Raw genomic sequence first — 46,965 nt, forward strand, 5'->3', positions numbered from 1 at the left:
CCGCCGCCCAGGCCCAGCAGGTACAGGCTCACCGCACGCTGCACCGTGGCGGGCGACGTCGCCAGATCGCGCGCCACGGCGGGCATTGCGGGCACGAACAGATGGATCGCGAGCGACCCCAGCGCGCCCACCGCGGCGAGGAGCAGGATCAGCGGGCGGCTGAGCGTCGCGGCGCTCACGCGGGCTGGCTGGCCCGCGAACGGATCGCCAGTGCCAGCACGCCGGCCATCAGCGGCGTTCCGGCCACCAGCGCGGTGGGGGCTGCGAACGATCCGGTCGAATCGCGCAGCCGGCCCATCAGCCACGGGATGATCAGGCCCGCGCAGCTGCCGGTCATGTTGATGACGACGATGCCGGTCGCCATGCCGGTGGACGGCAACAGCTTGCTGGGGATCGCCCAGAAGGGCGAGACGGTGCTGCCCATGCACGCGCCGCCGATCACCAGCAGGAGCAGGCCGAGCGGCCCCGGACCTGCGGCATAGGCGCCGAACAGGGCGAAGGCGGCGAGGCTGGCGGGGATGGCGACGTGGAGCGCGCGCTCCTGCGTCTTGTCCGAATGCCAGGCGTTGATCAGCAGGCCGATCCCGCTGCCCAGCCAGGGCAGGGCGACGATCACGCCCACCTCGAAGCTGGTGAAGCCCGACAGGCCATGGACGATCAGCGGCAGCCAGAAGATCACGCCATAATTGCCCGCGAGCAGCAGGAACCAGAGCGCCGAGCAGAGCCACATCGTCGGATCGCGCAGGACGGACCAGCGGCCGGGCTGGCCCTTGGCGGGGCGGGCGGCGGCATGGGTGTTGGCGGCGAGCCAGCTACGTTCGCCATCGTTCAGCCAGCGCGCTTCCTTCGGGCTGTCCGGGAAGCCGAACCAGGCGACCGCGGCCAGCGCGATCGAGGGCAGCCCTTCCACGAAGAACATCCAGCGCCAGCCCTCCCAGCCGAACGGATTCTCGCTCTGGAGCAACAGGCCGGAGAGCGGCGCGCCGATCACCTGCGAGACCGAGATGGCGACGATAGGGATGGCGAGGATCGAGGCGCGGTAGCGCTCGGTCGCCCACATGCTGAGATAGATCATCAGTCCCGAGGACAGGCCGCCCTCGGCCGCACCGGCGAGGAAGCGCAGCGCGTAATAGGCTTCATGCGTGTGGATGAAGGCGAGGGCGGTGGCCACCGCACCCCAGCACAGGGTGATCAGCGTCAGCCATTTGCGCATCCCGATGGCTTCGTAGAGCCAGATGCTCGGGAATTTCAGGAACATGAAGCCGAGGAAGAGGATGCTGGCGCCGAAGCCGTACTGCTCCGCGGTGAAGCCGAGCGACTTGTTCATCTGAAGCGCGGCGAAGCTGACATTGGCGCGGTCGATCGCGCCCATCAGGATGAACAGCGCCGAGGGCAGGACGAGCCGCCACATGATGCGCCGCCCTACGACGCGTTCGATGTTCCCGGCGTTATCCGTGGATGCCATTGCCGACCCCTCTCCGATATTTGTTGTGTGATATAGCGTATAGCGTTAGGAAGGGAAGAATGAAAGCGCTTGCTAAAAGGCGCGAACGGGAGAGCTGCGGTGCCGAAACGGCTGATTTCCATCGAATTCGCGACCTTGCTCTATGCGATGTCCTATCTGCCCTATGTCGTGATCACGCGGATGCTGGCGACCATCGCCGATCCTGCGCTGGGCCGTCCGCTGACGGGGCTCGAGATTTTGCCGGCGATGATGATCACCGGCGCGCTGGCAACCTATGCCTTCATGCTGTGGTCGGGCTGGGCGAAGGGCGTACACCGGGTGCGGGTGGCCGGCCTTTCGCTGCCGTTCGCGACCAAATGGACCTTCTGGTCGGGCGTGTTCACCGCGCTGATCCTGGTGACGGTGCCGCTGTCCTACACGTTCGAGAATGTCAGCGTGCCGTTCATGCAATTGCTGATGCGCGGCGACCTGCTGATCATCGCGCCGATCGTCGATTCGCTGTTCGGGCGGCGGGTGCGCTGGTGGTCGTGGACCGCGCTGGTGCTGGTCGGGATCGCGATGCTGGTGAACTTCCAGGCGCGCGGCGGGCTGGGCCTGCCGCCGATCGCGATTGCGACCATCATATTGTATACATTCGGTTATTTCGGGCGCCTCTACATCATGTCGAAGGTGTCGAAGAATGACGATCCGGCGACGCTGCGACGTTTCTTCAGCGAGGAGAAGATCGTCGCCTTCCCGATCGCGCTGATCGCGATGGGCAGTATCGCGCTGATCGGCGGGACCGAGCAGGCGCGCGAAATGGCGTGGGGCTTCACGCAGATCTGGGGCACGCCGCAGCTGTTCTACATCGCGATCTGCGGCGCGATGGTGTGCCTGACCGGCGTCTTCTCGGCGATCATCTTGCTCGACGGGCGCGAGAACAGCTTCTGCGTGCCGCTGGAGCGGACCGCGAGCATCCTGGCCGGGATTGCGGGATCGATCATCCTGGCGAGCTGGTTCGGCGGGAAGATGCCGTCGAGCGCGGAGTTCATGGGCGCGGGCGTGCTGATCGTCGCGCTGGTCATCCTGTCGCTCGCTCCGCGCCACGCCGCGCGGCGTGAAATGGCCAAGGAAGCGGTGAGTGAATGATAGCGCTTGCATCGATAGCCCGCGCTGGCAATTTGAATTCGAGTAAATCGGGGGAAGTATATGTCGAACCGTGAATCCCAACAGGATTTCGATCCGCTGATCCCGGAGCATTTCGGCAGCGCGCACGAGGATTATGCCCGGCTGCGCCGCGAATGCCCGGTGGCGCATACCGATGCCTGGGGCGGCTTCTGGGCGCTGATGAACTATGACGATGTGAAGCGCGCTGCGTCGGACGCGAAGACGTACATCACCTCGGTGCAGAACGTCGTGCCGCGGGTGGCGTTCACCGGGCGGCGGCCGCCGCTGCATCTCGATCCGCCCGAGCACACGCCGTACCGCCGCGCGCTCAATCCGCTGCTGTCGATGGAGCGGTCCGAGGCGCTGGTCGAGACCACGCGCGGCTTCGTCACCGATCTGCTCGATCCGATGGTGACGAAGGGCGGCGGCGACATCTGCGAGGAGTTCGCGAGCCATTTGCCGGTGCAGGTGTTCGGCGCGTGGATGAAGATGCCCGAGGATCTGCTCGGCACGCTGCATGAGGCGGGGCAGGCGTTCATCATGGCGGTGCGTTCCGCCCAGCCGGATTCGATGAAGGTCACCAGCCTCCGCCTTTACGAGATGGCACGCGACCTGATCGAGCGGCGCAAGGCCAATCCGATGGACCCGGCAATCGACCCGACCAGCGCGCTGCTGGCCGCACGCGATGCCCATGGCGATCCGCTGCCCGACGAGATGATCCTCGGCACGGTGCGGCAGGTGCTGGTGGTCGGCATCGTCGCGCCGACGGTGCTGATGGGCAGCATCGCGGTGCATCTGTCGCGCGATCCCGAGCTGCAGTCGCGGCTGCGGGCAGACCGTTCGCTGGTGCCGGCGGCGCTGGAGGAGTTCCTGCGGCTCTACTCGCCCTATCGCGGCTTTGCCCGCACTGCGACCTGCCCGGTCACGCTGCACGGCCGGACGATTCCTGAGGGCGAGCCGATCGCGCTCGTCTATGCTTCCGCCAATCGCGACGAGACCGTGTTCCCGGATGGCGGCGAGTTCATCATGGACCGGCCGAACATCGCCGAACATCTCGCCTTCGGACGGGGGCCGCATAATTGCCCGGGCGTCCATCTGGGCCGGATGCAGCTTCGCGTTGCGCTGGAGGAACTGCTGGCGCGTACCAGCGGCTTCGATCTGGCGGGCGAGCCGGTCGTGGCGCCCTTCCCGGAGATTGGCGCGATCTCCGTCCCCCTGAAATTCCTGTGAGGAGGCGGTTTCGATGATCAGCGAAGACCAGATCGCCCGCTACGAAGCCGATGGCGCGATCATGTTGCCGGGCCTGTTCACCGATTGGGTCGAGCGGCTGCGCGAGGCGACCGAGCGGGCGATCTCGAACGAGACCGCGCGTTCGACCGAAGGCTTTACCCGCAATCGCGATATGTGGATGACCGATCCGGACTTCCGCGCGTTCGTGTTCGAATCCCCTGCGGCTGAACTCGCCCGCACGATGATGCGCAGCGACAGCGCGCGGCTCTATTTCGACCATTTGTTCGTCAAGGAACCCGGCGCGCAGGCGCCGACGCCGTGGCATCAGGATATGCCCTATTGGCCGGCCAAGGGCGGGCAGGTGGTGTCGATCTGGCTCGCGCTGGACGATGTGACGCGCGAGACCAGCGGGCTTGCCTATGTCCGCGGATCGCATCTGGGCGGCAAGAGCTACAAGCCGATCGGGTTCAGCGACGGCAAGGTTTCCGAAGCATCGGTCGACGAACATGTGATGCCCGATATCGACGCCGATCCCGGCGCGTACGAGTTTCTCGACTGGGAGATGAAGGCGGGAGATTGCCTGGTGCACAATAGTTTCGCGATCCACGGGGCGAGTGGCAATTCGAGCCTGAGCGTGCGGCGGCGCGCGCTGTCGACGCGCTGGGCCGACGCGGACGTGCGGTTCGATCCGCGGCCGGGCACCGATCCGGTGCTGGCCAGCGCGCCGCTGGCGGCAGGCGAGCTGCTGTCGGGCGAACGCTTTCCGCTGGTGATCGGCTGATGGCCGTCCTGATCGCAGTGGGCGATATCGGCCCCAATCGCCCGGAGTCGAGCCAGTGCTTCGACCTGTCGCGCGAGTTGCTGAAGACCGGCGACATCACCTTCACCCAGCTCGAGTGCAACCTCACCAACCGCGGCGCGCGGCTGCCGCAGGTGCGGCACACGCACCGCTCACCGCCTGAATCGGCGGTGGATATTGCCGGGGCGGGGTTCGATGTCGTCTCGTTCGCGGGCAATCACTGCATGGACTGGGGCGCGGACGCGTTCTTCGACACGATCGGCGCGCTGAAGGGCGCGGGGATGGACGTGGTCGGCGTGGGCGCGGACATTGCCGAGGCCCGCGTGCCGGTGATCCGCGAAGTGGATGGCGTGCGGGTAGCGTTCCTTGCCGCGTCGTCGATCCTGCCGATGGGCTTCTGGGCTGATGCCAAGCGGGCCGGATGCGTGCCGATGCGCGCGCACACGCTGTACGAGCAGATCGAGCATGACCAGCCGGGGACGCCGGCGCGCATCCACAGCTTTGCGCATCGCGAGGATCTGGCGGCGCTGGTGGCGGACGTGAAGGCGGCGCGCGAGCGGGCGGACGTGGTGATCGTCTCGCTGCACTGGGGCATCCATTTCGTGCCGGCGACCATCGCCGACTATCAGCGCGAGGTCGGTCATGCGCTGATCGACGCCGGGGCGGACCTGATCCTGGGCCACCATGCGCATATCCTGAAGGGCATCGAGATGTATCGCGGCAAGGCGATCTTCCACTCGCTCGGCAATTTCGCGATCGACCTGCCGATGACGCCCGAACATGCGCAGGGGAAGGGGTTCAAGGAAGTTCAGGCGCTGTCGCCCGGCTGGGAGCCGGACTTCGACTCGCTCTACAATTTCCCGCCGGATTCGCGGATGACGATGTTCGTCCGTGCGGAGCTGACGAAGCAGGGGATCGGGACGTTGGCGTTCAAGCCTGCGTGGATCAATTCCAACGCCCAGCCTGCGCCGCTGGAGTCCGGGGACGAGCGCTTCGCCAAGGTGGCGGATTATGTGCGCTGGTGTTCGGAGGAGGCCGGGTTGCCGGTGACGCTTGCCACCGAGGGTGAGTGGGTGAGGGTCACCGGGTAAATTCTTCTCAAGCCCCTCCCCTGAAGGGGAGGGGCTTAGTTGCAGTTACTGGATCACCACCGGGAACAGGTCCGAGTCCATCGGCTCGCCGGGGGCTGCGGGGGCGAATTCGCGCAGCCAGCCGAACTTGTTGCCGCGAAGGAAATTGCCCGGACGGTCCTCGAAATAGGCGTCGGAGCCGGTCCATCGGGTCGCGAGTGCGCGGCGGCGCTGGTCGGCGGTGGCATTGCCCGGGGCGCCGTGCAGCGTGCGGGCATGGTGGACGAAGACGTCGCCAGGTTCGAGGATGCCGGTGACGAACTCGAAATCCTGCGGGCGGGCGTCGATATCCGGGGCTTCCTCGAGGCCTGCCTCGTCATCCTCGCCATTGTTGCGCGGCTGGGGGCCGAACGACTTGGGGCGGTAGAGCTTGCCCCATTTGTGCGATCCTTTGACGTAGGTGACGACGCCATTGTCCGGCGTGGCGCGGTCGAACGGGACCCATACCGAGACGACCTGCCACCCGCCGACGCACCAGTATGGCAGGTCCTGATGCCACGGCGTCACCGCCGCGGTGCCCGGTTCCTTCACCAGCAGCTGCTCGTAGAAGAAATTGACCTTCTTCGAGCGCATCATCTCGCCCGCGAGGCCCGCCAGCGGAGATTCGAAGATGAATTTGCGGAACTCGGGATTGTGCCGCCACAGGAAGAAGTCGCCATAGAAGCGGCCACCGCCTTCGCCGGTCATATTCGACGAAAGCCCGCCGGGATCGGCCATCACCTTGTCGATGGCGGTGCGCATCCGGTCGATCCAGTGCGCGCCGATCACGTCGCGCAGAATGATCGCGCCGTCGCGTTCGAACTGCTGGATCTGGTCCTCGCTGATCATTTCGCGGCCTCCAGCACGAGGGGCAGGTTGACCACGCCCATGCGGTGGAAGCGGGCACGCTTGGCCGGGGCTTCGAGCGCGAAGTGGCTGGTCAGCGCGAACAGCTCCTCCATCGCCACGCGCATCTCCATCCGGGCCATCGGCGCGCCGAGGCAGGTGTGGATGCCATGGCCGAAGGCGACATGGCGATTGGGCTTGCGATCGAGGATGATCTTGTCCGGCTCGGGGAATGCCTCGGGATCACGGTTCGCCGCGGCCCAGAACATGCCGAGCCGGTCTCCGGCCTTGACCGGGCAGCCACCAAGGGTGGTGTCGCGCGTGGCGACGCGGGGCATTTCCTGCACCGGCGTATCGGCGCGCAGGATTTCCTCGGATGCTGCCGAAATGCGCGACAGGTCGGCGCGCAGCCAGGCCTGGGCATCGGGGTTTTCGGCGAGATAGAGGACCATGTTGCCGATCGCGCTGGTGGTCGAATTATGCCCGGCGGAGATCAGGATTCGCAGGGTCCGGGCGATGGTGTCGTCGTCCATTGCTTCGCCGCCGACCCGCGCGGCGAGCAGGGCCGAGGCGATATCCTCTTCCGGGTGCAGCGGATTGGCGCGGCGGTCCGCGATCATGGTGTGGGCATATTCGATGATCCGGGCATGGCCGGCGTCGGCGATGGCTTCCTCGGCCGGATCCTCGGAGTCCTTGAGCAGGGTATGCTCGGACCATTCCTTGATCTGGCCCCAGCTGTTGCCGTCGATATTGAGCAGGGCGCAAAGGCCGAGCGCGGGCAGGGGGTAGCTATAGCCCTGCGCCAGATCTCCGCGGCCCGCCGCGACCATCGGCGCGAGCAGTTCGCGGGCGTTGCGGCGGACGATGGGTTCCAGCTCGGCCATGCGCTTGGGCGTGAAGAACACAGCCAGCATGCGGCGATAGTCGCGATGCTCGGGCGGGTCGTATTCCAGCGGCGGCATCGGCTTGGCGTAGCGGCTTTGCAGGCCGTTGCTGAACCGGTCGGGATCGCCCGCAGCCTCGATCACATCGGCATAGCGCAGCACGTCCCACTGGCCGCCATGCCGCCCGGCGCGGGCCATCGGACATCGCGCGCGCTGGTCGGCCATCTGGGCGTAGCGTGCGGGCACGTCCTGTTCGATCGTGGGGTCCCAATCGGGTAAAGTCGCCATCATGCCTCTCCTCGTTTGTGGAGAGGCTAAACCCGCCATTTCCTTGAGGATAACAGTCAGTCGCTATGGGGGGTATAAGCCAAAGCTGTATCCCGTAGCACCACTGGCGAGCGCCTGCGCCGGCCGCTAAGGGCAGGGACGATGATCGAACTCTATCACTGCGACGATGCGCGCTCGTTCCGCGCCCTTTGGGCACTCGAGGAAATGGGGCTGCCCTACCGGCTGCATATGCTGCCGTTTCCGCCGCGCATCCTGCAGCCGGACTATCTGGAGCAGAACCCGCTGGGCACGATCCCGCTGTTGATCGACGGGCCGGTGCGGATGACCGAGTCCGCGGCGATCCCGCAATATCTGGCGACGCGATACGGCCCGACGCCGCTGGCGGTGGACGTGGACGAGCCGGACTATGCGCTGTGGCTCGACTGGCTCCATCGCAGCGAAGCGACGCTGACGTTCCCGCAGACGATCGTGCTGCGTTACACCCAGCTGGAGCCGGAGGAGCGGCGGCTGCAACAGGCGGTGGACGATTACACCCAGTGGTTCCTCTCGCGCCTGCGCCATGTGACGCGGGCGCTGGGCGATCGCGAATGGCTGTGCGCGGGGCGCTTCACCATGGCCGATCTGTGCGTGGGCTATGCGCTGCTGTTCGCGCGGACGCTTGGGCTGGAGCACAAGTTCAGCCCGGAAGTCGCGGCCTATTGGGAACGGCTGAGCACGCGCCCGGCCTTCCTCGCGGCAAAGGCGGCGCAGGCGGGCTGACGCGCCGCGGCTCAGTCGTGGATGCGGCGGAGCAGGGCGGTGAGCTGGGCGACTTCCGCGGCGGTGAACCGGGCCTTCAGCCATGCCTCGTGCGTGGCGATGGCCTTGCGGGCTTCGGACAGCGCGGTCTCGCCTTCGGGGGTCAGGGTGAAGGCGACGCGGCGGCGGTCGCCCTCGGCATGGCCGCGCACCAGCAGCTCGCGGCGCTCGAGCGCATGGACGATGGCCATGGTCGTCGCGCGGTCCATCTGCAGCTTCGCCGCCAGATCGGTCTGGGCGATGCCGGGATGATCGTGCGCCAGCCACAGCACTGAAACCTGCTTCTGGGTCAGTTCCAGATCGGCGAAATGCTCGGTGAAATGGCGCAGCACCGCGCCATGGGCGAGGCGCAGGTGGAGCCCAAGAACATCGTCCAAGCTATTCGGCAAGCGCAGGTTCCTTGATGAGGCGGTCGATGATCCGCCTAGCACGAACGCCGCCCTGGTCGATGGAATAGGCGCGAAGTTTCAGGTCCGGATTGGCGTCTATCGAACGCTGCTGCGCTTCGAGCACCTCGACATCCTCGTCGAACACCTGGCCCTGCTGCGCCTTGAAGCGCGCGGTGAAGCCGGTGTCGTTAATGTCGAAATTGCGCGCCATGCCCCAGAAATAATGGGTGCTGGTCTCGCTCTCCGGCGTCATCGCGTCGATCACCATGCCGCGCACGCCCTGATCATGCTTCTCCGGTGTGGCACCGGCACCGACCGGAGCCACGCCGACATCGATCAGCACCGAAGAGGGCGGCAGGAAATGGCAGATCTGCCAGCGGTCGACCGGCCCCTCCGCCCGCAGCGCGTCGCGCCAGAAGGGCGGCGGCTCGATCCCCGGCATCCAGCGGCGGACGATCACTTCGTCGCCGCGCGTCTCGGTTTCCAGCGGCGATTCGTTGATCTCGTGCTGGCCGATCGAGCCGGAATGGACATAGGTCTCGTGGGTCAGGTCCATGAGGTTGTCGATGACCAGGCGATAGTCGCAGGCGATGTGGCTGTAGCCGCCGTCGAAGGTCCAGCCCGGCGTGCTGCACGGCCAGAAATCGGGGATCAACTCGGGATCGGCCTTCGCCGCCTCGCCGATCCAGATCCAGATATAGCGATGGCGCTCGACGATTGGGTAAGCGGTGGCGCAGACGCCCTTGTTCACCCGTTCCGACTTGATCGGCATCTGCTCGGCCACGCCGTCCGGCCCGATCTTCAGCCCGTGATAGCGGCAGCGGATCGAATCGCCTTCCTTGATCCCCATCGACAGCGGGAGCAGCCGGTGCGGGCAGGCATCGCGCAGCGCAACCACGCTGCGATCCAGCTTGCGCCACAGCACGATCGGCTCGCCACAGATGGTGCGGGCAAGCGGCGCGCGATCCACTTCGCTGTCCCACGCGGCGACATACCAGCGATTGCGAATGAAGGTCATGACTCGAACTCCTCTGCCTCTTGACCGGGCTAATATATTTGTATGTAACACGTACAAATAATCACTCGTCAAGTGGGAGAGGTTCAATGACCGCCAAGCCGCCATTCCGTGCCGATCATGTCGGCAGCTTCCTGCGCCCCAAGGCGCTGCTCGATGCGCGTGCGCAGTTCAAGGAAGGGGCGATCGACGCCGCCGCGCTGCGTGCGGTGGAGGATGAGGCGATCCGCGACGTGGTGAAGTTCCAGGAGGATCTGGGGCTGAAGGGCATCACCGACGGCGAGTTCCGCCGCACCTATTTCCACACCGATTTCCTGCTGCAGCTCGACGGGGTCGAGGAAGCCGGCGGCACGCAGGTGAAGTTCCATCAGCATGGCGGCAAGGAGCTGGAATATGCTCCGCCGGTGATGAAGATCACGGGCAAGATCGCGCGTGCAAAGGATATCCAGCGCGCCGATTTCGATTTCCTTGCCTCGTGCACCAGTGCGACGCCGAAGGTGACGATCCCCTCGCCGACGATGCTGCACTTCCGCGGCGGCCGCGATGCGATCGACACGGCGGCCTATCCCGATCTCGACCAGTTCTACGACGATCTGGCCGCGGCCTATCGCGCCGAGATCGCCAGCCTGGCCGATGCCGGGTGCCGCTATCTCCAGCTCGACGACACGAACCTCGCCTATCTGTGCGACGAGACGCAGCGCGAGAATGCCAAGCGTCGCGGCATGGACCCGGACGAGCTGCCCAAGCTCTATGCCCGGATCATCAACGATTCGATCCGCGACAAGCCTGCGGACATGACCGTGTGCGTCCATCTGTGCCGCGGCAATTTCCGGTCGAGCTGGGCAGCCGAGGGCGGTTACGAGCCGGTCGCCGAAGTGCTGTTCAACGCGCTGAATGTGGACGGCTATTTCCTCGAATATGACGATCCCCGCTCGGGCGACTTCGCCCCGCTGCGCCATGTGCCCAAGGGCAAGACGGTGGTGCTGGGTCTGGTCACGACCAAGCTGGGCGAGCTGGAATCGAAGGACGATGTGAAGCGCCGGATCGACGAAGCGGCGAAGTTCATGCCGCTGGAACAGGCCGCGCTGTCGCCCCAGTGCGGCTTCTCGTCGACGGTGCACGGCAACGACGTGTCGTTCGGCCAGCAGGCGGACAAGCTGAAGCTGGTGATCGATGTTGCGACGGAGGTTTGGGGGGAGATTTGATCTATTGATCCTCCCCCACAAGGGGGAGGTGGCGCCGAAGGCGACGGAGGGAGAGGAAGCATCGCGGCTTGTTCGTCGCTTGCCCCCCCTCCGTCAGCTGCGCTGACACCTCCCCCTAGCGGGGGAGGATTCACTTAACAGATCTTCCCCATCCACCAAAACTTCCGGAAATCGGATGGCTCCCCGTCCATTCCGATTGGCGCGCGCGATGCAAGCGCATGACAAGCGCTTTCATGAAGACACAAGTCGCCATCATCGGATCGGGTCCCTCGGGCCTGTTGCTCGGCCATCTGCTGCGTGCGGCTGGGATCGATTGCATCATCCTCGAACGCCAGACCCGCGACTATGTCGAGAGCCGCATCCGCGCGGGCGTGCTGGAAACGGTCACGACCGACCTGATGAAGCAGCTCGGTGTCGATGCGCGGATGAATGCCGAAGGGCTGATCGAGGAAGGCTTCAACCTTGCCGATGGCGAGCGGCTGATCCGCATCGACATCACCCGCCTGACCGGCAAGCACGTCACGGTCTATGGCCAGACCGAACTGACCCGCGACCTGATCGCCGCCGCGCCTGACCGCGGTCTGGAGATCGTGTTCGAGGCGAAGGACGTGGCGCTGCACGACCTCGAAGGCTCGCCTTCGGTCAGCTATTCGAAAGATGGAATCGAGCATCGGATCGCGTGCGACTTCGTCGCTGGATGCGACGGGTTTCACGGCCCCTCGCGAAAGGCGATCCCGGCGCATCTGGTGCGCGAATATGAGCGGGAATATCCGTTCGGCTGGCTCGGCATCCTGGCCGATGTGCCGCCGTGCCATCCGGAACTCATCTATTCGAATGGCCCGCGCGGCTTTGCGCTGGCGTCGATGCGCTCAGCCACGCGCAGCCGCTATTACATTCAGGTGCCGCTGACCGAGAAGGTCGAGGACTGGCCGGAAGACCGGTTGTGGGACGAACTCGCACTGCGCTTCGATCCCATCTCGGAACGCGGCGTGACCCGCGGTCCGGCGCTGGAAATGTCGATCGCGCCGCTGCGCTCCTATGTGTTCGAGACGATGCGGCATGGCCGTCTGTTCCTGGCTGGAGACAGCGCGCATATCGTGCCGCCGACCGGCGCCAAGGGGCTGAACCTTGCCGCGTCGGACGTGGCGTATCTGTCCGACGCACTGATCGCCCATTATCGCGGCGGCGATGAATCTGGGCTGGCAGCCTATGAGAAGAAGGCGCTGGCGCGGATCTGGAAAGCCGAGCGGTTCAGCTGGTACCTGACCAAGCTGATGCACCGCTTCCCCGAGGACGGCGCGTTCGAACACCGCATGCAGTTCGCCGAACTGGACTATGTCGCGTCGTCCGAGGCGATGCAGACGGTGATCGCCGAGAATTACGTCGGGCTGCCGCTCTAGCTTGCTGTCTGCCCCGCCATTTGCTGGAGCGAGATCACCACGAACTCGGCCGGCTTCACCGGCGCGAACAGGATCAGGATGTTGACGATGCCATTGTCCATGTCCGTGGCTGTGGTGGTCGAGCTGTCGCAGATCACTTGATAGGCCTGGGCGGGCGTCGATCCGACGAACGCGCCCTGTAGATAGAGTGGATGCAGGAAGCTGTTCACGGCCAACCGGATCTGCGCCCAGAGCGGCTCGTCGTTCGGCTCGAACACCACCCATTGCAGGCCCTGGATCAGGCTTTGCTCAAGATAGAGGGCGAGGCGGCGGACCGGGACATATTTCCAGTCATTGTCGGCAACATTGGGTGAAGCCAGCGTGCGGGCGCCCCAGACGATATTGTCGTAGATCGGGAAGGTGCGCAGCGCGTTGATGCCCAGCGGGTTGATCTGTCCGTTCTCGGTATCGTTCATCACATATTGGAGCTGCTGGACCCCGGCGAGCGGGGCGCCGATCCCGGCGGGCGCCTTCCACACGCCGCGATTCTGGTCGGTCAGCGCGTAGATCCCTGCCATGGTGCCGCTGGCGCCGAGCATCATCGGATCGGTCGAGAAGGGCGACGGGACCGCGACCTGCGGGAAATAGGCTGCGGCGCTGATGATGCCATTGCCGAAGCTGGCCGGGGTGTTTGTTGCCCATGTCACGGCCTGAGCGGGCGTCTGGATGCTGGCCGGGAGATCGAGGATCGCGAAGGCCTTGCGCTGGATCGCGTAGTTCAGCGTTGCGGTGGCGGCGGTGAGGTAATCGGCTGAGGACATCTGCGCGATATCGGGGATGGCGATCAGGTTGACGATCTGCATCGCATCCAGCGCGTAGATGCCGGATCGCTTGCCGGAATTGCCCGCCACCTCGAACCCTGCGGGCGGCAGGCCGTCGGGGTTGGTCGCCCCGGCGGGTGCGGCGAGGCGCCACGCCTGGCAATTGACGGAGAGCGTTTCGAACAGCGCGGGATCGCTGCACGTCACACCGATCCGATAGTCAGCCAGAGCGGGATCGGGGGCGACGATCTGGATCAGCGGCGCGGCGCCGGGGAAGGGCGAGGTACAGGCGCGGACGATAGCCGAGGCAAGGCCGGGCAAGGCGGTCTGTGCCGCCGCGCTCGCAAGCGCCTGCTGGAGCGCGGCGATGAGATCGGACTGCGTTGCGATCGCGGAGCCGATTGCGACCGTAGCACTGAACGCGCTGCCGGTGGGTGGGGTGACCGTGACGGCGAGCGTGACTCCCGAAGCGGGTGTGGGTGACGGGGTGAAGGACAGGAGCGTGCCGCTGGCGAACGGGATCGCACCGGCCGGGGCGTCCAGCGGCGGTATGGCGAGCAACGCGGTGTTCGTGTTCGCCGATTCCATTACCTCGGCGAGGCTGTTCGGCTGGGCGGGGTCGAGGGTGACGCCCGGGACATGCTGCGTGGAGACCGCCGAATAGCTGTTGGCGGTCTGACTGGAATTGGCGGTGATCGAATAGAGCGTCGCGCTCAGATCGAAGCAGTCGGGTTTGCCAGACAGATAGTCGACGGTGACGTAGATATCCTCGCCCCAAGTGCCCGGGTTTGCGGACTGGAGCGGGAGGACGGGTGCTCCCGTCGCTGCCGCGAGCGAAGTCGCGCCGGGCAAGGCGGTGGCGGGCTGCACCGGCGCGGGCGAGGCAGCACAAAGGCGGCTGACCCAGGCTTCGGTGCCGCCGTTGAGGAAGAACTGGCTGACCTGAAAACTGAGCGGGCTGGTGGCGTCGAGGCCGCCGAACACCCGCTGGAAATCGCCGAAGTTCAGGCACTGGACCGGCGTGTTGAGCGGCCCGCGGCGGAGATAGCCGACAAACGCCGTTGTCGCGGTCGAAACACCACTGATTGTGTGCGTGCCGCTGGGCAGTTCCTGCACATAGACGCCCGGATAGGTGAGTTGAATCGGCATGCGGCACCTCCGGGATCGATGCTTAGCATGCGATCCCGGAGGTGCCTGGCCTTTTCAGGCCGATTTGGCGCGTTGCCGCCATTCGGTGAGGGCGAATTCGGTATAGCCATTGGCGGCTTCGCGGCCCTCGAAGATCAGCGCGCGGGCGGCCTTGTAGGCATAGCCGTCAAAGCCCGGGGCCATCGGCCGGTACAGCGGATCGCCTTCGTTCTGGCGGTCCACTACCGTGGCCATGCGCTGCAGCGTCTCGTCCACCTGCGCCTCGGTCGTGATGCCGTGACGCAGCCAGTTGGCGATATGCTGCGACGAGATGCGCAGCGTGGCGCGATCCTCCATCAGCCCCACATCATGGATATCGGGCACCTTGGAACAGCCGACGCCCTGATCGACCCAGCGCACGACATAGCCGAGGATGCCCTGGCAGTTATTGTCCAGCTCCTGCGCAATCTCCTCCGGCGAGAAATTGGTGCCGGTGGCCAGCGGGGGCGTAAGCAGCGTATCGAGTTCGCCGGTGACCGGGGCCTTGGCCATCTCGTCCTGAAGCGCGAGCACGTCGACGGCGTGATAGTGCATCGCGTGCAGCGTCGCGGCGGTGGGTGAGGGGACCCAGGCGGTGGTGGCGCCGCTCTTGGGGTGGCCGATCTTCTGCGCGAGCATGTCCGCCATCCGGTCGGGCGCGGCCCACATGCCCTTGCCGATCTGCGCCTTGCCCTTCAGCCCGCAGGCGAGGCCGATGCCGACATTGCGTGCCTCGTATGCCTTGATCCAGCCGGTGTTGCGGACGGCTTCCTTGCGGACGATCGGGCCGCCTTCCATCGCGGTGTGGATCTCGTCGCCTGTGCGGTCGAGGAAACCGGTGTTGATGAAGACGGTGCGCTCGCGCGCGGCATGGATGCACGCGGCGAGGTTGACGCTGGTGCGGCGTTCCTCGTCCATGATGCCGATCTTGAGGGTCAGCGGCGGCAGGCCGAGCAGCGCTTCGACCCGGCCGAACAGTTCGCAGGCGAAACCGACTTCCTCGGGTCCGTGGAGCTTGGGCTTCACGATATAGACCGATCCGGCCCGGCTGTTGCGATACGGTCCGCTGCCGTCGTGCATCGCGCAGAGCGAGGTGACGACCGCGTCGATCAGCGTTTCGGGCACCGGCTGGCCGTCCAGCGTGACGATGGTCGTCAGCATGTGATGGCCGACATTGCGGACCAGCAGAGCCGAGCGGCCGGGCAGGGTCAGCGTACCGCCGCCGGGCGCGGTATAGACGCGATCCGGTTCGAGCGTTCGTTCCTCGGTCTTGCCGCCCTTGGCGAAGCTGGCCGAGAGCGTGCCCTTCATCAGGCCGAGCCAGTTGGTGTAGGCGACCACCTTGTCCTGCGCATCGACCGCGGCGACCGAATCCTCGCAATCGATGATGGTCGATATGGCGGATTCGAGGGTCACGTCGGCGACCCCCGCCGGATCGGTGGCGCCGATCGTATGGGCGCGGTCGATCAGGATCTCGATGTGCAGGCCATTGTCCTTCAGCAGCACCGCCGAGGGATTGTCGGCATCGCCGCGATAGCCCGCGAGCTTTGCCGGATCGGCGAGCGCGGGAACCAGCGCGCCATCGACCACGGCATAGCGGGTCGCATCGGCATGGCTGCCGCTGGCGAGCGGTGCGGCTTCGTCGAGGAACGCCTTGGCGCGGGCGACGACGCGGGCACCGCGGGCGGGATCGTATCCCTTACCCGCGGGCAGATCGCCCAGCGCATCGGTGCCGTAAAGCGCGTCGTACAGGCTGCCCCAGCGCGCGTTCGCGGCGTTCAGCGCATAGCGGGCATTGGTGACCGGCACGACGAGCTGGGGTCCCGGGATCGAGGCGAATTCGGGATCGACATTGGCGGTGGTGACCGCGAACGGCGCGGGTTCGGGGACGAGATAGCCGATCTCGGTCAGGAACGCCTTGTGCGCGGCCACGTCGAACGGCTGGCCAACGCGATCCGCATACCAGCCGTCGATCCGGGCCTGAAGAATGTCGCGCTTGGCCAGCAGATCGGCGTTGCGCGGGGCGAGATCGGTCAGCAGCGCGACGAAGCTGGTCCAGAAGGACGCGGGGTCCACACCGGTTCCGGGCAGGGCTTCACGCTCGATGAATTCGGCCAACAGGTCGTCGATGATCAGGCCGGCACGTTCCACAGGATACTCCTCGGGCAAGGGTTCACGATCATCCTGGGGAGATTTCGCTCTAGCCGAAACTCCCGGAGGCACAAGAGGCTGCGGCGTCCGCAATCGCCGAATAGATCGCGTCGAGATCGTCGTCGCCGATGCAATAGGGCGGCATGACATAGACGGTGTTGCCCAAGGGGCGGAGCAACAGGTTCCGCTCACGGAAGAAGGCGAGCAGTTTCGGGCCGAGGTCGGAGAGATAGGCGCTGCTGGGGGCGCCCAGCTCCATCGCGGTGACGGTGCCGATCTGGCGCGCGTTGCGGATATTGGTGAGGGCGGGGAGGCGGGTGCTTTGCCGTTCGGTCAGGTCGGCGATGCGGTCCAACACTGGCTCGTCGCGCCATATTTCGAGGTTCGCGACGGCGGCGGCGCAGGCGATGGGGTTGGCGGTGTAGCTGGAGGAGTGGAAGAACATTGTCGACCGGTCGGTTGAGCGATGCGCTTCGAAGATCGGTTCGCGCGCCATCGTCACTGCGAGGGGGATGGCACCGCCGGTCAGGCCCTTGGACAGGCACAGGATATCGGGGACCACGCCCGCCTGTTCGCAGGCCAGCAGGGTGCCGGTGCGGCCCCACCCGGTCATCACTTCGTCGGCGATGAACAGGACACCGTGACGCGCGCAGATGGCGGCCATCTGTGCGAGCGTTTCGGGGCTGTAGATCAGCATGCCGCCCGCGCCGAGCAGAAGCGGTTCGACGATCAAGGCGGCGGGGTGTTCGCGACACGCGGCTTCGAGGGCGTCGAGCATGGCTTGTTCCGCGCCTTGCACCGGGAACGGCAGCGTGCCGACGTCGAACAGCAGCGGGCTATAGGCGCGGTTGAACACGCCGCGTGCGCCGACCGACATCGCGCCGATCGTGTCGCCATGATAGCTGTGTTCGAGGACGAGGATGCGGTGGCGCGGTTCGCCGCGATTGGCCCAGTATCCGAGCGCCATCTTGAGCGCGACTTCGACTGCGGTGGAGCCCGAGTCCGAAAAGAACACGCGAGTCAGCTCGGGCGGCATGATCCGGGTCAGCTCGCGGGCGAGCGTCTCGGCGGGTTCGTGGGTCCAGCCGGCGAAGATGATCTGGTCCATGCGGCTCGCCTGATCGGCGATGGCGGCCATGATGCGCGGGTGCGAATGGCCGTGCGTGGTGACCCACCAGGACGAGATCGCATCGATAATGCGGCGGCCGTCATCGGTGTGGAGCGCTGCACCCTCGGTACGGACGATGCGCGGGATCGGCTCGTTCAGGCCGTGCTGGGTGAAGGGATGCCAGACGGGGGAGGTCATGCGAAGTCCGCCGGGTCGAACGCCTGCGCGAACGCATCCGCCAGCGTTTGCGCGTTCAGTGGCGAAAGGTGCGGCAGGCGGCCGAGACGCTTCAAGTCCCCAAGCCGCGCGATGGTCGCTTCGCTATGCTCCACCGGCTCGCCGATGAACGACACGCCGAGGATCGGCACCTCGCGGCGGCGAAGCGCCTCGATGGTCAGCAGGCTGTGGTTGATCGTGCCGAGCGTGGTGCCGGCGACGATCACGACCGGATGCCCCCAGCGGGCGAACAGATCGGCGAAGACGAGATCGCGGTTCACCGGCACCATCGCGCCGCCTGCCCCCTCGACGATCAGTGGACCATCCACGACGGGCGGCACGAGGCGAGCGGGGTCGATCTCCACCCCATCGATCTCGGCCGCGCGATCGGGGGAGCAGGGGGTGTTCAGCCGGTACGCTTCGGGCAGGATGCGCTCGGGCGGCAGACCCGAAAGCGCCGCGACCGACAGGCTGTCGCTGCCGCCTTCCAGCCCCGCCTGCACCGGCTTCCAATAATGCGCGCCGAGCATGCCTGCGAGACCGGCCGCGAACACGGTCTTGCCCACATCGGTATCGGTTCCGGTGACGATAATGGTGCGGCTCATGCAAGCGCGCCTTTCAGCACCTCGGCGAGCGCGGCGACATCGGCGGTGCTGGCGTTGAGGGTCAGCGAGATGCGCAGGCGCGACGTGCCCGCCGGGACGGTCGGCGGGCGGATGCCGCGCACGTCGAAGCCCGCCGCCTGCACCGCTTCCGCCACGCGCATCGTCTCGCGATCATCGCCGATGATCAGCGGTAGAATCTGCGAGCCAGTGGGAGCAACGCCGCATGGCGCGAGCAGGCGTTCGGCTTCGGCGATCAGTGCCCAAAGCGCATCGCGGCGCTGCGGTTCGTCGGCGAGTATACGCAGGCTCTCGCGTGCGGCGGCGGCCATCAGCGGGGAGGGGGCGGTGGAGAAGATGAACGGGCGGCCGCGATTGACGAGGAAGTCGCGCACCAGCGCCGGTCCGCAGATCGCCGCGCCTTCGCAGCCCATCGCCTTGCCGAAGGTGTGGAGCGAGATGACGTTGTCGCGACCCTCCAGCGCGTGCGCCAATCCCTGCCCCTTCGGCCCGAACACGCCGGTCGCATGGGCCTCGTCGATCAGTAGCATCGCGTCGTGCCGGTCGGCGATTTCGGCCAGTGCGGTCAGCGGCGCCTGGTCGCCGTCCATGCTGTACAGCGTCTCGACTGCGATCCATGGCCGCCCGGTGCCGCCGCCGCGCCGCCAGCGCAGGATGGCGCCTTCGAACGCGTTGGGATCGTTATGCGTCGCCGACAGATACTCCGCGCGGCTCAGCTTAATGCCTTCGTGCGCGCTGGCATGGACCAGTTCGTCATGGACGATCAGGTCGCCGCGCTGGGGCAAAGTAGCGAGCAGGGCGGCATTGGCCGCGAAGCCGCTGGAAAAGGTCAGTGCGGCTTCGGCTCCGAAAAAGGCGGCGGCCTCGGCTTCGAGCGCTTCATGCTCTGCGTGATTGCCGCGCAGCAGCCGCGATCCGCCCGAACCGATCGGCACGCCGCGCGCCATTGCCTCGCGCACGGCGTCGGCAAGACGCGGTGAGGCGGCCAGCGCGAGATAGTCGTTCGAGGCGAAGTCATGCCCCCGGCGCTCGATCAGCGCGCGGCGGCGGCCCTGTTCGCTCAGTCTGGCAAGATCGGTCTGGAGGAAGTCGAGGCGATTCACGTGGCTGCCCCTAGGGCGCGGCGACCGGCGAGTCATCGATTCTATTCGCCCGCGGCAATGGCGGCCGCAGCATCACCAATGCAGGATCAGCAATGATTGTCGCATTGACCTGTATCTCTGACACCGGTAGCATTGCCGCCGCTTACCCGCCCGTCCATCGGGAACAGGTGCGGGAGGCAGGGTAGAGCGATTCGAAAGGCCGGCATTTTGAGTGAAGGACAGGCTGGCGCCGAAGCGATCGCACGCGCATTTGTGGATGCGCGGCATTCGGGCGGCGTGCTGGCGGACTATCCGGGCGGAAAGCTGCCCGCATCGCTCGACGAGGCGTATCGGATTCAGGAACGCGCAATCGGCCTGCATGGCGGGCGCGTGGCGGGCTGGAAGGTCGGCCGCATCGCCGATCCTTTGGTCTCGACCTATGGCGCGAACCGGCTGACCGGCCCGATCTTCGACAATGGCATCGTTTACGCGAGCGAAGGCGATGTGCCGGAAATGCCGGTGTTCGGCGATGGCTTTGCTGCGGCCGAGGCCGAATATCTGCTGCAGCTGGGCGATCTGCCCGCCAGCTTCGAGCGGGCCTGGACCAATGGCGCGGTGGCCGCTCATGTCGACCGGGTGTGCATCGGCATCGAAGTGGCCAGCTCGCCCTTTCCGGGCATCAACGAGCATGGCCCCGCCGTGACCGTGTCCGACTTCGGCAACAATAACGGGCTGGTGGTCGGCACCGAACTGGGCGACGGACAGGGTTTCCTCGACCTTCCGGTAGCGCTAACAATCGACGGAATCCAAGCCGGGACGGGAACCGCGGCGGATATGCTCGACGGGCCGTTCGGTGCGGTGCGCTTCCTGTTCGAGCTGGCGCGGGATCGCGGCCTGCCGCTGGCCGCGGGCCAGTGGATCTCGACCGGTGCCGTTACCGGCGTCCACCCCGTCCGCCCCGGCGCCGTGGTGGAGGCCCATTTCGGCGATGACATGACGGTGCGTTGTGCGATAGGTGTGAGCCGCCAAGACTGATATGATAGATAAGATTTAAAGAGGAGAGGGGAATGGCCACGATTGGAGAGACCGGAGGCGGCACACTGCCCGCCCGTACCGGCCGGTATCGATGGATGATCGTGGCGCTGCTCTTCGTGGCGACGACGGTCAATTATATCGACCGCACCATGCTGGGGCTTCTCAAGCCGCAGCTCTCCTCCGAGCTTGGCTGGAGCGAGACCGATTACGGCAACATCGTCACCGCCTTCCAGTGCGCCTATGCGTTCGGTTTCCTGATCATGGGCTGGCTGATCGACCGGTTCGGACCGAAGATCGGCTATTCCATCGCCATCACCATCTGGACCATCGGCCATGTCGCGCACGGCTTTGCCGGCTCGGTCGCGTCGTTCATGGCGGCGCGCGCGATGCTGGGCGTGGGCGAGGCGGGGCATTTCCCCTCGGTCGTGCGCGCGAGCAGCGAGTGGTTTCCGCAGAAGGAGCGCAGCTACGCGATCGGCTGGGTCAACAGCGCCACCACGATCGGCGTGATCCTGACCGCGCCGACCATGTGGCTGTTCATGACCTGGCTGGGCCTGGGCTGGCGCGAGACCTTCATCTATACCGGCCTGTTCGGCGTGATCCTGCTGGTGCTGTGGATCAAGGTGTACAGCAACCCGCGCGAGAGCGGGAAGGTGAGCGACGCGGAGCTGGCCTGGATCGAGCATGACCCGCCCGAGAAGATCGAGCGCATCGGCTGGGCCAAGATCGTCACCAAGCGCGAGGCATGGGCATTCGCCGTCGGCAAGTTCCTGACCGATCCGGTCTGGTTCATGATGCTGTTCTGGCTGCCCAGCTATTTCAACAGCACGTACGGCGTCGATCTGAAGGTGGTCCTGCTGCCGATGATCATCATGTACCTGTTGTCCGACGTGGGCAGCATCGCAGGCGGCTGGGTGTCGTCCAAGCTGATCCAGAGCGGGCGCAGCGTGAATTTCGCGCGCAAGGCGACGATGCTGGGCGCGGGCTGCTGCGTGTTGCCGCTGCTGTTCGTGACCCATGTCGACAATATCTGGCTGGCGATCCCCCTGATCGGCATCGCGCTGGCCGGGCATCAGGCCTTTTCGTCGACCATCCTGTCGATCCCGCCCGACATGTTCCCGAAGCGCGCGGTCGGATCGGTGATCGGGCTGGGCGGTTTCGCAGGCGGCATCGGCGGCATGATCATGTCCACCTCGGTGGGGCGTGTGCTCGATGCGACCGGCGGCAACTACACGCTGATTTTCGCCGCGTGCACGACGGTGTATTTCCTCGCCGTGCTGTCGATCCATCTGCTCAGCCCGAAGCTGGCGCCGGTAACCGTGGAGGCCAAGGCCTAAGCATGACACGTCCGTTGAAGCTCGATCCCGACCGGTTGTTCCCCGCAGACGGGCGGACGCGCGATATTGCGCGTTCGCTCTATGCGGAAGTTGCGGGGCTGCCGATCATCAGCCCGCACGGGCATACCGATCCGACCTGGTTCTCGACCAACGAGAACTGGTCGAACGCGACCGAGCTTCTGCTGGCGCCGGACCATTATCTCTACCGCATGCTCTATTCGCAGGGCATCGCGCTGGCCGATCTGGGCGTGCCCGACAAGAATGGCGTACCGCCCCACGATCCGCGCGCGGCGTGGCGGCTGTTCGCGGAGCATTTCCACCTGTTCCGCGGCACGCCGTCCAGCATGTGGCTGGGCCATGTGTTCGGCGAAGTGTTCGGGTTCGAGGTGGCGCTCGATGCCTCCACCGCCGATCATTATTACGACCGGATCAACGAGAAGCTGGCGTCGGACGCGTTCAAGCCGCGCGCGCTGTTCGACCGGTTCGGGATCGAGTTCCTCGCCACCACCGAGGGGCCGCAGGACGACCTGTCGCCGCATCATGCGATCCACAACAGCGGATGGCAGGGCCGGGTGGTCACCACCTATCGCCCCGACGCGGTGATCGACGTCGAGCATGAGCAGTTCGCCGGGGCGATGAAGGTCTTCGCCGAGAAGACCGGCGAGGATGTCTGGTCGTGGGACGGCTATCTGGCTGCGCACCGCAAGCGCCGGGCGGACTTCCGTGCGGCAGGCGCCACCGCGACCGATCACGGCCACCCCACCGCGCTGACCGCCAACCTCGATCATGACGAGGCCGAGCGGCTGTTCCGCACGATCCTGTCCGACAGTTGGACCCCGCAGGATGCCGAGCTGTTCCGCGCGCAGATGCTGACCGAGATGGCGGCGATGAGCGCGGATGACGGCATGGTGATGCAGATCCATCCGGGTTCGTGCCGCAATCACAATGGCGGGCTGTTCCACAGCCATGGCCGTGACAAGGGCGCGGATATCCCGACCCGCACCGATTATGTCCACGCGCTGAAGCCCTTGCTCGACCGGTTCGGCACCTCGACCGATCTGTCGATCATCCTCTTCACGCTGGACGAGACGACTTATTCGCGCGAGCTGGCGCCGCTGGCCGGGCATTATCCGTGCCTGAAGCTGGGGCCATCGTGGTGGTTCCATGACTCGCCGGAAGGCATGCTCCGTTTCCGCGAGCAGGTGACCGAGACCGCTGGTTTCTACAACACCGTCGGCTTCAACGACGATACCCGCGCCTTCCTGTCGATCCCCGCGCGCCACGACGTCGCACGGCGCATCGATTGCGGCTTCCTCGCGCAGCTGGTCGCCGAAGGCCGCCTGCTCGACTGGGAAGCGCATGAGCTGGCGCACGATCTCACCAACGGCCTTGTCCGCAAGGCCTATAAACTCGACCAACCCGCCCCCGCGCCCGTCGCGGCGGCTGCCTGAACCAACGGAGTGACCATGTTCGACCGCACCTATTACGCCACGCACCCCGACATGATGGAGTGCGTTTCGAACGAGGAACTGCGCGACCGCTATCTGATCCAGGGCCTGTTCCGCGAAGGCGAATGCGTCCTGAACTACACCCATGCCGATCGCTTCGTGATCGGCGGCGTGCAGGTGGGTTCGGCCGCAGTGAAGCTGCCCGCGCAGACCGAGCCGGCTTCGGCGGCGGGCCATCCCTTCCTCGAGCGCCGTGAACTGGCGATCGTCAACGTCAGCGGCGTCGAAGGCACCGTGACCGTCGATGGTGAGAGCTTCACGCTGGGCAACAAGGACTGCCTGTACGTGACGATGGGCGCGAAGGACGTGGAGTTCTCGGGCGCCGGTGCGCGCTTCTATTTGGCCTCGTGCCCGGCGCATAAGGGCTTCCAGACCCGCAAGCTCTCGATCGCCGACGCCAACCGGCTGGATCGCGGTACGCTGGAGGAATCGAACGAGCGCTCGATCTACCAGCTGGTGATCCCGGGCGTGTGCGACAGCGCACAGCTCGTCATGGGTCTCACCGTGCTGAAGCCGGGTTCGGTGTGGAACACCATGCCCCCGCACATCCATGAGCGTCGCAGCGAGATCTATTTCTACTTCGAGCTGGACGATCTCGATAAGGATCGCGTGTTCCATTACATGGGCGAAGGCGAAGCGACCCGCCACATCGTGATCGGCAACGAGGAAGCGGTGATTTCGCCGCCCTGGTCGATCCATATGGGTTCGGGCACCAAGGCGTACGCGTTCATCTGGGCGATGGCCGGCGAGAACCAAGACTATACCGACATGAACGTGCTGGACATCTGCCAGCTGGCGTAACCTTGAACTCCCCCTCCCGCTTGCGGGAGGGGGTCGGGGGGTGGGCCCCCGCTCTCCTCCCGGTGCATCGCTCGCGGATGGCGGGCGCCCACCCCCGGCCCCTCCCGCAAGCGGGAGGGGAGAGAGTTAGACCATGACCAATCCCTTCGATCTCACCGGCCGCGTCGCGGTCGTCACCGGCGCCAATACCGGTATCGGGCAGGGCATCGCGCTGGCGCTTGCCGCAGCAGGCGCGGACATTGCCGCGGTCGGCCGCAGCGCCGCGACCGAGACGGTCGAGAAGGCCCGCGCGCTGGGCCGCAAGGCAGAGATCATCTCGGCCGATCTCTCGACCATCGAGCCGGTGGGCCGCGTGGTCGACGAAGCCGTGGAGAAGCTCGGCGGGCTGGATATCCTCGTCAACAATGCCGGGATCATCCGCCGCAACGACAGCCTCGACTTCACCGAGGAGGATTGGGACGCGGTGGTCGATACCAACCTGAAATCGGTGTTCTTCCTGTGCCAGGCCGCGGGCAAGCACATGGCGGCGCAGGGCCGCGGCAAGATCATCAACATCGCCTCGATGCTGACCTTCCAGGGCGGCATCCGCGTACCGAGCTATACCGCGTCCAAGTCCGGCATCGGCGGCCTCACCAAGATCCTGGCGAACGAATGGGCGGCCCAGGGCATCAACGTGAACGCTATCGCGCCGGGCTATATCGCGACCAACAATACCGCCGCGCTTCAGGCCGATCCGGACCGCAACCGTTCGATCATGGAGCGCATCCCGGCGGCACGCTGGGGCAGCCCCGAGGATATGGGCGGCGCGGCGGTCTTCCTTGCGTCCAGCGCTTCGGACTATGTTCAGGGCCATATCCTTGCCGTTGACGGGGGCTGGCTGGCACGATGACGACTGCATTCTTCGGCGAACTGATGCTGCGGCTCTCGCCGCCGGGTCGCGAATTGCTGCTCCAGACGCCGAAGCTGGAAGTGAATGTCGGCGGGGCCGAGGCCAATGTCGCGACGGGCCTTGCCTGTCTCGGCCATAAGGTTCGCATGATCAGCGCGGTGGCGGACAATCCGCTGGGCGGCGCAGTGATCGGCGAGCTGCGGCGGCGCGGCGTGGATACGTCCACCGTTGCGGTCGAGGCCGGGCGGCTGGGCCTGTATTTCCTTACGCCGGGCGCTGGCCTGCGCGCATCCGAAGTCGTCTATGACCGTGCCCATTCGGTGTTCGCGGACCGGGCGGAAAGCGCATGGGACTGGGATGTGGCGCTGGAAGGCGCCACCCGGCTGCACCTTTCGGGCATCACCCCGGCACTCGGGCCGAACACCGCTGCCGCCGCCATCGCCGCAGCCGAAGCGGCGAGCGCCAAGGGCATCCCGGTCTCGTTCGACGGCAATTACCGCGCGAAGCTGTGGGAAGCATGGGACAGCGATCCGCGCTCCGTGCTGACCCGGCTGATCGGCCATGCCGATATCCTGTTCGGCAATCACCGCGACGTGTCGCTGCTGCTCGGCCGCGAATTTTCGGGCGACGGATCGGACCGGCGCCGCGAGGCAGCACAGGCAGCGTTCGAAGCCTTTCCGAAGCTCCAGATCATCGCTTCCACCGCGCGCCATGTCGACGATGCCGACAGCCACCGGATCGCGGCGCGGATCGATATGCGGTCGAGCTGGCACCAGACCAAGGAAATACTCGTGGCCGGCATCGTCGACCGGATCGGCGCAGGCGATGCCTTTGCGGCGGGCGTGCTGCACGGTCTGGCCGAGGGCGGCGATGCGAAGGCGGCCGCCGAAGCGGGCCTGGCGCTCACCTGTCTCAAGCATTCGCTGCCGGGCGATGCCAGCCTGTTCACGCGCGCGGATCTGGATGCGTTCGGGGAGGGCCTCGACGTTCGTAGATAGCGGTCGCGGCGAGACAATAGAGGCGAAACATCGCCCTTTTGGAGAGGTGCCGATGAAGGGGAGCATGCCTGCGGCGGGTGAGGCGGCATTGCCGCCACCCGATCTCGCGATTTTCCGCAAGACCTATGGCGTCGATGGCGCGTGGGAAGCCGAGCTTCACGAAGCCTGGGGGCTGATCGGGCAGCATATCCCCGGCATCGCGCGCGAACTGCTGGAACGGCGGGCAGGCGGCGCTGCGGTGACCGACGACATGGTTCGCGCGCGCGTTGCCTATGCCGAAGCCAAGATGGCGCGGCCGATCGACCGGCACTGGATCGACACGATCATCGCCGAGGCGGACCGGATCGGTCAGGGCGAGTTCGATTTCTCGCTGGTCGCCTCGTCGATGGTGGTGGCGCAGAGGCGGGTGCATGCGCTGTTCTTCGAACTGACCCGGGATCCCGCAACGCTGGAGCGGGTGACGCGCGCGACGCAGAAGCTGGCGGTGATCGAATTCGAGCTGATCGCCAGCCGCCTGCGCGCCATCGCCCGCGCGCGAAACGTGGCGGCGCTGCGCGAGGAAGCGGCGAAGGCGCGGGCCGATCTGGCGCGGGCATTCGCCAGCACCGCGGGGCACAGCCGCGACGTGGCGCGCTTCACCGAACAGACCGCGCGCGAACTTCAGCAATTGCGCGTCCCGGCAGCGGAAGTCTCCGCTGCGGCGGACCAGTCCGCCACGGCGATGGCGAGTTCGGCCGAGAGCGCAGCGGGCCTGATCGCCGCCTATGACCGCGCCCGCGAGCATGTGACCGGCGCGGCGGAAGTCGCGGGCCGGGCCGATGCCATCGCGCAGCAGGGCGCGGACAATGCCGCTTCGCTGGCCGTGCACACCGCGCGGATCGAGTCTGTCGTCACGCTGATCGCGGGCATCGCCAACCAGACCAAGCTGCTTGCGCTCAACGCCAGTATCGAGGCCGCGCGCGCCGGGGAAAGCGGACGCGGCTTCGCCATCGTCGCGCAGGAAGTGCGCAGCCTCGCCGATCAGGCGGCGGACGCCACCGGCGGCATCACCGCGACGATCCATGACGCACAGGGCGCGAGCGAAATCGTGTCCGAGACCAACCGGAAGATCCGCACCACCGTGGGAGAATTGCTCGACCGGGTGCGCGGCCTCTCCACGGCGATGGAGGAGCAGGTGGCGACCGTCGCCGCGATCCTCGCCTCGATCGACGAGACGGCGGTCTCCTCGCGCGAGATTGCGGCGCTGATCGCGACGATCAGCGAGCGGGTGGCGCTGCTGGCCAGCGCGGCGGAGGATGCCGGGCGGCAGGCAGTGGCGGCCGGCGACGAACTGCAATTGATCGAAGCGAAGGCAGGCGCCTTCATGACGGGAGTGACCCAATGAGTGACGTGTCGCGGCGTGCGGTGGTGGCAGGCGGACTGGTGCTGGCGGCGATGCCGCTGGTGGCGCGGGCCGGGACCACCGGCGATCCGGTGGTCGATGCGCCGGCGGGGCGTTTCCAGGGCTTCCAGTCGGGCAGCATCTCGACCTTCAAGAATATCCGCTATGCCAGCGCACCGCGCTTCATGGCGCCGGTGGCGATGCCGCGCGCGACCGAAACGGTGATCGCACAGGCCTTCGGTCCGATCGCGCCGCAGCGGGGCGGTTCGGGCCTGCAGGACGAGGCGTGCCAGCGGCTCAACATCTGGACGCCGGGCGCCGATGCCCGCGCGAAACGCCCGGTGATGGTCTATATCCATGGCGGCGCCTATTCGAACGGCACGGTGACGGTGCCGACCAACCACGGCGCGAAGCTGGCCGAGACCGAGGATGTCGTGGTGGTCACCGTCAACCACCGGCTCAATGCGCTCGGCTATCTCTATCTCGCGCGGATGGACCCGCGTTTCGCCGACAGCGGCAATCTGGGCCAACTCGACCTGATCGTGGCGCTACAATGGGTGCGCGATAATATCGCGGCGTTCGGCGGCGATCCGAAGCGGGTGTTCGTGTTCGGCCAGTCCGGCGGCGGCGCGAAGATCGCGACGATGATGGGCATGCCCGCCGCGAAGGGCCTGTTCCACTCGGCCGCGACGATGAGCGGGCAGCAGGTGACCGCCTCCGGCCCGATGAATGCGCACCGGCGCGCACAGGCCTATCTGGCGAAGCTGGGCGTACGCGAGAATGACCTTGGCGCATTGCTGGAACTGCCGGTCGGGCGGCTGATCGAGGCGACCGACGCGACCGATCCGATCCTGGGCGGCGGCGTCTATTTCGGGCCGGTGCTCGACATGAAGTGGCTGGTGCGTCACCCCTTCTGGCCCGATCCGAATCCGCAATCGAACCATATCCCGATGATTTTGGGCAACACCCGCGACGAGACCCGCGCGTTCGTGCCCGCGGAATCGGCCAAGGTGAAGGGGCTGAACTGGGACAATCTGGCCGCGGCGATGGCACCAGAGCTGCGGATGGACCTGCTGCCCGAATGGATCGTGAGCGAATATCGCGCGCACTTCCCCAGCGATACGCCCGAACAGATCTTCTACCGTGCAACCACCGCCGGACGAAGCTGGCCGGGGCAGGTGATCGAAGCCGATGCGCGCGCGGCGGCGGGCGCGAAGGCGACCTGGGTCTATCAGCTCGACTATCAGTCGCCGGTGAAGCCGGAACGCGGGGCGCCGCATACCGGGGATATCGCGCTGGCGTTCGGCACGCTGGGTGCGGAGGGTTCGATCACCGGAATCGGGCCGGATGCGCAGCGGCTGAGCCGGCAGGTGATGGGCGCCTTCGCCGCACTGGCACGGACGGGCAAGCCGGTGGGGAAGGGCGTTCCGCTATGGCCCGCCTATACGCTGCCGAAGCGGGCGACGATGCTATTCGACGTGAACAGCCGCGCGGTGAACGATCCGCGCAAATGGGAGCGCGAGCTGTTCGCCCGCGTGCCCTATATCCAGCCGGGGAGCTAGGGGTCCGTACTCAATCAAGCTCGCTACCACGCCTCTAGGCGATAGCCCTCCCCCTTGATGGGGGAGGGTTGGGTGGGGTGAACTCTCCTCATGGGACAGTCGTATGAGGAGAGCTCACCCTCATCCTCCCACGCCCTTCGGGCGCGGGCCCCTCCTTCTCCCATCGAGGGAGAAGGGTTATCCCTCGATCTCAGTGCCTTGATCTGAAATCTAATTGAGTACGGATCCTAGGCCGGGCGGCGGTGCGCGGCGATGCAGGATAGGACGCTCGCCACCACCAGCCCGAACGCCGCCACTTCCAGCAGCTCGGGCAGGCGCCCTTCCCAGATGAAGCCATAGATCAGCGCGAACAGCGTCTCGAACAGGATCATCTGGCCGACCATGGTGAGCGGCAGGAGGCGGCTCATCCGGTTCCACAACGCGTTGCCAAGGATCGAGGCAAACACCGCGACGGCGCCCGATACCGCGGCAAAGCGCAGCCACGCGGCGGGATCGTGGCGCATGGGTTCGAAGGCGAGGGTGAACGGGATCAGCACCACTGCCTGCGCGCCGGTGACGATGCCGGTCAGCAGGTTCCAGTCATGGACCGAGACATGGCCTAGGCGCGCGAGGCAGCGGCTGTTGCACACCGCATAGGCCGCCCAGCAAGCCAGAGCACCGATGGCGCAGAACAGTCCGACGATCTGCTTGCCCGCCACGCCCGATGCCGGTGCCGCAATCGCCTGCCAGCCGATGCAGAACGCCCCGGCCGCACACAGCAGCAGCGAGGGGACAAGGCGCCGCAGCGGCACCGCGCCGGAATCGCGGCTGCCGATGATCGTCACGGCGACGGGCAGGAAGCCGATGACCAGCGAAGTCATCGCAATCCCGCCGGTCTGCACAGCCGCGGACAGGAGGACATAGTAAAGCGTGTTGCCGGCCAGCGCGAGCCAGGCGAGCGACAGCCAGTCGCGGCGGGTGAGGGCAGCGGCCAGCGTCCGCAGGCGCGGCGCGATCAGTACGGCGGCGATGGCGCCGAACGCCAGATAGCGGCCGATAGCGAGCTGGAGCGGGGTGAAGTCGCGGGTCAGCTCGGGCGCGAGGAACACCAGCCCCCACAGCGCACCGGCGCCGATGCCGCACAGGATGCCGAGATGGGTGCCGCTCTTCATGTGACGAGGCCTATCATCGCCGAAGCAGGATTTGCGCTCGACTTTGTGGCCCGAAATGCAACAAAAACCCGCTCATGGCGCGAAACTCCTCCGGAAACCGCACGCTCGACGGGTTCGACCGCGCGATCCTGCCCATCGTCCAGCGCGACAACAAGACGCCCCAGCGCAGCATCGGCGAAGCGGTGAACCTCTCCGCCGCGGCGGTGCAGCGTCGGATCGCGGCAATGGAAGCGGACGGGGTGATCGAGCGCAACGTCGCGATCGTCGATGCCCGGGCGGTGGCGATGACCATCACCGCGATCGTCGAGGTGACGCTGATCGACGAGCGGCTGCCCACGGTGGACAGCGCCAAATCGCTGTTCCACGCCGCGCCCGAGGTGCAGCAATGCTATTACGTCACCGGCGGGATCAGCTTCGTGCTGGTGATCGTCGCGCCGGACATGGTCGAATATGAAGCGATCACCCGGCGCCTGTTCCAGCAGAATGACTGCGTGGCCAGCTTCCGCAGCCTGATCGCGTTGGACCGACTGAAGACGGGGGCGGAGATCGTGATTCCGTGAGCGATAGTCAAAATCCTCCCCCGGAGGGGGAGGTGACAGCCGAAGGCTGACGGACGGGTATTATCCGCGAGCGATGTCGCCCGTGGAGATTACCCCTCCACCGCTTCGCGGTCCCCCTCCCCCTCCGGGGGAGGAGTAAGCGCCGGATTACTGCCCCGTCCGCATATCCCGGTCCCGCGGGCTGAGCGCCTCGCGCACCGGTCCGGTCTGACCCGGATAGCGGCCGGACTTCGGCTCCATCGTGTCGAGGTTCCAGTCCCCCTCCACGAACGGCGCCGCGGTCGGCTTGTACGCCGGATAGGCGCTGACTTCCTTCTCGTCGTCGATGATGAAGCCGCGGCCCTCGGCCACGAAGAACAGCACGCGGATATCCTCGCCGTCGCGGTCCCACGGACGGGCGCCGGCGGTGGAAAGCACGCTGGTCTCGACGTCGCCCGAGGGCAGCACGGTCATGCCAGTGGTGGCCATCATCGGCGCCTTTCTCTCCACGATCTTCGCGCGCGTCTCGCCATAGCGGCCGAACATCGGCAGCTTCACGCCGTGGCGGTCCACCGCGCGATTGTCCTTGCCGTAATAGTTCAGGTCGCCGTCGCCGCCGATCATCAGGAAGGGCAGGCCCTCATCGGTATCGTTGCCGCCGCGCATGACGTTGCCGATCGCAGTGATCTCGCCCGTCACATAGGGATGGCCGGCCCATTCCAGCGCCATCAGGTTGTAATGCACCGCGCGATGCTGCGGATTGTAGATCAGGTTGTTGACCATCAGCACCTGCGCGCCACCCTTCACCAGCGGATGCCGCTCGACATTGTGCGCCCAGATGTTGCGATAGAAGACGATGCCGGTGGTGTTGTCGTGGATCAGCGAGCCCTTCGAATGCTCGCCCTTGGGATGGCTTGAATCGGCCAGACCCTCGGCGGCGAGATTGTTCGAGAAGGTGATGTTGCGGCTGGTGCCGGCGCGCCATTCCTCGACCGTGTTGCCGGTGAAGCGCGGGCCGGAGGCCGACATGTTCTCGTCGATCGCCCAGGTGAAGGTATTGTGATCGATGATCACGTTGCGCGCGGCGACGGTGGAGAAGGCGTCGGCTTCCCAGCCGCTGCGCTTGGGCTGGTTGTCGGCGCCGGTGCGCACGCGGATGTGGCGGATGATCACATCGTGGGTGCGCACGTCGATGCCGGTCTTGATCAGGGTGATGCCGGGCGAAGGCGCGGTCTGGCCGGCGATCGTCAGGAAAGGCTCGCGGATCTCGATCGTCTCGCGGCCCATGTCGATCACGCCGCCCACTTCGAACACCACGATGCGCGGACCCTTGGCCTCTACCGCTGCCTTGAACGAGCCGGGGCCATCGGCGTTCAGATTGGTCACGCGAATGATCTGGCCGCCGCGCCCGCCGGGCGTCTCCGCCGCCGGGCCGACCGCGCCGGGAAAGGCGGGTGCCGCGGTCTGGGCGCTCGCGGGCGCCGCAATCATGCAGGCGATTGCGGCAAGGGCAGGCGTAAGCAACTTGAACATTCGGACCTCTCCATCCGGATTTACTGATACCGGTTACCAGCGCGGTTTACCCCCGAAATCGCGACTTGCAAAGCATGTCCGCCGCATTGTCCACCGGACAGTCTCGCTTTGTCTCGCGCGACAGTGTAGCGTGTCCGCATGAAGAGCGTGGGCAAGCCAACCATCAACGACGTCGCCCGTCTGGCCGGCGTTTCCAAGAAGACCGTCAGCCGGGTGATCAACCGATCCCCGCTGCTCAACGCGGACACCCGCGCCAAGGTGGAGAAGGTCATCGCCGATATCGGCTATGTCCCCAACGTCCAGGCGCGCGCGCTGGCGCTGCGCCGCAACTTTCTGGTCGGGCTGATCCACGACAATCCCAATGCGCAGATGGTGATGAACGTGCAGGCGGGCATCCTCGAGGCGATCCGCGATACCGAGTTCGAGCTGATCGTCCGCCCGATCGATCGCGGCTCCTCGACCATGCTGGCGGACGTCAAGAATTTCCTCGAGCGCCAGCGGCTCTATGGCGTGCTGATCCTGCCGCCGGTGTCGGAAAACGACATGCTGGCCGAGCTCTGTCAGGACATTGGCTGCCGCTATGTCCGCATGGGGTCGACCACGCTCGACACGCCCGAACATATGGTCGCCTCGAACGATGCCGAGGTGGTGAAGGAAGCGGTCAACCATCTGATTTCATTGGGTCATAGCCGGATCGGCCTGATCGCCGGCCCGCATGGATTCCGCTCCGCGCGCGAGCGGCGCAAGGGGTTCGAGGAGGCTTTGGCAGAGGCCGATATCAAGCTCCCGCGCAGCCTGATCGCCGACGGCAATTACACGTTCGAGACGGGACTTGCAGCGGCCGACCGCCTGCTCGATCTGTCGCCGCGGCCTACCGCGATCTTCGCGTCGAACGACGAAATGGCGGCGGCGACGCTGCACGCGGCGCGGCGCCGGGGCATGAGCGTGCCCGAGGATCTGTCGATCATCGGCTTCGACGATACCGCGATCGCGCAGCATATCTGGCCACCGATGACGACGGTCCACTGGCCGATCATCTCGATGGCGCGATCGGCTGCGCTGAAGCTGCTCGCCGATTTCTTCGGCGACGATCTGGCCAGCGAGGAGCCGTCGCTGTTCCCCTCGACCCTGATCCACCGCGCCTCCGTGGCCCCGCCGCGCAAGGCTGGATAAGGGGCCGGATAGAGGGCCGGGCAGGGACGCTCAGACTCGCTGCCTGCCACTTTCACCAGTGTTGCGCGTTTGCTTCAGCACCGCCGATATTGCGCGAAACTGTTATGACACCGGTTGACTTATGTCCGGCTCATGTCAGAAACAGCGTCGACCAGGCGTGACGGCACGCTTGCGCCATAGCGGGCGACAGACCTGCAAGAGCGCCGGGGGAGGATGAACGGGCAGAAAGTCGCCGGATCGCGTTAGCGGTACCGGCGCAGGCCAAATCCCACCCGCGACTCGAACCCGGCGCATGCAGGACGGCGGTCTGGCGCACTTTTTTGCGGCCAGGGGAGGCTCTTTAATGCTGGGATTCAACAAGATGGCGCGGGTGCGCCGGGGGCAGACGATGCTGCGCGGCGCATGTGCGCTTGGCGCGCTGGGCGTGGCGCTGGCGATGAGCGGTACCGCTTACGCACAGGATTCGGCGCCGCAGGATGACGAGGGCGAGGTGATCGTGGTCACCGGTTTCCGCGCCTCGCTGAGCAACGCGCTGAACGTGAAGCGCACCTCGAATCAGATCGTGGACGCGATCACCGCCGAAGACATTGCCGACTTCCCCGACGCCAATCTGGCCGAATCGATCCAGCGCCTGCCGGGCATCTCGATCGATCGCGATAACGGCGAAGGCCGCACCATCACCGTGCGCGGTCTGGGCGGCGACTTCCAGGCGACCCGCCTGAACGGCGCCGATGCCCAGAACGTCGCGGGCGGCAACCAATCCGACGCCGGCGCGAACCGCAGCCGCGGCTTCGATTTCAACACCTTCGCTTCCGAACTGTTCGGCGGCGTGAAGATCACCAAGACCACGGCAGCCGAGAATGACGAAGGCTCGCTCGGCGCGGTGATCGATCTCACCACCGGCCGTCCGCTGGCGTACAAGAACAACCGCTTCGCGCTGGGCGCCGAGGCTGAATATCGCGAGAACGGTACCAGCTGGAACCCGCGCCTGACCGGCCTCGCCTCGGTCCGCGTCGCCGACAATTTCGGCATCCTCGTCTCGGCCGCGTACCAGAAGCAGGATCAGCAGATCGACGCCTATCGCCGCAACATCGGCGCGTTCGAATATACCTATCGCAACTCGCAGCTGAACGGCGTCACGCCGGTGACCTATGGCTTTGCCCGTCCGGGCGGCAGCGGTGTCACCTTCGGTTCGGATCCGGCGGCCTATGCGCTGATCACCCCGACCACCATCATCCCGACATTGCCCTCGATCGGCCGTCAGGACCTGAACTATGAGCGCCTGGGCGGCACCGCGACGCTGCAGTGGCAGCCGAGCAGCCGGACCGAGATCATCGCCGACTTCGTGTATTCGCGCTACGACCAGAACAGCGACAATACCGGCGTCACCACGATCGGCCTGAACCGGAACGGCACCAACGCCCGCGCCGCGCAGACCGGCACCGCGGGCCTTCGCGCGCCCGGCACGACCAACGGCAATGCCGATCGCGTCGCGCTCTATCCGAACTGCGTGCCCAGCGCGATCGTCGACTGCGACGGCCTGCTGACCGGCAACGTCGTGCTGCCGGGTTACCTGAACAGCATGAACCCGAACAATCTCAACCCGTTCGATTACTACAATAATCCGTCGTCGCCGGGCTATGTCGCGACCGCCAACCAGACCGGCTATTACGAAGAGCTGATCGGCCGCCCGAACACCAAGATCCGCGCGGCGCATGTCAACGGCGCCAACCAGGCCGACTATCTCGTCCTAGATGACGTCGACTGGCGCAGCTACAGCGACTCCCAGTTCGGCTCGACCGAGTTCAAGCAGGCGACGCTCAACTTCCGTCAGGACCTGACCGACACGTTCAAGGTCGAAGGCACGGTGGGCTGGTCGAAGTCCGAATTCACCGCGGTCGGCTATCTGGTCGAATTCAACGCGATCGACCGTGACGGCTATACGTTCGACGATCGCGGCGGCACCAAGATGCCGATCTTCAACCCCGGCTTCGACGTCGCCAATCCGGCGAACTGGACGCTGGTGAAGGGCCTGTCGACGATCCGTTACTTCACCAACGAAGTGACCAACGAATTCCGCGTCGCCCGCCTGAACTTCACCCTCGAAGCCACGCCGGAAATGACGCTGCGCTTCGGCGGCACCTACAAGAAGTTCGATTATTCGGGCGATCAGGGCCGCCGCAACCAGGGCATCGAGGCGATCAACCCGACGCTGGTCGAAGCCGGTCTGGGCATCACCGATCTGGGCAAGACCGTCGGCTTCGGTCAGGGGATCAACGTGACCGCGGGCACGCCGACCTCCTATTATGCGCCGGACCTCGACAAGTTCATCAACAAGTTCGGCATCAACTGCAATTGCGTCAACAAATGGGGCGATTTCCGCGCCGTGGTCGACGGACGCCAGCGCAGTGCGGTGAGCGAAACCGACTTTTCGGGCTTCTTCCAGGTCGATTTCAACTTCGACCTGCTCGGCGCGCCGCTGCGCGGCAATGCAGGCATGCGCGTCGCCAACACCAGCGTGACGGGGATGGGCAATGTCGGCGGCGCGGATGGCGTGGCCGGCACTCCGGTGACCGCGCACAACGAATATTGGGACTGGCTGCCCTCGATGAATGCGACCTGGGAACCGGCACGCGGCTTCCTCGTCCGCTTCGCCGCATCGAAGGTGATGTCGCGCCCGCAGCTGGCCAGCCTGACGCCGGGCACCACGGCCTTCACCACCGCGCTCGCCACAAGCGGTGCCGCGCCGACAGTGACGGTGGGCAATCCCTATCTCGAACCGTTCCGGGCGACCAATCTCGACCTCAGCTTCGAACGTTATTTCCGCAACAACGGCCTGATCTCGGTCACCTTCTTCAAGAAGGACATCGGTTCCTTCCCGCAGCAGGTGGCAGGCGAAGCGCCGCTGTCGTCGGTGTTCGAGCCCGAAGTCTATGCGCAGCTGCTCGAAAGCCTGAAGGGCACCGGGCCGACGCCGTCCACGCTGTACACCTACACGCTGAACGGCGGCACCTGGGGCATCCGTCAGTTCAAGGATGCGCCGGGCGGCTCGATCAAGGGCTTCGAAATCAATCTGCAGACCGATTTCTGGTTCCTGCCCGCGCCGTTCGACAAGATGGGCGTGACCGCGAACTACACGCACATCGAATCGAGCCTGAGCTACCTGACCGGCACGGCGCTTTCGACGACCCAGACGGGCACCGCCTCGACCGCGTCGAACACCTTCGCCGAAGGGCCGTTCCTCAACACCTCGCCGGACTCGTTCAACGCGACGCTCTACTACGAGAACAGCGTGTGGTCGGCGCGCGTGTCGGGTGCGTATCGCAAGCGCTACGTCAACCGCTTCCCGCTGGCGACCGGCACCTGCAGCGTGGGCACCACCACCAATGCGGGCGCCGCATGCAACTCGCCGGTGCTGGCGGACTTCGGCTATAACGAGGACACGCTCAACGTCGACGTGGCGCTGGCGTGGAACGTGACCAAGTTCGCCAAGCTGACGATCGAGGGTCGCAACCTGACCAACGATCCGCAGTATCGCACCATGTACGCCGCCAATCCGGTGACGCAGACCTATGCGAGCACCGGCCGGATCTTCACGGCCGGCGTGCGGATGATCTTCTAACCCAAGGGGGAGACTGCGGCGTAGCGCCTGGGGAGTGCCGGACAGCCTCCCCCGGTGCTGCGCCGCAGCCTTGTCTGGAGACCTGGATGCGTAAGATGATGATGCTGGCGGCGGCGCTGCTGGCGAGTGGCGAAGCGGCAGCGCAGACCGCACCCCTGGCCTTTCCGGGTGCGGAAGGCGCGGGCGCGCATGCGCTGGGCGGGCGCGGGGGACGGGTGTTCACCGTGACTAGCCTGGCGGATTCGGGACCCGGCACGCTGCGCGAAGCGGTGGAGGCCAGGGGGCCGCGGACGATCGTGTTCGCGGTCGCAGGCACGATCCGGCTGGCCAAGCCGCTCAAGATCAGCGAGCCGCGTATCACCATTGCCGGCCAGACCGCGCCGGGCGGCGGCATCACCCTGCGCGATCATCCGCTGCTGATCGCGGCGGACGATGTCGTGATCCGCTTCATCCGCTCGCGGCTGGGCGATGAATCCAAGGTCGAGGCCGATGCGATCTCGATCACCGGCGGACGGCGAATCATCCTCGACCATGTCTCGGCCAGCTGGTCGGTCGACGAGACGCTGTCGGTCGGCGCACCGGGGACGGACCCAGAAAAGGTCGTGCGCGACGTGACCGTACAATGGTCGATCATCGGCGAATCGCTCAATCGCTCGGGCCATGCCAAGGGCGCGCATGGCTATGGATCGCTGCTGCGCTCGGGCTTCGGTGCCGAGATCAGCATGCACCACAATCTATGGGCGCATCACCGCGCGCGCATGCCGCGGCCGGGCAATTACAACGATCCGGCGATCGACCCGAACGGCCCGATCTACGATATCCGCGCCAATATCTTCTACAATTGGGCAGGCGGCCATGCCGGCTACAATGCCGACAAGGCGAGCCGCTCCAACTATAATTTCGTCGGCAATTTCTACCTGCGCGGCCCGGACAGCCGCGGCGGAATCGTGTTCGACGAAGGCAGCAACGGCGGTCGCGGCTGGTTCGCGGGGAACAGCATGGATGGCGTGGTACCTGCCGATCCGTGGAGCCTGGTGAGCGGGCTGGCCGCGCCGGAGAACCGCTTGTCCGCCCCGCTCCCGGTCAAGCCGGTGAAGGACGATCCGGCGGCGTTCGATCGCGTGCTGGCCGGCGCCGGCGCGTCGCTGTTTCGCGACAGTGTCGATACGCGGATCGTGGAGAGCGTCCGCACAAAGGGCGGCGTCCTGATCGACAGCCAGGCACAGGTCGGCGGCTGGCCCGAACTGGCACCGGGCAAGGCGGCTGTGGACAGCGACGGCGACGGCATGCCCGACACCTGGGAACGCGCGCACGAGCTGGATCCGAAGAGTGCGGCGGACGGCAATGCCGATCGCAACGGCGACGGGATCACCAACCTCGAGGACTGGCTTGCCGACGCCGCGGCTGGGAAGCGGTAGACGCATCCACAATCAAATCCTCCCCCGGAGGGGGAGGGGGACCGCGAAGCGGTGGAGGGGTAGTCTCCACAGGCGATGTCGCTCGCGGATAATACCCCTCCGTCAGCCTGCGGCTGCCACCTCCCCCTCCGGGGGAGGAATTGAATGCCGACACGCCCGGATCTCCATGCTCACCCACCTTGCAATGTAGGATTTCGCCTGCTGCACTCGGCACGCCGGATCGTCACCCGGCCGCTCTTTGACAAGCCACCACCCCCGGCAGAATCCTGTCTCCAAAAGGGTAAAATCCAACAGCCAAACCGCCGCTCTCGCGAAACGCCATGCCAGTGTGACTCTTGTGACTCTTGCTTCCCCGAAAGGGTAAATGCCGGATCGCCTGGCCATCTCCCTAGGCAGCCCGCCCGTGGCCCGCTAAGCCCGCAGGCATGAGCGGGGGTACGGTTTCACGCATGCGCGATCTGTCACGCGCGGTTTCGGCAATGGTGGGGGCGTTCATAAGCTATGCCGGGTGGCGTGGCGTGCACGCGGGCGCCTGGCTGCTCGCCGCGGCGATCCTCGATGGTGCGGGCGTCCTGCTGCTGGTGCCGATCATCGGCGTCGTGGTGGAAGGCGGCAACGGTTATATCTCGACGCTGCTGCGCGGTGCCGGACTGGTCACACAGCTTCAGCAACTCGGCGTGCTGATCGCTGCCTTTGTCGCGCTCAGCATGGTGCGCGCCTTCACCCTTTATGCGCGCGATATGGTGATCGCCCGGCTCCAGACCGGTTTCATCGAGGCCGAGCGCAACCGCGCGATGCGCGCGCTGGCCGAGGCGCCGTGGCACCGCGTTGTCGGATTGCGCCATGCCCGGGTCACCAACCTCATCACCACCGAGGTGCAGCGGCTGACCTCATCCTCCTTCTCCATGGTTCAGGGCGTGGTGACCGCGGCGATGCTGGTGATCCAGGTGGTGATCGCCTTCTCGCTCGCGCCCGGGCTGGCGGCGGTGGCCCTGCTCCTGTTCGGGATCGGCGGCGCGGTGTTCCTCGCGACACAGGACAAGACGCACGAGCTGGGCACGAAGCTGGTCCGTTCGGGTCAGGCGATGATGGGCAATGCCGGTGGCTTTCTGACCGGCCTGAAGACAGCGGCGGCGCAGAATGCCCGCGAGAACTTCGCCGCCGAGTTCGAAGCGATCCAGACCGATATCCGCGCCGGCCAGTTGATCTTCCAGCAGCGGCAGGCACAGGGGCGGCTGATCTTCGCGATCGTCTCCAGCCTGCTCGGCGCGGGGGTGGTGCTGGCGGGGTTCGGCTTCATGCAGGTCTCGCCCGCGATCCTGATCACCCTGGTGCTGGTGTTCGGGCGAATGAGCACCCCGGCGATGCAGCTCTACCAGGCGGCGCAGCAGTTCGTGTTCACCCTGCCCAGCTTCGAGGCGGTGCGCGGTCTGGAAGACGAACTGCGCGGGGATGGAACGACGCTGCCCGATGCGGTGCCGCCGCCCGCCGGAGCGATCGAACTGACCGGTGCCAGCTATCAGCATCCCGGCGGCCGTGGTGTGCGCGATGCGACGTTGCGGATCGAGCCGGGTGTGTTCGTGGGCGTGGCGGGGCCTTCGGGGGCGGGCAAGACTACGCTGGTCGACATGATCGTCGGGCTGCTGTCGCCGCAATCGGGGACGGTCAGCGTCGGTGGCAAGCTGCTCGAGGATGGGCTGCTGGCGGGCTGGGCGGGGCAGATCGCCTATGTCTCGCAGGAGGGTTTCCTGTTCCACGACACCGTCCGCCGCAACCTGTTGTGGAGCAATCCGCAGGTGGATGACGAGGCAATCGCCGCCGCGCTGGAATTTGCGGGGGCGACCGAGATCGTGGCGCGGCTGGAGCATGGTCTGGATACGGTCGTCGGCGAGCGCGGCACCTTGCTGTCCGGCGGCGAGCGGCAGCGGATCGGGTTGGCCCGCGCGCTGCTGCGCAAGCCGCGGCTGCTGGTACTCGACGAAGCGGCCAATGCCATCGATGCGGCGGGTGAGGCGGCGTTGCTCGGCCGGCTGAAGGCGCTGGATCCCGGCCCGACGATCCTGATGATCTCGCACCGCGAGGAGAGCCTGAGCTGGTGCGATCAGGTGATCCGGGTGGCCGAGGGGCAGGTGGTGCAGGCGTGAAGTTCAGCCTGCGGCCCGAGACCGATACGGACGAGCCGTTCCTGCGCCGGCTGTTCGTGGCCGGGCGCCGCGACGAGTTCGCGGCGTCGGGCATGCCGGATGCGCAGATCGAAATGCTGCTGGCCCAGCAATTCAACCTGCAGCGCAGCCATTACCGCGCGGCCTATCCCGATGCCGACTGGTCGGTGGTCGAGCATCGCGGCGAACCGGTAGGGCGCCTCTATCTCGCAAGGGCGATGGACGGGCGGCACCTGGTCGATATCGCGGTGATGCCGCAGTGGCAGGGCAAGGGCCTGGGCGCGGCACTGCTGGATCGGGTGCTGGCCGATGCGCAGGCGGCGGGACGGCCGGTGCATCTGAGCGTCCGGCCCTATAATCCGGCGCGGCGGCTCTATTTGCGCAAGGGGTTCGTCGAGACCGGCACCACCGGCGCCGATGTGGCGATGACGTGGAAGCCGGTCAGTTGAAGATCGCCTGATAACAGAAGGTGCCGTCCTCGTTCCGGCCGAAGGGCGAGATGAAGATATCGAGCCGCCCGAGTTCGGCATGGTCCATCGGCAGCACCTGCGAATCGTACATCGCGTCATCCCGGCCGCCATGGAAGGTCAGTGCGAAGGGCGCGCGGTCGCGGTTGCCCGGCAGGGTGTAGCGCTCGACCTCGATCAGGGTGAGAACATCCTCGTTCCCCTCGGCATTGACCGCGAAGGCGCTGCCGAGATGGGCCTCGAACGTGTCTGCGGTCAGCGTATCGAGCATGCCATCCCCCCTGGATTATGGTGCCGGTTACAGGAATCGAACCCGTGACCTTCGGTTTACAAAACCGCTGCTCTACCAGCTGAGCTAAACCGGCACGGGCGTCTCCTTGCGTCAGGAGACGCCGAAGGTCCAGCCTTCCGTCGATGCGACCTTGTCGAGACCGGCGGGATTCCAGAGTGCGGCACTCTGCGCGTTCCGCCGCATCCAGGCCGCGGTGAGGATCGCATCGGTGGCATGATCGTCATAGCGGGCGAGGGGAGCATGATCCTGTGTGACGCCGAGCTTGCGAAGCGCATCGGCCAGCGAGGACGCGTCGCGCATCTTCGATCGGCCGCGCGGCAACCCGGCCTCGCGGGCGGCGAGCGAGGTGTATATCTCGACGATCAGCGGTCCGGCGGAGGGAGCGGCGTCGAACGGCCATACCGGCAGGCGACCGCCAAGCTGGTGTAAAACGCGCATGCCGGTCAGGCTGGACTTCCCCACCTGCGCAGGGCCGACAAGGTTGAAGCAGCTCGACGGCAGAAGCTGCATGTCGCGCTGCCGCTCCTCGCACAGTCTCAATCGTCCACGGCCGCCAGGGAACAGGTCGCCGGCAATCTGCTGGATGCGGAAATGGCGGCTGACCTCGGGATGACGCAGGAAGCTGATCGCGGCTTCGTGCGGATCCTCCGCGCTCATCGCATCGACCAGTTTCCAAAGCCGGCGCGCATCGGCGGGCGTTTCGTCCCATTCGGGAAAATAGCAGCCGGCATCGTCGAACGGCAGTGCGGGCGACAGATCTAGCCCGATTAGGGTCGGCGAAGCGTTTGTTGCCTGATCGAGCATCCATTCACGGGCCTGCGCCCGCGACCATGCGCGGCCCGGCGGCGGGATCAGGACGGGCGCATCATCCCCCAGTTCGCACATGGCGATCGCGATACCGCGCTGGCGCTCCCCCTTCGCGCCGGACCAGTCGATCGCGGCGAAGCGGGTGAAGTGGGTGGGTGCGTTCAAGGCCGCTCCGCCATCCCCGCGGCGAGGCGCTGGGGCTTCTTCGCACGATCCCACCAGGCGCGCTGGATATAAAGCTCGATCCGCTCGCGTGCCGACGTGCCGTAGCGGATCAGCAGCATCGGATAGTTGTGATAATGATCGGTCTGCCAGAAGGTCTCGGGATCGGTTTCGAACAGGACCTGCTTTTCCGGATGGGTGACCGAAAGTGCGAAGCTCTCCGGCTCGCGGCCGGGGGACATGAAGCCCTTGCCGTTGATCTTGGGGCAGGGCGTGCCCCACCATTTCTCCATCACCACGTCCGGGAGCGAGCAGGCATAGGCGACCGCGTCGTCCCAGTCGTTCACGGCAGCGCCTTCAGTACGTCCGCCACGAACTTGGGTGCGTCGAACGCGCTGCCCACCGCATCCTCGCCGCGGCGGACCACGACGATCTTGCGCGAGGGGATGACGAAGATGACCTGGCCGCGATTGCCCTGCGCGGCATAGGTGCCGGCGGGCAGCCCTTGTTCGGGGCCGAACAGCCACAGGGTGGCGCCATAGCCGGCCCCGCTGGTCGGCTGCGGGCCGCTGGGCGTGGTCATGTACTTCATCCAGCCGGCGGGCAGGATGCGCTGGCCCTGCCAGACGCCATCGGCCATCCAGAACATGCCGAGCCGCGCAAAGTCGCGCGCCGAGGACCAGACCTGGCTGGAGAGGACGAAATTGCCGCCCGCATCCAGCTCCGCCACGGTGCGGGTCATGCCCAGCTTCGCGAACAATTCGGTGCGCGGATAGGCGGCATAGCGGACATCGTTCTTCATCGCGCTGCGCACCACGCGCATCGCCGCCACGATATCGACATTGGCGTAGCGGAAGCGTGAGCCCGGCGCAGCCTCGATCGGCCAATAGGCGATCTCCTCGTCGACGGTGGTGCCGCCGAAATAGAGCGCGTCGGTGCGGTTGCCCGCATAGGCCGTGTGCAGCCCGCTGGCCATGCGCAGCAGATTGTCGAGTGTGATCGTGGCGCGGGTATCGCCCCGCCACAGGCCCGAGGGCTGGCTGGTGCGGACGAGACCCTGACGGGAGGCGATGCCTGCCAGCGTGCCGGTGATGCTCTTGGCCACCGACCAGGTGCGCTGGGTCGAGTGCGGGCCGAAGCCCGAGGCATAGCGTTCGGCGACGATCTGACCGTCCTGCACGACGATGACCGAGGTGGTGCGGCCCTGATAGCCGCCGCTCAGCGCCTTGCGCACCGGATCCTCGAGCGCGGGGATCACGCGCGGGACGAGGCCCGCTTCGCCCATCGGCCAGGGACGGGCATCCATGCTGCCGGCGAAGGGGGTGAAAGGTGCGGTGGGAACGCTGGCCGCCAGCGATGGCGCGGTCGAGCCGGGGGGCAGGATCGTGCAGCCGCGGTCATGGCGCCAGTCGGCGCGGCGCGGCGGCAGGTTCTGGTCGAAGCGGACGGTGACGCTGGCGCCCCAGAGCTGGGGCGTGGCGTTCTTCGTCATGTAACGCGTCACGCTGGCCGCGAGCATCGGGATCAGCGGCTGATAGTCGGTGTAGATGCCGGTCAGCTCCAGCCCGTCGATCTGCGCCTGGGTGCGGCTGCCGTTGAACATCGCGCTGCAGATGGTCAGCGCCTTGTAGCCCGCGGCGATGCTGCGTTCGTAAGCGGTCGGCGTGCGCTGTTGGGCGACGGCAGGCGTGGCGATGGCGAAGGCGGCGATTGCGCATGCGGCCATGCGGAGGCGGGCGAAGGTCATGCTGTGCAAGGAAGCAGAGCGTTTCGCGTTTTGGAAGGCCCAACCGGCAGGTGCCTGCAACTTTCGGTTCCATTGTTGGCGGCACGAATGATAAGACAATTCTGATAATAGTGGGCGGAGAGGCGCGAGATGCAGTTACCGGGACCGGGCGTCAGCCGCCGCACCTTGCTGGCCGGATCGGTCGCGGCCGGGGCTGCGGCGGTGTTGCCGATGCCTGTGCTGGCCGCCGCACCCATCGAACGCTTTCCGATCTGGCCCGGTTCGCCGCCCGGCGGCGAGGGCCTCAGCGTGCGCGATGAGACGGTCAAGCGATCGCCGGACGGTCCGCCTGACGACATCGCCTGGCCGCGTGTCGCGACGCCGATGCTCAACGTCGTGCCGCCCGCACAGCCCAATGGCCGCGCGATCCTCTATATCCCCGGCGGCGGCTATGCCCGGGTGGCAGTGGGGCGCGAGGGATCGGGGATCGCCCGGCTGTTCGCGGCGCGGGGATATACGGTGTTCGAATTGCTCTACCGCCTGCCGCGCGACGGCTGGGCGGCGGGGCCGGACACGCCGTTACAGGACGCACAGCGCGCGATGCGGCTGATCCGTGCGGGCGCTTCCAAATGGGGGATCGATCCGGCGCGGGTCGCTGCGATGGGCTTTTCGGCGGGCGGGCATTTGACCGCGCGGCTGGCCGGCCGTTCGGGCCTGAAGACCTATGAACCGGTGGACGCCGCCGACACGCAATCGGCGCGGCCGACCATGGTGGGACTGTTCTACCCGGTCATCACCATGACCGAACCGAACGCCCATGCGCATTCGAAGCGCGAACTGCTGGGCGGGAACGCCACGCCCGAGCGGATCGCGCGCTATTCGGCCGAGAATGGTCTGCCTGCCGACATGCCGCCGACATTGGTGGCGCATGCGGCGGACGATCCGGTGGTGGGTGTCGCCAACAGCCTGACCATGTTCACGGCGCTACAGGCGGCGAAAATCCCGTCGGAACTCCATGTCTTCGAAAAGGGCGGGCACGGCCTGCCGTTGAACGAGCGGGGCAAACCGCATCCTTGGCCGGACCTGTTCGAGCGGTTCGCCCGCAATCACGGCATGTAGCGGCTATTCCCCACGCCGCTGACGGCGCATCTGGTCCCACCATGCCATGCGTTCGGCGATGCGCTTCTCCATCCCGCGTTCGGTGGGGGTGTAGAAGCTCTGGGCCGGGAGTTCGTCGGGCCAATAGTTCGCGCCGCTGAAGCCGTCCTCGGCATCATGGTCGTACGCGTAATCCTTGCCATAGCCGATGTCCTTCATCAGCTTGGTCGGGGCGTTCAGGATATTGTCCGGCGGCATCAGCGAGCCGGTTTCCTTCGCGCTGCGCCATGCGGCCTTTTGCGCGGTATAGACTGCGTTCGATTTGGGCGCCGTGGCGAGATAGAGGCAGGCCTGCGCGATGGCGAGTTCTCCCTCGGGGCTGCCCAGAAAGTCGTAGGTATCCTTGGCGGCGATGCACTGGACCAGCGCGTTGGGGTCGGCCAGCCCGATATCCTCGACCGCGGCGCGGGTGAGGCGGCGCAGCACGTAGAGCGGCTCCTCCCCCGCGGTGAGCATGCGCGCGAGATAGTAGAGCGCGGCCTGCGGATCGCTGCCGCGGATCGACTTATGCAGCGCCGAGATGATGTTGTAATGACCCTCGCGATCCTTGTCATAGACCGCGACGCGGCGCTGGAGCAGTGCTGAAAGTCCTGCGGGATCGAGCGGCGCGGGCAGGTTGACCGAAAACAGCGTCTCCGCCTGATTGAGCAGGAAGCGGCCATCGCCGTCCGCACTGGCGATCAGCGCGGCGCGGGCAGCTTCGTCGAGGGGGAGGGGACGGCCTTCCAGTTCCTCGGCACGCTGGAGCAACCGGTCGAGCGCGGCGGCATCGAGCCGGTGGAGGATCAGCACCTGCGCGCGGCTGAGAAGCGCGGCGTTCAGTTCGAACGACGGATTCTCGGTGGTGGCACCGACCAAAGTGACGGTGCCGTTCTCGACAAAGGGCAGGAAGCCGTCTTGCTGGGCGCGGTTGAAGCGGTGGATCTCGTCCACGAACAACAATGTCTTGCGGCCGATCCGGGCATGTTCCTTCGCCTCGGCAAAGACCTTCTTCAGATCGGCAACGCCCGAGAACACCGCGCTGATCGCAACGAAGCGCAGGCCCACTGCGTCGGCGAGCAGGCGCGAGATGGTGGTCTTGCCGGTGCCGGGCGGTCCCCAGAAGATGATCGAGGAGAGGCGGCCGGCGGCGACCATCCGGCCGATTGCGCCTTCCGGCCCGGTCAGATGCTCTTGTCCGACCACGTCCTCGAGTTTCCGCGGACGCAGGCGATCAGCAAGCGGCGCGCCCTCGGGCAATTCCTCGGGCGGGGCGGTGGTTTCATGGGTCGCGAAGAGATCGGCCATCGCCGCCTAGATAGGCCCGGATGCGGTGCTTTGCGAAGGCGCGACATAAAACCTCTTGCAAAAACTCTATCAAGATATATCTTAGACGCATCGTGATTCGCTCAATATAGGATTTCAAGATGCGATTTGGATTTCAACATGGCGGCCGCAAGGGCCGCGACTGTGCCGCGCGCGGCATGGGCCGGGGACGCGGCATTGGCGGCGGCTTCGGCGGAGGCTGGGGCCATCCCGGCTTC

Annotated in this window: 39 protein-coding genes and 1 tRNA gene; 22 read left to right on the forward strand and 18 right to left on the reverse strand. The window is 66.2% G+C overall.

Annotated elements, in window-relative coordinates; genetic code table 11:
* Positions 1-175: 175 nt before the first annotated feature.
* Positions 176-1,465: an MFS transporter gene (locus P1X14_RS12775; protein WP_277315761.1), complete on the reverse strand. Its 1,290-nt coding sequence runs from the start codon at positions 1,463-1,465 to the stop codon at positions 176-178.
* Positions 1,466-1,564: 99 nt separating this feature from the next.
* Between P1X14_RS12775 and P1X14_RS12780 the strand changes: the two genes are divergently transcribed.
* The 4 genes from P1X14_RS12780 to P1X14_RS12795 are packed head-to-tail and all read left to right on the forward strand — an operon-like array spanning position 1,565 to position 5,731.
* Positions 1,565-2,593, forward strand: coding sequence for a hypothetical protein (locus P1X14_RS12780; protein ID WP_277315762.1), 1,029 nt, complete (start codon positions 1,565-1,567; stop codon positions 2,591-2,593).
* 60 nt (positions 2,594-2,653) lie between these two features.
* The gene (locus P1X14_RS12785) at positions 2,654-3,841 is read left to right on the forward strand and encodes a cytochrome P450 (RefSeq protein WP_277315763.1); all 1,188 of its coding nucleotides are present in this window, start codon (positions 2,654-2,656) and stop codon (positions 3,839-3,841) included.
* A 13-nt stretch (positions 3,842-3,854) separates the two neighbouring features.
* Positions 3,855-4,622: a phytanoyl-CoA dioxygenase family protein gene (locus P1X14_RS12790; RefSeq protein WP_277315764.1), complete on the forward strand. Its 768-nt coding sequence runs from the start codon at positions 3,855-3,857 to the stop codon at positions 4,620-4,622.
* Entirely contained in the window at positions 4,622-5,731 is a 1,110-nt protein-coding gene (locus P1X14_RS12795; protein ID WP_277315765.1) for a CapA family protein, read from the forward strand. The genes P1X14_RS12790 and P1X14_RS12795 overlap by 1 nt, the downstream gene beginning before the upstream one ends.
* 45 nt (positions 5,732-5,776) lie before the next feature.
* Here the strand turns inward: P1X14_RS12795 and P1X14_RS12800 are convergent, their stop codons facing one another.
* Together P1X14_RS12800 and P1X14_RS12805 are read right to left on the reverse strand one after the other, a co-directional pair.
* Positions 5,777-6,598, reverse strand: coding sequence for a phytanoyl-CoA dioxygenase family protein (locus tag P1X14_RS12800; protein WP_277315766.1), 822 nt, complete (start codon positions 6,596-6,598; stop codon positions 5,777-5,779).
* Positions 6,595-7,767, reverse strand: a complete 1,173-nt coding sequence (locus tag P1X14_RS12805) for a cytochrome P450 (RefSeq protein WP_277315767.1) — start codon at positions 7,765-7,767, stop codon at positions 6,595-6,597. Before P1X14_RS12805 ends, P1X14_RS12800 begins: the two co-directional genes overlap by 4 nt.
* Before the next feature lie 141 nt (positions 7,768-7,908).
* On the opposite strand from P1X14_RS12805, the gene P1X14_RS12810 reads away from it, so the two are divergent.
* Positions 7,909-8,526, forward strand: coding sequence for a glutathione S-transferase family protein (locus P1X14_RS12810; protein WP_277315768.1), 618 nt, complete (start codon positions 7,909-7,911; stop codon positions 8,524-8,526).
* 11 nt (positions 8,527-8,537) lie between these two features.
* On the opposite strand, the gene P1X14_RS12815 is transcribed toward P1X14_RS12810, so the two are convergent.
* Together P1X14_RS12815 and P1X14_RS12820 are read right to left on the reverse strand one after the other, a co-directional pair.
* Positions 8,538-8,942 (reverse strand): MarR family transcriptional regulator, encoded by a 405-nt coding sequence (locus P1X14_RS12815; RefSeq protein WP_277315769.1) that lies wholly within the window; start codon positions 8,940-8,942, stop codon positions 8,538-8,540.
* Between the two features lies 1 nt (position 8,943).
* Positions 8,944-9,972: an aromatic ring-hydroxylating dioxygenase subunit alpha gene (locus P1X14_RS12820; protein WP_277315770.1), complete on the reverse strand. Its 1,029-nt coding sequence runs from the start codon at positions 9,970-9,972 to the stop codon at positions 8,944-8,946.
* 86 nt (positions 9,973-10,058) lie between these two features.
* On the opposite strand from P1X14_RS12820, the gene P1X14_RS12825 reads away from it, so the two are divergent.
* A complete protein-coding gene (locus tag P1X14_RS12825) occupies positions 10,059-11,174 on the forward strand; it encodes a 5-methyltetrahydropteroyltriglutamate--homocysteine S-methyltransferase (protein WP_277315771.1) in 1,116 nt (371 codons plus the stop codon).
* 233 nt (positions 11,175-11,407) lie between these two features.
* On the forward strand, positions 11,408-12,574 hold the full coding sequence (gene pobA / locus P1X14_RS12830; protein ID WP_277315772.1) for a 4-hydroxybenzoate 3-monooxygenase: 1,167 nt from the start codon (positions 11,408-11,410) through the stop codon (positions 12,572-12,574).
* On the opposite strand, the gene P1X14_RS12835 is transcribed toward pobA, so the two are convergent.
* The 5 genes from P1X14_RS12835 to P1X14_RS12855 are packed head-to-tail and all read right to left on the reverse strand — an operon-like array spanning position 12,571 to position 19,742.
* Positions 12,571-14,523 (reverse strand): phage tail sheath C-terminal domain-containing protein, encoded by a 1,953-nt coding sequence (locus tag P1X14_RS12835; RefSeq protein WP_277315773.1) that lies wholly within the window; start codon positions 14,521-14,523, stop codon positions 12,571-12,573. The two genes, pobA and P1X14_RS12835, sit on opposite strands and share 4 nt — an antisense overlap.
* A gap of 54 nt (positions 14,524-14,577) precedes the next feature.
* Positions 14,578-16,692 (reverse strand): malate synthase G, encoded by a 2,115-nt coding sequence (locus tag P1X14_RS12840; protein ID WP_277315774.1) that lies wholly within the window; start codon positions 16,690-16,692, stop codon positions 14,578-14,580.
* A 49-nt stretch (positions 16,693-16,741) separates the two neighbouring features.
* Positions 16,742-17,998, reverse strand: coding sequence for an adenosylmethionine--8-amino-7-oxononanoate transaminase (locus P1X14_RS12845; RefSeq protein ID WP_277315775.1), 1,257 nt, complete (start codon positions 17,996-17,998; stop codon positions 16,742-16,744).
* Positions 17,995-18,621, reverse strand: coding sequence for a dethiobiotin synthase (bioD, locus tag P1X14_RS12850; protein WP_277315776.1), 627 nt, complete (start codon positions 18,619-18,621; stop codon positions 17,995-17,997). The genes P1X14_RS12845 and bioD overlap by 4 nt, the downstream gene beginning before the upstream one ends.
* On the reverse strand, positions 18,618-19,742 hold the full coding sequence (locus P1X14_RS12855) for an 8-amino-7-oxononanoate synthase (RefSeq protein WP_277315777.1): 1,125 nt from the start codon (positions 19,740-19,742) through the stop codon (positions 18,618-18,620). The genes bioD and P1X14_RS12855 overlap by 4 nt, the downstream gene beginning before the upstream one ends.
* A 207-nt stretch (positions 19,743-19,949) precedes the next feature.
* Between P1X14_RS12855 and P1X14_RS12860 the strand changes: the two genes are divergently transcribed.
* The 8 genes from P1X14_RS12860 to P1X14_RS12895 all read left to right on the forward strand — a co-directional run bounded on the left by P1X14_RS12860 (position 19,950) and on the right by P1X14_RS12895 (position 29,232).
* On the forward strand, positions 19,950-20,756 hold the full coding sequence (locus P1X14_RS12860) for a 2-keto-4-pentenoate hydratase (RefSeq protein ID WP_277315778.1): 807 nt from the start codon (positions 19,950-19,952) through the stop codon (positions 20,754-20,756).
* Between the two features lie 32 nt (positions 20,757-20,788).
* Positions 20,789-22,093 (forward strand): MFS transporter, encoded by a 1,305-nt coding sequence (locus P1X14_RS12865; protein ID WP_277315779.1) that lies wholly within the window; start codon positions 20,789-20,791, stop codon positions 22,091-22,093.
* Positions 22,094-22,095: 2 nt separating this feature from the next.
* Positions 22,096-23,544, forward strand: a complete 1,449-nt coding sequence (gene uxaC, locus P1X14_RS12870) for a glucuronate isomerase (RefSeq protein ID WP_277315780.1) — start codon at positions 22,096-22,098, stop codon at positions 23,542-23,544.
* A 15-nt stretch (positions 23,545-23,559) separates the two neighbouring features.
* The gene (kduI, locus tag P1X14_RS12875; RefSeq protein WP_277315781.1) at positions 23,560-24,402 is read left to right on the forward strand and encodes a 5-dehydro-4-deoxy-D-glucuronate isomerase; all 843 of its coding nucleotides are present in this window, start codon (positions 23,560-23,562) and stop codon (positions 24,400-24,402) included.
* Between the two features lie 133 nt (positions 24,403-24,535).
* A complete protein-coding gene (kduD, locus tag P1X14_RS12880; RefSeq protein ID WP_277315782.1) occupies positions 24,536-25,291 on the forward strand; it encodes a 2-dehydro-3-deoxy-D-gluconate 5-dehydrogenase KduD in 756 nt (251 codons plus the stop codon).
* Positions 25,288-26,289 carry a sugar kinase gene (locus tag P1X14_RS12885; protein ID WP_277315783.1) on the forward strand — a complete coding sequence of 334 codons (1,002 nt, stop codon included), beginning with the start codon at positions 25,288-25,290 and terminating at the stop codon, positions 26,287-26,289. The genes kduD and P1X14_RS12885 overlap by 4 nt, the downstream gene beginning before the upstream one ends.
* Before the next feature lie 52 nt (positions 26,290-26,341).
* Entirely contained in the window at positions 26,342-27,673 is a 1,332-nt protein-coding gene (locus tag P1X14_RS12890) for a methyl-accepting chemotaxis protein (RefSeq protein WP_277315784.1), read from the forward strand.
* Complete coding sequence (locus P1X14_RS12895; protein ID WP_277315785.1) at positions 27,670-29,232, forward strand: carboxylesterase family protein; 1,563 nt, start codon at positions 27,670-27,672, stop codon at positions 29,230-29,232. The genes P1X14_RS12890 and P1X14_RS12895 overlap by 4 nt, the downstream gene beginning before the upstream one ends.
* Positions 29,233-29,459: 227 nt before the next feature.
* Here P1X14_RS12895 and P1X14_RS12900 read toward each other — a convergent pair whose 3' ends face one another.
* The gene (locus P1X14_RS12900; RefSeq protein ID WP_277315786.1) at positions 29,460-30,383 is read right to left on the reverse strand and encodes a DMT family transporter; all 924 of its coding nucleotides are present in this window, start codon (positions 30,381-30,383) and stop codon (positions 29,460-29,462) included.
* Positions 30,384-30,457: 74 nt separating this feature from the next.
* Here P1X14_RS12900 and P1X14_RS12905 point away from each other — a divergent pair, with 74 nt between their 5' ends.
* Positions 30,458-30,943: an Lrp/AsnC family transcriptional regulator gene (locus P1X14_RS12905; RefSeq protein WP_277315787.1), complete on the forward strand. Its 486-nt coding sequence runs from the start codon at positions 30,458-30,460 to the stop codon at positions 30,941-30,943.
* A gap of 147 nt (positions 30,944-31,090) precedes the next feature.
* On the opposite strand, the gene P1X14_RS12910 is transcribed toward P1X14_RS12905, so the two are convergent.
* Complete coding sequence (locus tag P1X14_RS12910) at positions 31,091-32,455, reverse strand: pectate lyase (protein ID WP_277315788.1); 1,365 nt, start codon at positions 32,453-32,455, stop codon at positions 31,091-31,093.
* 138 nt (positions 32,456-32,593) lie between these two features.
* Between P1X14_RS12910 and P1X14_RS12915 the strand changes: the two genes are divergently transcribed.
* The 5 genes from P1X14_RS12915 (at position 32,594) to P1X14_RS12935 (ending at position 41,279) form a co-directional block, all read left to right on the forward strand.
* Positions 32,594-33,628, forward strand: coding sequence for a LacI family DNA-binding transcriptional regulator (locus P1X14_RS12915; RefSeq protein ID WP_277315789.1), 1,035 nt, complete (start codon positions 32,594-32,596; stop codon positions 33,626-33,628).
* 343 nt (positions 33,629-33,971) lie between these two features.
* The gene (locus P1X14_RS12920; RefSeq protein ID WP_277315790.1) at positions 33,972-37,250 is read left to right on the forward strand and encodes a TonB-dependent receptor; all 3,279 of its coding nucleotides are present in this window, start codon (positions 33,972-33,974) and stop codon (positions 37,248-37,250) included.
* A gap of 86 nt (positions 37,251-37,336) precedes the next feature.
* The gene (locus tag P1X14_RS12925; RefSeq protein ID WP_277315791.1) at positions 37,337-38,668 is read left to right on the forward strand and encodes a pectate lyase; all 1,332 of its coding nucleotides are present in this window, start codon (positions 37,337-37,339) and stop codon (positions 38,666-38,668) included.
* Between the two features lie 449 nt (positions 38,669-39,117).
* Positions 39,118-40,812, forward strand: a complete 1,695-nt coding sequence (locus P1X14_RS12930; RefSeq protein WP_277315792.1) for an ABC transporter ATP-binding protein — start codon at positions 39,118-39,120, stop codon at positions 40,810-40,812.
* Positions 40,809-41,279 carry a GNAT family N-acetyltransferase gene (locus P1X14_RS12935; RefSeq protein ID WP_277315793.1) on the forward strand — a complete coding sequence of 157 codons (471 nt, stop codon included), beginning with the start codon at positions 40,809-40,811 and terminating at the stop codon, positions 41,277-41,279. Before P1X14_RS12930 ends, P1X14_RS12935 begins: the two co-directional genes overlap by 4 nt.
* On the opposite strand, the gene P1X14_RS12940 is transcribed toward P1X14_RS12935, so the two are convergent.
* The 5 genes from P1X14_RS12940 to P1X14_RS12960 form a co-directional block, all read right to left on the reverse strand.
* The gene (locus P1X14_RS12940) at positions 41,272-41,568 is read right to left on the reverse strand and encodes a hypothetical protein (protein ID WP_277315794.1); all 297 of its coding nucleotides are present in this window, start codon (positions 41,566-41,568) and stop codon (positions 41,272-41,274) included. The genes P1X14_RS12935 and P1X14_RS12940 overlap by 8 nt on opposite strands.
* 18 nt (positions 41,569-41,586) lie before the next feature.
* Positions 41,587-41,662 (reverse strand) — tRNA-Thr (locus P1X14_RS12945).
* Positions 41,663-41,679: 17 nt separating this feature from the next.
* Positions 41,680-42,561 carry a hypothetical protein gene (locus P1X14_RS12950; RefSeq protein ID WP_277315795.1) on the reverse strand — a complete coding sequence of 294 codons (882 nt, stop codon included), beginning with the start codon at positions 42,559-42,561 and terminating at the stop codon, positions 41,680-41,682.
* Positions 42,558-42,905, reverse strand: coding sequence for a hypothetical protein (locus tag P1X14_RS12955; protein WP_277315796.1), 348 nt, complete (start codon positions 42,903-42,905; stop codon positions 42,558-42,560). The genes P1X14_RS12950 and P1X14_RS12955 overlap by 4 nt, the downstream gene beginning before the upstream one ends.
* Positions 42,902-44,305, reverse strand: a complete 1,404-nt coding sequence (locus P1X14_RS12960) for a serine hydrolase (RefSeq protein WP_277315797.1) — start codon at positions 44,303-44,305, stop codon at positions 42,902-42,904. The genes P1X14_RS12955 and P1X14_RS12960 overlap by 4 nt, the downstream gene beginning before the upstream one ends.
* A gap of 129 nt (positions 44,306-44,434) precedes the next feature.
* Here P1X14_RS12960 and P1X14_RS12965 point away from each other — a divergent pair, with 129 nt between their 5' ends.
* Positions 44,435-45,403 (forward strand): alpha/beta hydrolase, encoded by a 969-nt coding sequence (locus tag P1X14_RS12965; RefSeq protein ID WP_277315798.1) that lies wholly within the window; start codon positions 44,435-44,437, stop codon positions 45,401-45,403.
* Between the two features lie 3 nt (positions 45,404-45,406).
* Here P1X14_RS12965 and P1X14_RS12970 read toward each other — a convergent pair whose 3' ends face one another.
* Entirely contained in the window at positions 45,407-46,729 is a 1,323-nt protein-coding gene (locus tag P1X14_RS12970) for a replication-associated recombination protein A (RefSeq protein WP_277315799.1), read from the reverse strand.
* Between the last annotated feature and the right edge of the window lie 236 nt (positions 46,730-46,965).

It is taken from the genome of Sphingomonas sp. AOB5 (assembly GCF_029433115.1).
Classification (GTDB): Bacteria; Pseudomonadota; Alphaproteobacteria; order Sphingomonadales; family Sphingomonadaceae; genus Sphingomonas.

What these genes read in the sequence shown, in the direction of transcription:
- P1X14_RS12775 (WP_277315761.1), bottom strand. Translation starts at nt 1,465, where the DNA reads ATGGCATCCACGGATAACGCCGGGAACATCGAACGCGTCGTAGGGCGG.
- P1X14_RS12835 (WP_277315773.1), bottom strand. Translation starts at nt 14,523, where the DNA reads ATGCCGATTCAACTCACCTATCCGGGCGTCTATGTGCAGGAACTGCCC.
- P1X14_RS12865 (WP_277315779.1), top strand. Translation starts at nt 20,789, where the DNA reads ATGGCCACGATTGGAGAGACCGGAGGCGGCACACTGCCCGCCCGTACC.
- P1X14_RS12845 (WP_277315775.1), bottom strand. Translation starts at nt 17,998, where the DNA reads ATGACCTCCCCCGTCTGGCATCCCTTCACCCAGCACGGCCTGAACGAG.
- P1X14_RS12930 (WP_277315792.1), top strand. Translation starts at nt 39,118, where the DNA reads ATGCGCGATCTGTCACGCGCGGTTTCGGCAATGGTGGGGGCGTTCATA.
- P1X14_RS12885 (WP_277315783.1), top strand. Translation starts at nt 25,288, where the DNA reads ATGACGACTGCATTCTTCGGCGAACTGATGCTGCGGCTCTCGCCGCCG.
- P1X14_RS12810 (WP_277315768.1), top strand. Translation starts at nt 7,909, where the DNA reads ATGATCGAACTCTATCACTGCGACGATGCGCGCTCGTTCCGCGCCCTT.
- P1X14_RS12820 (WP_277315770.1), bottom strand. Translation starts at nt 9,972, where the DNA reads ATGACCTTCATTCGCAATCGCTGGTATGTCGCCGCGTGGGACAGCGAA.
- P1X14_RS12895 (WP_277315785.1), top strand. Translation starts at nt 27,670, where the DNA reads ATGAGTGACGTGTCGCGGCGTGCGGTGGTGGCAGGCGGACTGGTGCTG.
- kduD (WP_277315782.1), top strand. Translation starts at nt 24,536, where the DNA reads ATGACCAATCCCTTCGATCTCACCGGCCGCGTCGCGGTCGTCACCGGC.
- P1X14_RS12795 (WP_277315765.1), top strand. Translation starts at nt 4,622, where the DNA reads ATGGCCGTCCTGATCGCAGTGGGCGATATCGGCCCCAATCGCCCGGAG.
- P1X14_RS12785 (WP_277315763.1), top strand. Translation starts at nt 2,654, where the DNA reads ATGTCGAACCGTGAATCCCAACAGGATTTCGATCCGCTGATCCCGGAG.
- P1X14_RS12920 (WP_277315790.1), top strand. Translation starts at nt 33,972, where the DNA reads ATGCTGGGATTCAACAAGATGGCGCGGGTGCGCCGGGGGCAGACGATG.
- bioD (WP_277315776.1), bottom strand. Translation starts at nt 18,621, where the DNA reads ATGAGCCGCACCATTATCGTCACCGGAACCGATACCGATGTGGGCAAG.
- P1X14_RS12825 (WP_277315771.1), top strand. Translation starts at nt 10,059, where the DNA reads ATGACCGCCAAGCCGCCATTCCGTGCCGATCATGTCGGCAGCTTCCTG.
- P1X14_RS12965 (WP_277315798.1), top strand. Translation starts at nt 44,435, where the DNA reads ATGCAGTTACCGGGACCGGGCGTCAGCCGCCGCACCTTGCTGGCCGGA.
- P1X14_RS12805 (WP_277315767.1), bottom strand. Translation starts at nt 7,767, where the DNA reads ATGGCGACTTTACCCGATTGGGACCCCACGATCGAACAGGACGTGCCC.
- P1X14_RS12900 (WP_277315786.1), bottom strand. Translation starts at nt 30,383, where the DNA reads ATGAAGAGCGGCACCCATCTCGGCATCCTGTGCGGCATCGGCGCCGGT.
- P1X14_RS12910 (WP_277315788.1), bottom strand. Translation starts at nt 32,455, where the DNA reads ATGTTCAAGTTGCTTACGCCTGCCCTTGCCGCAATCGCCTGCATGATT.
- P1X14_RS12790 (WP_277315764.1), top strand. Translation starts at nt 3,855, where the DNA reads ATGATCAGCGAAGACCAGATCGCCCGCTACGAAGCCGATGGCGCGATC.
- P1X14_RS12940 (WP_277315794.1), bottom strand. Translation starts at nt 41,568, where the DNA reads ATGCTCGATACGCTGACCGCAGACACGTTCGAGGCCCATCTCGGCAGC.
- P1X14_RS12890 (WP_277315784.1), top strand. Translation starts at nt 26,342, where the DNA reads ATGAAGGGGAGCATGCCTGCGGCGGGTGAGGCGGCATTGCCGCCACCC.
- P1X14_RS12970 (WP_277315799.1), bottom strand. Translation starts at nt 46,729, where the DNA reads ATGGCCGATCTCTTCGCGACCCATGAAACCACCGCCCCGCCCGAGGAA.
- P1X14_RS12960 (WP_277315797.1), bottom strand. Translation starts at nt 44,305, where the DNA reads ATGACCTTCGCCCGCCTCCGCATGGCCGCATGCGCAATCGCCGCCTTC.
- uxaC (WP_277315780.1), top strand. Translation starts at nt 22,096, where the DNA reads ATGACACGTCCGTTGAAGCTCGATCCCGACCGGTTGTTCCCCGCAGAC.
- P1X14_RS12925 (WP_277315791.1), top strand. Translation starts at nt 37,337, where the DNA reads ATGCGTAAGATGATGATGCTGGCGGCGGCGCTGCTGGCGAGTGGCGAA.
- kduI (WP_277315781.1), top strand. Translation starts at nt 23,560, where the DNA reads ATGTTCGACCGCACCTATTACGCCACGCACCCCGACATGATGGAGTGC.
- P1X14_RS12915 (WP_277315789.1), top strand. Translation starts at nt 32,594, where the DNA reads ATGAAGAGCGTGGGCAAGCCAACCATCAACGACGTCGCCCGTCTGGCC.
- pobA (WP_277315772.1), top strand. Translation starts at nt 11,408, where the DNA reads ATGAAGACACAAGTCGCCATCATCGGATCGGGTCCCTCGGGCCTGTTG.
- P1X14_RS12905 (WP_277315787.1), top strand. Translation starts at nt 30,458, where the DNA reads ATGGCGCGAAACTCCTCCGGAAACCGCACGCTCGACGGGTTCGACCGC.
- P1X14_RS12800 (WP_277315766.1), bottom strand. Translation starts at nt 6,598, where the DNA reads ATGATCAGCGAGGACCAGATCCAGCAGTTCGAACGCGACGGCGCGATC.